The sequence below is a fragment of the Psychrobacter sp. NPDC077938 genome, from assembly GCF_044542635.1.
Taxonomy (GTDB): Bacteria; Pseudomonadota; Gammaproteobacteria; order Pseudomonadales; family Moraxellaceae; genus Psychrobacter.
The window spans coordinates 1-57,671 of the sequence record NZ_JBITUW010000006.1 but is presented as its reverse complement, the minus strand read 5'-3'; the positions used below and the strand labels follow the sequence as shown (position 1 = coordinate 57,671).

Sequence of the window (57,671 nt, the reverse complement as noted above, 5' to 3'; positions counted from 1 at the left end):
CAATCGTGCCTGCCCATCCAGCCTTTATATGTCTCGCATCAGTTAGGCATTCATCCAAATCTGACAGTAGCACAAAACCTGACGTTTCTACTGAATTTATATGGCATCACGCCAAGCGCTACTGATATTGACGATGCACTCACATGGGTTGGGCTACAAGGGTTTGAAACGATCAGCTCAAGTCATCTGTCCGCTGGGCAAACGCGGCGCATCACGCTGGCCAGATTGTACTTGTTAACTCCTAGCGTGACACCACTTTGGTTACTTGATGAGCCTTTCACGGCGCTAGATGTCGATATGGTGGCACGTACGGAAGAGCGGTTATGCGAGTTTGCACAGGCTGGCGGGTCGATACTAATGACCAGCCATCAAGCAGTTGGTGTCGCCAATCAAGTGCTCGATTTGTCAAATTACATGGTATAAGTTTGATTGATATCAGTACCATCAGTATATGTGCAAGGACAAATAATGACAGACAGTCCAATACAAGTAGGATCAGTAGCAGCCATGAATAAAAGTCCAAATGCTATTGTTGTAGCGCCTCGCAGTATTGGCTTCCTGCAGCTATGGCGCCGCGAATGGCAAGTCAAGCAGCAAGGAGCAGTGCAATGGCTGTATCCATTGGTACTGTTCTTAGTGATTATTACTTTGTTTCCGCTGGCAGTCGGTAGTGAGCCTGCGCTATTGCAGCGTCTGGGCGTATCAGCAGTGTGGATTGCTGCATTGCTGTCACTGGTAATGGGCGTTGATGGATTGTTCAAGCCTGCGCTTGATAATGGTACGCTTGCGCAATTGGTCGTGGCCAAAGCATCACTACCGCTATGGGTTCTTATTAGACTAGTCATTCATTGGATTTTCAGTAGTGGTATTGTGGCAGCGCTTAGCTTGCTTGCCGTGCCATTATTTCAGCTCAGTTGGTTTGAAGCTTGGATATTGATGGCTTCTATCGTGACAGGTAGTCCGATGCTTCTAATGCTATCAGCAGTGGCCAGTAGTTTGACGCTATCGTTAAAGAATGGGGCAGTATTGGTGCCTTTGATTGCTTTACCGATGCAGTTGCCAGTATTGATTTTTGCTACGGGTGCGGTTGATTTATTTGCTTCTGGGCTGAACGGTTTGCCTATCTTAGCTTTATTACTAGCAGGAAGTATTGTTTCTGTCTTGGTTATGCCTTGGGTGATTGCTACAACTTTAAAAATGTCATGGCTCAATTAAACGATTTGATTGTTGCAATCCTAAAGTCCAGTTGTCGAAATTTGATTATTTAAGCCCAGTTATCTAAACCTAGCTATCTAAATCCAGTCATCGAAATTTAGCTATCTGCATCACATGTATTAACATCGTGGTGAAAACTGGCAATTTTGCTATAATAGTCAATTGAATACGTAAACAGCTCTTTGTAGATTCTATCCAGTGTTTAACGCCAGCAGGTGAGTTGATAGTGGTGCTCTGGTAGACCGCATCCTTTATCGCCAGTAAGCTGTGTAATAGGTTTCTTCCCATGCCCAACCTGAATAACGTCTCATCCCCTAGCTTGTGGCAGCGCATTTGGCAGGGTTTCTTGACCACTGTGGGTACCAAGCAGTTTTTTCGTATCTTTAGCCCTTGGGTCAAGTGGTTAGCGATATTGGCCAGCCTTTGTTTGCTCATTGGTAGCGTATGGGGCCTTGCTTTTGCACCGCCTGATTATCTTCAGGGCAATAGCTATCGCATTATATTTATCCATGTTCCCGCTGCCAGTCTTGCCATTTCTATCTATTTTTCTCTTGCGGTTCTGGGAGTGATCTATTTGGTATGGAAGATTAAGACGGCCAGTTTGGTCGCGCAGGCACTTGCCCCAATGGGGTTTTTACTGTGTGTCATCAGTTTGCTTACAGGCTCTATCTGGGCAAAGCCAACATGGGGCACTTATTGGGTGTGGGACGCACGCCTTACGTCAATGTTGATATTAGCGTTTTTGTACGCGGGCGTGATGGCACTGTTTGCTGCTTTTGAACATACGGCCAATCGTGGTAAAGCGGCCGCTATTTTATCTATTGTGGGCGCAGTGAACCTGCCTATTATCAAGTACTCAGTAGAGTGGTGGAATACCTTGCACCAAGGCGCGACCTTTAGCTTGACCGCCGCACCGAAGATGTCGGCAGATATGTGGATGCCTTTGCTACTGATGATTATCGGCAGCTATTTACTGGTTGCGACATTAGCGATTTATCGTACTAACACGCTGATTCTATACCGCGATCAAGGCAAAGCGTGGGTTAAAGAATACATTCGTGGTCAACACAAATAACGGCTAGGAAAATACTATGCAGCCTTACTTTTATAGCGTATCTGAGTTTTTCGCCATGGGTAAGCATGGGGTTTTTGTGTGGTCGTGCTGGGCGATAACGATCGGCGTGATGTTGGCCTTTATTATCTATAGCCGCAAACAACGACAGTCACTTATCAAACAGCTGACCATCCAGCAAGCGCGTCAAGCACAGCGAACGACCAAAACCTCAACGCCTGCAACCAAACAGGCTGAATAAAAATCATCTTAATATCATGGTTTTAGCGTAAGAAACCGTATCCTTACAGTGACAAAAATATGACCTTATAGGCAGTGATGAGGCTTATTGATTTGTCTGAAAAATGCTACCATATAGCGATTAGAAGAGTACGATTAGAAAGACATTTTTAGAACGTTTTTCTAATGGTGGTTTCTTCAAATTTTTCTGCTTTATAGATTGATTATGATTTATAAAACAGTGACTCATTAATGGGGTAGTGGTATGAATGCAGTTCGTCGGAAAAAACTGACGTGGGTTATGTTTACGCTGGCAGGTGCGGCAGTAGCAGTTATGTTGGTTATCTATGCCATCGGGCAGCAAACTGACTACTACTTTGATGCAACTGCGATTGCCCAAGGTGAAGCGCCTCAAGACAAACGTATTCGTGCTGGTGGTATGGTGGTTGCCGGTAGTGTGCAGCGTGCAGCAGATAATCCATTAAATGTTGAGTTTGCGATTACTGATTTTCAGTCAACCGTGCCAGTAACTTACCAAGGTATTCTGCCAGATTTATTTGCTGAAAACTCAGGTGTCGTGGCCACGGGTAAAATGCAAGGCGATACTTTCGTCGCTGGGGAAGTGTTGGCTAAGCATGACGAAAACTATATGCCACCAGAAGTTGCCAAATCTATGAAAGAAAATAACCGAAGTGGAGCGATACCTTCTTCTGAGCAGTATAATCCTGCTGAAAAAATTCATGAGACCGAAACGCTACAACAGTAATGATTTTGAGTTTTCATACCATATAAAAAGCCACCGATTATCGGTGGCTTTTTATTGAGCTTTGTTTGGCTAATCGTACTTATTAACCCTGTTAGTCATCCCATACTGGGCTATAGTCAGGATGTTCAATTTTACGACCGTCAGAGCTGGCTAAGTTGCCGATTTTTTCTAACTCATCTGCACTTAATTCAACCTTGATAGCATCTAGATTGCCTTGCAAGTGATCAGGATTAGACGTTTTCGGAATAGCTACACGATGCTTGTCTGATAAGATCCATGCTAGTGAGATTTGTGCTGGTGTTACGTTATGCTTATCTGCAATCTCTTTAATTACTTCGTTATCAAATACATCACCACGCGCTAATGGCGAGTAGGCCTCTAATAGAATATGATGATTATTCAAAAAAGTCTGCAATGTGTTTTGCTTAATAAACGGATGAAACTCTACTTGATTCACGACGATAGGCACATCAGCATATTTCTTGGCCTCAATGATATTAGCAATATTGAAGTTTGAAACACCAATATGACGCGTTAGACCTTGCTTCTGTAATTCACATAGCGCAGGTATAGTTTCAGATAATGGCACGCGGTCATCAGGCCAGTGCAATAGCAACAGATCAACATAATCTGTACCCAAATCTTCCAAAGAACGTTTCGCTGCTGCGACCAGTTTTTCTGGCTCAAACTTCATGTCGTCTGGAAAAATCTTGGTAGTCAAAAAGAACTTATCACGAGCCACACCAGACTGTCTAATACCTTCGCCAACTTCCTTTTCATTGCCATAAGCTTGAGCGGTATCGATATGCTCATAACCCATTTCTAACGCTTTCTTGACCACGTCCACGCAATCTTGTCCTGTTGACTGCCAAGTACCTAGCCCTAGGATAGGGATATTTGCTTGTCCAGCGGTACGAATATTATAGTTTTTAGCGCTCATATTATTATCCTTGTTATGTGTATCTTATAATTTTCATTAGTTTTAAATGTCATCAATAGTATGGTCTAACGAGTAAATTACTATTGAGCCTGTCCACTATAGGAAAAACCAAGGACAAGTGGAAGGGTAATTGACGGTTTCCTACAAAGGGCAAACAGGCTGTAACGTGATTTTTAATAGTTATTTGATACTCATTTAATATTTTAATAACTGTACTGGAAGACAGCACTTCCAAAATAAAAGACAAAAAAACGCCCATCACTTTAAGTAATGGGCGTTTCTATTAATCATAACACCTAAAAAACTAGGTGTTTTTGATTTAAAGTCTTACTGAGCAGCAGCTTCTGTAGTTTCCGGAGCGTCAGCGTTTTCAGTTTTAGCAGCAGTGTCCGTATGTGCACTATGGTCAGTACCCCAGATTTTTGGGTATTTGTAGCCAGGGAACGTTTCATGAGCGTACTTTTTGAAAGCTTCTGAATTATAAGCGTTGGTCACATCTTCAACCCATTTCTTACCAGTATCAGCAGATTTGATCGCTGACCAGTTTACATAAGCAAAGCTTGGCTCTTGGAACAAGGCTTCGGTCAATTTGATACCAGAGTCAGTAGCATAGTTACCGTTGATAACTGCGAAGTCAACTTCATCACGCGCGCGTGGTAATTGAGCAGCTTCTAGTTCAACGATTTCGATATCGTATTTGCTGTTGTCAGCGATATCCGCTTTTGATGCTGTCAATGGATCGATGTTGTCTTTCAATTTGATCCAGCCAAGATCGTTCATCATAACCAAAGCACGTGCAAAGTTACTAGGATCGTTTGGTGCAGAGACACTCATACCTTTAAATGCAGCATCAAGGCTGGTCTTTTTACCTGAGTAAATGCCAAGCGGAGCCGTTGGTACTTGGAATGCTTCTACTAGATCAAGATTGTTTTCTTTTTTGAAATTATCAAGATAAGGCTTGTGCTGGAAGATGTTGATATCCAAATCACCTTCAGCCAATGCAAGGTTAGGACGGACATAGTCAGTAAAAGCAATCAACTCAACTTCATAACCTTGAGCTTCAAGCGTGCTCTTTACTTGGTTACGAACCATATCAGCAAAATCGCCTTCAGTCGTACCGATAACGATTTTGGTATGATCAGGATCGATATCGCTAGCGGCAGTTTCTGCAGTGGTACCTTCGGTTACTGGCTCTTTAGTCGCTTCTGGCGCTGATGAATTGCTGCAACCAACTAAGACTAGACCTGATACACCAACAGCGGCAAATGCGGTAGCTAACTGACGGCTGATATCTGTTAATTTCATAATATGTCCTTAATAATGAATGGGATTGAGTAAAACGTTTATCGTCTGAACATTAAAAAAGCAACATTATAAATAGTAATGCTGCTTTTGTTGTAAGAGCTGAGATAAGGGTTGAGTGTTGCCAAAAATAAACCTAGTCGCTCGTAAAGTCAAGTATTCTCTAAAGCGGTTTAACGTTTGTCTAAACGATTGGCGAGCCAGTTACCAGAGGCTTGAATCGAGACGACCATGATTGATAATACAATCACGATAAAAATCATTACCTCGGTCTGATAGCGATAATAGCCATAACGAATGGCCAAATCACCCAAACCGCCACCACCGATCATACCAGCTGCCGCTGAATAAGAGAGCAAGCTGATACAAAGAATAGTGACTGACAATACTAAACCTGAGCGCGCTTCGTTAAGTAATACTTTAATAATGGTAAAAGGCCTGGCACCCATTGATTCAGTGGCTTCGATAATACCGCGCGGCACTTCGCGTAAATTTTGCTCAACCAAACGCGCAAAATAAAACGAACCAGCGATAGCAAGTACCAATGATGCAGCAATTGGTCCGATACCCGTACCAACGATGGCCTTGGTAAACGGACTCATCGCAATCATCAAAATCACGAAAGGGAAAGCACGCATAAAGTTGGTAATACCGCCAAGCACACCGTACAATGTCTTGTTTTGCAAAAACTGTCGATCACTAGACAAAAACAAGAATACGCCAAACAGTCCACCGATGACGATTGCGACCGTGGTCGAAATACCGAGCATCACAAACGTATCAATAAACGCGCTTACGATCTCTTTACGTAACACAAGTAGCTTGTCTATAGAGGCGGATAATTCAGTACCAGTTAACATATCTATTTCTCCTGCCTCATTAGTCCTCGACGACTAGGCCTTTGCCAATCGGGGTGGTTGCTTGAATCAGACCGTCTCGCACATCCGCAACTTCTAATAGTTGTCCTTGATGCAATAAGGCTGCGCGATCACAAAGTCTACGAATAACACTCATCTCATGGGTCACAATGACGATAGTCACGCCAAGTTGCTCATTGATATCGCGTAGACAAGTCAGCAAACTACGGGTCGTTGCAGGGTCAAGCGCACTGGTTGGCTCATCGGCCAACAATACTTTTGGACTAGGGGCAATCGCGCGAGCAATACCCACACGCTGTTTTTGTCCACCTGATAGCTGCGCAGGGTAGTGGCCAGCACGATCGGTCAGATCGACAATCGCAAGACAATCCATGACGCGCTTATGAATGTCGCGACTTGGATAACCCGAGATTTTTAAGTTAAATGCCACGTTGTCAAAAACCGTTTGATTAGACATCAGATTAAACTGCTGAAAAATCATCCCGATATTATGACGAGCAATGCGCAGCTCACTGGCAGACAGCGTGGTTAGGTCAGTACCGTCTATCACGACTTGACCCGAATCTGGACGTTCAAGCATGTTAATTAGGCGCAATAAGGTAGATTTACCTGCGCCTGAATAACCCATTAGACCAAAGATTTCGCCTTGTTTGATAGTCAGAGATGTCGGCTCAACAGCGGTAAACCAATGTGGTTTGCCGTCTTTGTCTTTGATTGATCGGTCGCTTAAAAAACTTTTGGTCACATCGTTTAAGACAATCATGTCATTCATGGAGGGCTCAAAATTTAATAAATTTTTTAATGGTCAAAAACGCGTCATCAGACCTCTTTCAATATGTAAGAAGCTTGTCAAAACGACAACAGTCAATAACCGTATAATAAGGGGCGGTAATATAGCATATTATCAGGCACTTTGGATATGCACATACGTGTCCGGCTTATGATTAATAGCTATTAAGAATAAGCAGTTAAAATGGCAAGTGTGAAGGCGATAGCTTGATAGCTATCTATATAACGATGGGGATTGATTACTCGTGATAGTTGTAATGAGGATCGTGATGAATTGGGATGGTCACCAAAAATCTAGTATGACCATTTAGCGTATCCGTAATAATGCGTCCTTGATGAGCGGTAACGATTTGTGAGACTAGGGATAATCCCAATCCAGAGCCTTTGTTTTTTTGCTGCAAACGTACAAATGGGCTAAAGACTTCTTCTCGCTTGCCTTCAGGGATACCAGTGCCTTCGTCGATTACAGCCAGCACAGCATATTTTGGCAAAGGACGTTCAGGTTCAGTTTTGGCTTTTTTCATATGCTTAGCAAATAAGCCTTCTTTACGCACTACTGCACCTGAGTTCTCATTGTTTGAGCTATTAGATTTGGCGTCATCTTTCGTATTATTTGAGCCATTATTTTTAATAGCAGTATCAGTAATAGATTTATCTGATTTTTGAGCGCTATTATCGACGAGAGTGCCAGCATTCGCGCTTTCTACGTTGCTTATAGAGTTTTTTGATGCTACTTCAGTCGCGTTAGCATTGTTAGCATTATCGGCGTCGTTAGCAAGGTCAGTAGAGTCTGGAACAGCTTTCCAAATAACTTTCTTAATTCTGTCGGTCAACTCACTGGTAAAGCTATAATAGTCAGCAAGTAGTGATGATTCGCCAGTAGTAGGTTGGGGTTTGCTAGCATTGTCTATCAAGCTTTCATCTGAAAGTTCGTTATCAATACTGACTTCATTATTGCTCTCGTTGTTCTCATTGCGAGCAGCTATGTCTTCACCGTTTTTATAGATGATAGGCGTCGGTAGCTCTGCTATTGAGTCAGTCGTTTCTGATTTATTTTTATCAACCGAACTAGTAGCTTCATGTTTAGCGGTTTGGTGTTCAATTATTTTGGCATCAGCGTTTTCTTCATAATCGTCAAAGTCGAATCTGTTGTAATCGACAAAGCTACTGCATAGCACTGTTTGTAATAGATAGTCGGGCACAGTTCCGGCTTCTTCTATGCTCTGAACACCGTATAGCAATACCGTAACAGGCGGCTTGCCATGTAGCATAGCGTTGGTAAGTAAGTTACGAATCAGATGAGTCAACATTGATGACTGACCATCTATCACGATGTGCTCACCAATGAGCGTGGCTTCAGGATAATGCTGACGTTCTTGATTTACCAAGTCGTATAAATCGAGGTTTTCAACTTGCTGTAAGGCATGACCTGCATCCAAACGGCTAACCAGTAATATGCTTTCTACTAAGTCATTAAGACCTGACAAGTCTCTATTGATCGCTTGTGCCCGTTTATCGAACTTTGCTTTGGTATCAGTTGGTAGTGCACCAGCCAACATATCCATCATCTCAATCTGTAGACGGATACGTGTAATCGGTGTACGTAGCTCATGAGAGGCATGTGCCAGCAGCAAGTTATTGGCATCAATTAAGTGTTCAATTTTTTGTGCCGCTTGGTTGAATCCGCGTGCTAGTGCAGCGATTTCGTCATTACCACGTGCATTCACTCGCACCGTAAAATCACCATCACCCAATTGAGTCATTTGTTGGCTCAACTGGTCAATCCGCCATGTCATCGTCCGGGCAATCAACCATAGTACACCTGCCATAATGAGTAGCAGTAGTAACGTACCAGTGAATAAGTTCAAGGCTGCAGAAAGGACAGGTTTTTTAGGTGTTAGACGTGATTCGTACAGTAAGGTATAACCCGTACTGCTATACACTTGAGCTTGCTTGGTAGGTGACGTGTCTGCAAGTGATGGAAAAACGCGCGAGAACAAAGACGGGGTAGGGGGAAGCTCTAGGGGTAGGTCGCTATTGTCAGTTTGCATGAGTAGCCGACCTTCGCTGTCATACAATCCCATTTTTGCTTGCAGTGATTCATCAAAAATATCAAAGCTTTTCTTAACGACAGCCAGCATGAAACGCGACTGCAAACGATTGTCTTTGCTGATAGAAATATTCAATTCATGCAAGAATGGATCGATTTGCCCCAGAATCTGTGTGGCTAATATCTCTGAGCGAATACCAGCGTCTTTGTCATGAACAAGTTGGGTCAACAGCACCATTGCCACAGCAAATAAAGTAAGTGCCAGCATAACGCTGGCAAATAGTTTGGCAAATACGGAACGAAAACCCAATTGCTGCATTAAACGATCTCTGTTATTAAACGCTTGTACTGACTCATGGTATAGAGTTTACACCATGAGTCAGCTAATTAGGTATCCTTTACAATTACACCTGATCAGTGGCAAATTGATAGCCGACGCCGCGTACGGTAATAATACGTTTTGGCTGACGTGGATTGTCTTCAATCAAAGCACGTAGACGCGAAATATGTACATCAATTGCACGGTCAATATTGTCTGAGCTGTCATCGTTTGGCATCGCTTGCCAGAGTTGCTCACGATTCAACACTTTGCCAGAATGAGTGGCGAAGTAGTGTAACAACTGAAATTGATGCGTGGTTAGGCGTACCGGTTGGTCATCGATAGTGACTTCATGACTGTCAGGGAACACACTCAAACGGCCAAAGGTTAAGCTGTCTGATTGGCTATCGGCTTGATTTGGTTGCTCATGACGACGAATAACCGCACGAATACGAGCTAAAAGCTCACGTGGTTCAAAAGGCTTGGCGATATAATCGTCAGCACCCATCTCTAGCCCCAACACGCGATCGGTTGTATCACCTTTTGCGGTTAGCATAATAATAGGCACTTTATTGGTCATGTTGTTCTTATTGCCACGAATCTTTTGACATACTTGCATACCGTCCATATCAGGTAGCATAAGATCCAATACAACCAAATCAATATCGCGCTCTTTGGTGTCTAATAAGTCGAGACCTTCTTGACCAAGACCAGCATGATGCACGTCATAATAGTTCATGGTCAAATAATCGCTGATCAGCTCAGCTAAATCTGGATCGTCTTCAATCAACAAAATCTGCTTACTCATGGGATGTCCTCTAATTGTTATTGTGATTTATAAAAAGTATAACGTTTCTGGTAATGATGAGCTGTTGGTAATAATAAACAGTTAAACTATTAAGCCTCTACGTTTTCAAATATACAGAATAGCGCATAATTAAATGTGAGCCGTATTTTAATACTCGGATAATGCTATATATAGTAGGGTCATATTGCCTAATTATGCTGTTACAAAACAAGAGAAGCTTTGTTAATGTTTCTACGTAATGTAACTGTCAGCATAAGCTATTATGACACAATGACTTTTTTACCTTTAGAATCAACAGGTAAGTCAGCCAAACAAATTAAGCTATCATTGCTTACACCTGCTATCAAATACTGCTGCGTAGTAGGATCGTATTCAACTACCTCAATAGGTTGACGCGTTAGACGCTGATCTTGGCCTATAATCCAAACATTTGCAGTCAATGGTTGTAGCGGCATATAAGGAGGAGTTTGTAACTCTGTCAGGTCTACATCATGTAGCGCGCGCTTAGGTACGATAGTGCCTACATCTATTTGACCATAGTTGACGCGCCCTGTGACTTTCATATTTGGCAGTAACTTATCACGACTAACCTCGTTGTCGATGACATTAACATAGACCAAGAGCTTTTTGGGCTGACTGGTCGATACCAGTTTGCTGACCTGTCCCGTAAACTTGTCTGAGATACCTTCGGCGGTAAAATTGACCGTTTGGCCAACTGAGAGCTGTGGTTTTGCTTGTATAGGTAGAGTAGCCATAAAATGCAGCTTGGTCTCGTCACTGATCTGTAGTAGAGACGCGCGCGCCGCTAGCTGTTGTCCTGCACTAGCAGACAAGTTTTCTACCCGCCCTGAAAAGCTGGCATGAATAGTAATCGAATTATACTGCGTATCTTGTTTAGAAGTATTAACGTTTGCATTTTGATTAATAGAATTCTTGCTATCAGTATCTATCGCAGAGTTTGCTTCTAACGTTTTGTCACTATCAGTTTTTCTTACAACAGCAATGTCTGTGTCTGGCGCAGCTTGTGCGGAGTTAGCATCAGAGTTTTTCGTATTTTCTGGATTGGTTTTGTTAACATCGTTTGATTCTACATTACCTTGTTCAGGCTTCTTTAAATCTTCAGTTTTGCTAGCCGTACCCACACGCCTAAAGACAAGCAATGGCGTGCCTTTTTCAACCCATTGACCTTCACTAACCAGTGTCTTTTCTATACGAATCGGATGTACCGCAACAAATGTGGTCTGCTTGATAGGTTCGATATTACCTTGTAATCCGAGACTCGGCTGATACCTTGAAGGTTTGATACTCAAGATATGTTCTGGTGTCATTGTGACACTGTCGCTTGTGATGATAAGTGGCGTGTCTGCGGTCTCTTCTTCAGTGTCAGTAACAGCTGATTCATTTATAGGTGACGGCTGACAAGCAGCGATAAATAGCACGCTGAATAAATAGAGGCTCTTTCTTAAATATCTAGAAGCTGTCATAGCAGTCACCATTATAATCGTCATATCATTATATAGTGAATTGCAATGTGGTGGAACGACTGTAAAATATTTACTAAACTTAAGAAAGTTGATGATCCAAACAATAGGCAGAGTTGCAGTTACACCTTTATAAATAAGAATAGCTATTTATGATACTAGCGAGTTCGAACATAATTTCACTAATCACTGGCAAAGTGAAAGTAACTGTGCTAAAACAAACACTATAGAATATCTTGATACATTTTTATTACAAATGAAAATTATCCTGCAATGTTTTCATCGTTTATATATAATGCAGAAATATCATATAGTTGTTTGTCTCGTTAATTGAACCTTTTATCTTTAACGAAGGTTGTTTTGAAAGTACTTTGTATATGCTTAACGTCAATATTATTTCACTTGAGGTTTATGAATGTAGAGTATTATGTCCAAAACTATAAGCTCAAAACCTGATTTTTTGAGTTTACAAATAATAAAGTGCGTATAGTAGCTCATGTTTACACTGTGCTTAGTAGGCAGATACTAAAAGCAAATACTCGCTGTTGTGGTGAATTTTAATGTAAATCCAATCACTCATATTTGTCTAATAATATGTGATATAGCAGTTTAGGATAGTTATTTAAAATTTATATTAGTAGATAGCGTTACGAATAAATAGCCGTTTATAGGACAATGAGAATGGAAAATAATTTTGATGGTTTGAAAGTAATGGTGATTGATGATTCAAAAACCATCCGCCGTACTGCAGAAACCTTATTACAAAAAGCGGGCTGTGAAGTAGTAACCGCTATAGATGGTTTCGATGCATTAGCAAAGATTGTAGATAACAATCCAGATATCATTTTTGTTGATATCATGATGCCACGTTTAGATGGTTATCAGACTTGTGCATTAATAAAAAACAACCCTGATTACGCAAATAAGCCAGTGATTATGCTTTCATCCAAAGATGGATTGTTTGACAAAGCACGTGGCCGTATTGTTGGCTCTGATGAATACTTAACTAAGCCGTTCAGCAAAGATGAGCTTTTTGATGCCATTAATCAATACCGCTAATCGATTAAATATAGACTTAAATACGTTGGTTGTTATTATTGACATAGATTGCTCAATACTGAGGAATCATGATTAAGAAATTGCTAACAATAAAATTTTAGGTAATCGTTTTAATCGTTTTAATTGAACAATATATCCTCGTGGTATCTTAGAAAATAAAGGAAACTCCTATGGCTACCGTTTTAGTCATTGACGACTCGCCATCAGAAATGGCGAAATTTCGCGATATGCTTGCCAAAAATAACTTCCAAGTACTGGAAGCGACAAACGGTGAGCAAGGCTGCCAAATGGCAGCTGATCATTTACCAGATGTTATTTTGATGGACGTGGTAATGCCTGAAATGAATGGTTTTCAAGCCACACGTAAGATTACTCGTGGTAAAACTACTGCTCATATTCCTGTCATTATGATTAGCACCAAAAATCAAGAGACAGATAGAGTTTGGGGCAAGCGTCAAGGCGCTAAAGAGTATATGAACAAGCCAGTTGATGAAAGTGGATTGGTCAATATGATTCGCAAAGTGATGGAGTAACTTGTGGCTTCTAGAGGGTTTATTGAGCTTCTGCGTCTAGCAGACTTGGCACGTGCACGTAAAAGTGGCCGCCGTGGTGGACAAGAGTTTGACTGGCAAGGTGTGGTATTTGAAATAGGGGGTCAGCGCTTAGTTGCTCCTATGGGTCAAGTATCAGAGGTATTAACTATGCCAGAATATACTAGCTTACCTCTAGTCAAGCCATGGATGCTAGGTATAGCTAATATTCGTGGACGCCTACTGCCTCTAACGGACTTATCACATTTTTTGCAAGTACCTAGTCGCTTGACACAAATGAGCCAACGAAAGGTTATTGTTATCGATTATGACAATATTTTTTCAGGACTGCTGGTTGATCAAGTACTTGGTATTGAACAGTTTACTCATGACCAATACCGTCCAGAAGCCATCGATCATGACTCGCCATTTGCGCCTTATAATCATGGTAAGTTTTTTAAAAATGACCAAGACTGGTATGTTTTTATGCCAAGCTTGCTTGCGCAGGATACTCAGTATTCAGATGCTGCAATATAATTGTCGATAATAGAATACCTGTCTTTTAAGTAACGACAGAATAATAGCAACTGACAAGATACAGTTTGATGTCAGCATTTATACAGGCTTTGCTAATCATTGTTTAGATAACAACAAGATTTTCAAAGTCGGTCACGATTAGACTTTGACGATTGTTTGAAAGGAATATGCAAGATGAGTGATGTTATAAAGAAACCTGTAGCTGGTATGGCTAACACAACAGCAGACAGCAAAGATGCTGATGGTACGTGGAAACTATTATTAGGATTTTTTGTTTTATTAAGTTTGGCCTGTCTGATTTGGTTGATTAACTCTCTATCATCAGTAAGTCAGTATTTTAGTAGCTTTAATCAGTCGGTTATCATACCAGCGGCTATATTTGCCCTTGGGGCGTTAGGTATTTTATTTGCTTCGTATCAGCTATTGAAGCAGCGAGGTGGTTCAGAGCGATTGCTTATTGAGAAAGAAACGCTGCGTCGTCGTCAAGAAGCAGAAGCTGAGTCTGAACGAGCTCGCCAAATTCAAGAAGAGAACGAACGTAATCAGATCGCTATTCTACGTCTGCTTGATGAGTTGGGTGATTTGGCAGAAGGTGATTTGACCGTTAATGCAACTGTATCAGAAGACTTTACAGGGGCGATTGCCGACTCGGTCAACTTTGCAATTGACCAATTACGTCAGTTGGTTTTGGTTATTAACAGCACTGCTGATCGCGTATCGCAATCTTCAGATCAAACGCAGATGAATGCTGTTGAATTGGCTGAAGCTTCTGAACACCAAGCACAAGAAATTGCTGGTGTATCGGCTGCTATTAATGAGATGACTGTTTCAATTGATCAGGTTTCGAACAATGCTGCAGAATCTGCAACGGTTGCCCAGCGCTCAGTTGCTATCTCCCATAATGGAGCAGAAGTTGTACAGCGCTCTATTGAAGGTATGAACGTTATTCGTGATCAGATTCAAGAAACGTCAAAACGTATCAAACGTCTCGGTGAGTCTTCGCAAGAAATTGGTGATATCGTTGGACTAATTAATGATATTGCCGATCAGACTAACGTTTTGGCATTGAACGCCGCTATTCAGGCATCGATGGCAGGGGAAGCGGGCCGAGGCTTCGCGGTTGTTGCTGATGAGGTTCAGCGTCTGGCTGAGCGTTCAGCGAACGCTACTAAGCAGATTGAAACATTGGTAAAAACCATTCAGGCCGATACCAATGAAGCAGTTATGTCAATGGAATCAACAACTTCTGAAGTTGTGCGCGGTGCACGCTTAGCGAAAGATGCGGGTGAAGCACTAGAAGAAGTACAGAGCGTTTCTAATACTTTGGCTGACTTGATTCAAAACATCTCAAACGCTGCATTACAACAAGCTGAGTCTGCTGGTCATATTTCTCACACCATGAATATCATTCAAGATATTACTTCACAAACCTCATCTGGTACCATGGCGACAGCCCGCTCTATTGGTGAGCTAAGTGAAATGGCAGCAGCGCTACAGGAGTCAGTGACTGGTTTTAAAGTAACGAATGATGACGAGCTGTTAGATGATGAAATGCTAAATACTGAGCATGAGTTATCAGAAAGTGTCTAATGCTAGCTTTTACCATAAAGTAATGCTGTGAGAAGTTTAATTATGTGCAGCACAAATTATAGTAGGTAACGTGAATAAACTTACTAAAGCAGATAAAAAGCCACTGAGTACAGTCGAATTTGCATCGAGCAATTCCTTAATGCAATACGATCATTTTGACGTACAAAAGTGGCAAAAGTACATAGAGAAAGAAATCGGTTTTGTGCTTCCAGATATACAGCTACAGTGGTTCATTAATGCAATTGAGTGTGTGGCAAAATCGAATGGATCAACTGCTGAGCAGCTATGGTATAACCTACCGAAGGACAATGAGTTACGTCAGCGACTATTAGATAAGGTACTGATTCATGAAAGTCGTTTTTTTCGTCATAAGCCTTCTATAGATTTTGTCATAAAATGTGCATCGCAGTATCGAACAGTAGACAATAATAAAGCCTTGTTCCGTATTTGGAGTGCGGGTTGTGCAAGTGGACAGGAAGCTTGGTCATTAGCTATGAGTCTATCAGCACAGCAATTTTCAAATTATTCAATACTAGGAACGGACGTTAGTGAAGAGGCAATTAAAAATGCACGTCTTGGACAGTATGACAAACGCCAACAGTGCTTAATTCCGCAACTGTGTCAGCAATTTATTCAACCGCTTCTAACTAAAAGTGAGACAAATAATACGAATGATAGTTTGTCTCCTACGCCAGAAGTGAATGATAGTATACAGCCAAACTGGCAAGTAGAGCCTAAATTACGCCCACACGTCAGTTTTTCTGTACATAATATTATTGAAAAAACCCCACCTACCGCTCACCCTCAACATGTGATTATTTGTCAAAATATGCTGCTATATTTTCGAAAATTCGATCAGCGTGATATTTTGACTCGGCTAGCAGAGCAGTGTACGTTAGGGGGATATATTATATTGGCTCCAGGTGAGGCGTTGTTCTGGCGTCCTTCAAATATGCGCCGTATTGCGCACCCACAGGTTAATGTGTGGCAAAAAATTAGTGCCTAAATTAGTGCATAGACGAGTTAGGATAACCCTATGAAGAAACAGCCCAATGACATAGTGACACTTGAATGGTTACTACCATTATTTAATCAGCAATTATCACAGGTATCTGATGGTTGGCAATTGGGTGAGTCCAATATTGATCATAAGCAACTGACATCACATTATCACCAGATTAGTGGTGCGCTAATCATACTTAACCTTCCTTTGTTGGCAAGTATCGCTAGCAATTTGAGTCAACTTGCAACACTAGCAAGTAACGATGACTTTTCTATCAAAGAGCGTCGTGTAGGCCAGTTTTCTCACCGGTTATTGCAACGTGAGATCAACCAATATGCACGTACAGGAAGTTACCATACTGGCTTAGTCACTAAAGCTACTCATGAACTGACTCGAGCTTTGTCTCAACGAGATATAGAAACTAACTTATCTATAAAAGTTAATGATATTGAGCATGAATATGCTAATAACGAAAATATTATCAATAGTATTGAAGTGGTCGTACCAACGGGTCCAGCTACTTCTACTTTAACCAATGAACAGTATCAGCAGTTGCTACTCGTATGGCGTCAACAAGTACAAGAGTTATTGATCACTAATACAAACCAATCATCTTTACTAAGTACTCTAGAAAAAGTTAGTCAATACTTATGGCAGACTACACATGATAAGGGACTACAGAGACTTTGGTACTTAACTGAACTGTTGCTAAGTGATCTTACTCACAATGAAACACCGATACCTGAGCATTACTCACCATTATTGAGTCAGCTTGATCAAATTATAGAGTCCTATATCTATTCAGATGTGTTGCCTTCAGGTACGATTTTCAGATTGACTACGGAAATATATATAGAACTAAGCTATCTAACTTATAGTAGCAAACGCACTCAATCTATTTTGGATGAAGTAACACGAAATGCAACGACAGCCCCACGTTTTTTACCAAGATTATTGAATGAACTTGAAGAACTTATCTTCAAGCTAGATGAGCCAGATACTTTGGTAATACCTCTAGAACGCATCAAGAGCCAACTTAAAAACCGAGGCTGGACTTATTACGTGTCTCAAGTGGAATCAATTCTTGCAGATTTAGAACAGGCTTTTTCATCCGAAATGGGCTTTGCGCAAGAGCAATGGCAAATTGAACGCAAGCTGCAAGAGTTATATAACGCTATTTATAGTACTGAAAAAACAATTTCACTCAAAATTGGGGGGGCGACTTCTTTTACTACTTTGCCAGATATAACGGATGGTGAAGAGAGCAATTCGATAGGTAAGAGTGAAATTATTCCAACCGATGATGGCATACGTGAGCTGCGAATCGCAGTAGAAGAAATAAAGCAAAGTTTTAATGAGTATATACAGCGTCAAGACATTCTATTAATACCAGCTAATAATGATTTTATTAGTATTGGTCAAGCTTTTGATGATATGGGGCTGCCAGTAATTCGTAAAACAATAGAAGACATAGGTAGCATATTTGAACGATTGAACACTCATCAAATTACGACACCAAGTTGGAGTTTGGTTCAAGCATTGGCTGAGAGCTTAACCTCTATTGAGCTATTACTTGATTACCTCGCACAGCAGGTTTTCGATCAGCAGTTACTTACACTGGCAAATGAACATACAGCCAAAGCAACACAGCTTCTAAATACTTATATTGAAACACCAGAGATGCTTGATCAGACAGTGCCTACTCAAAAACTGTCAGCGAACGATGTTGTGCGTTATGACGATAGTGGTGAGGTTGAACCTATTGTCAATGGAGATGCGGAGCAGGTGGCTAGTCAAAATAGTGTGCATTTATCTAATAATATCGAAAGTGATTTGTTGAAACAGGCTCGTCAGCAAGTCAAACCTGACAGTTTTGAGACTGATGTAGAAATTCATAATATTTTCATTGAAGAAGTGACAGAAGTAATTGCGGATCTCAGAGACTTTTTACCAATTTGGCAGCAAGACTCACAAGATTTGACACCACTGACCGAAGTGCGGAGAGGGTTTCATACTCTAAAAGGTTCAGGTCGTATGGTTGGTGCTTTTAGTATCAGTGAAATAGCATGGTCAATCGAAAATCTACTCAATCGGTTATTGGATAAGACGCTGCCTGTAACAGATGAAATTGTGAGCCTAGTGATTGATACGACAAAAAGCTTACCAACACTGGTAACAGATTTTGAAGCGCAGCGCTTACCAAGCTTTGATCCTGCGATTACTATCTTACAAAGTAGCAATCTAATGCGCCAACAGCCTCTTAATACTGGACTGGTGATAGCTGAACTTGCTCCTAAAGAGATTATGTCGGATGATGCAGAATTAGAAAAGGCATTACTAGAGATTGATGATGCTGATAGCGATTCTAATAACGATATTACCGAGTTGGTTACCGACTCGAATAACAAAGAAGCGAATATCAACGAGCATCTATCTACATTGGAAATTCCAGAAGTTCTTACACCTTTTATTAAAGAAACCAATCAACTACCAGCTGATGCCAACGATGCAGATCTTGATATCAAAGAGATATTTATAGAGGAAGCCAGTGAAGTATTGGCAGAAATTGTGCCATTGTATGAAAGCTGGCAGAAAACACCGAGCGATCTAGAGGGCTTAAAGGATATTCGCCGTGGTTTCCATACTTTAAAAGGTTCGGGTCGCATGGTAGGCGCTAACTATACAGCTGAACTAGCATGGTCTATAGAAAACATGCTTAACCGTGTTTTGGATAACAGTGTCGCTATCTCAGCTGATATGCGTCAGTTGATTATAGATGTACTGGCAGCTTACCCCAAGATGCTTGTAGCATTTGAACAGGGTACTCAAGACTATCCAGCTGTAGTTCCAGTGTGGATTGCGTGTGCTGATGCATATAGCAAACAGCAGGGTAATGGATTTAGCTATTCTACTTTGTTTGCACAATCAGTAGATAGTTCTATAGATGAGATGGAAGAAACGAAGCCATGGCCTGATACGGCTAATACTGGCAATGCTTACGATGACAACAGTAATGAAGCAATAGATTCTACCTTACAGACCTTTCATTCAGTTAACGAAAGAATGGCTGAGGCAGCGGTTGTTCTTACTCCTCAAAGCGAGGAAGAGAAAGTATTTTGTAAGATATTTATTGATGAAGCAGAAGAGTTGCTTGATCGTATCGAACAGTTTGTCAAAGACAACAGAGAGCAGCATTGTATAGAAATCACAGATGAAATCGTACGCGCATTCCATACTTTGCGTGGCGCCTCTGGTTCTAGTGCTTTGGCCGCTATCAGCGAAGTCAGTGCAACTATTGAACATAGCCTAGAGTTATTACAGCAGCAGGATACTGGGATGAATGCTCAACACCTAGAGGCGTTGGCTCAGTCAGCGAAACTAATAGATGGCTATTTAAATAATTATAAACAAAATACAGAACAGCATGATGTATCAGTAGAGAACAAGGATTCGCAAAGTCAACAAGATATAGCATCATTACAAGCAATGCTAGACGAACAATATGTTGTCAGTGATACTACCGTGATGACAGATAGGAAGCCGTCGATAGAAGAGCTATTAGATAGTAATATTGATGCCTTGTTAGATGCTGAATGGGAATTGGAAGATGCACTTAACCATACTGAAATAGAGCATGTCCAGAGCTATGTAGAGCAGCAAGTTTCACAAATAGCTGCTCTCATGGAAAAGGCGCAAGCATTTCCAAAATTTGTCACAATCCTTGATGAACTTGGCAACACATACCGTTATTTGAGTAATTATATCGATAAGGCTCAAGATAAAGACATTCAAGCAATATTACATGCAGGTCACGCTCAACTGATAGGCTTGTTCGATGCTTTAGCTGGAAGTACCTCCTTAAAAATAGATAAACAAGTCATTGATGAGCTACGAAGTATTTATCAAGAAAGGGATGAAAACGAAGACGTTGGTTTTATCGTTAGAGCCGTTCCAGCACCTGAGCTACAGTTTGAGACTATTGATACTGATATCGAGCTGTTAGAAATATTTTTAGAAGAAGCACAAGAGCTTGATACTGCACTAGATGAAAGCTTTAATAAGTGGCGTGCCGATATCACAAATACCAATGCTCTAAAGGTTCTACAGCGCCATTTGCACACGATCAAAGGCGGTGCACGGATGGCTGGTATCCGTAGTATTGGTGATTTGACCCATGAAGCAGAAAGTGTCTATGAGTCGTTTGTAGAGAACCGAAGAGCGCCAACCGCGCAGTGGCTTGAAATCATGCAAATGGTGCAAGACACGATGTCACTGCAAGTGATGCATATTGTGAGTCATAAGAAATCTTTCTTTACTCCAGAGCTGATTGAACAGTTGCGCCAGCTTGAAAAAGCAAAAACGTTACCAGAGGTAGTCGATTTAGTCATACCAGTACCAAAAAATCATTTTGAACCTACAGAGCGTAGCATTGCTGCCAATGTTGTTGACAGTGATAATGAGGTATTGAGTACCCTAAGTCTGGATAGCATGATTAAACAATCATGGGCTAACGGACTCCCTGATCCTGATATATTAGCAGTATTTTTGGAAGAGGCAGAAGAGCTTACCAATCGTAATAAGTATCTGCACTTGTTCTTAAAAGACACGAGTAATACCACAGCGTTACAAGCGCTCCAACGTGACTTACATACCATAAAGGGTGGCGCACGCATGGTCACTGCCTCTGGTATTGCTGACTTAGCTCACGAAATGGAATCAGTTTATACGGACTTTGTTAGTAATCGACGTCCAGCCACTAAAAAAGTATTAGAGTTGCTGGTTGCAAGTCATGACTGGCTAGCTGATGCAGTATTTATTCTTCAACAACATGTTAATCCACCGACGCCTACGCTGTTAATTGAAGCGTTGGAGCAGTTTGGTAGAAACCCTGATAGCCTAAAAACGATACCTAAAGAGTCTCTACAAGCCCAGCGTGAAGCAATCTTGATTGCCAAGGAAAACCAAGATTCGCAGTATCTTGCAAAAGATATCAGTGAAATGCCGTCTATGCTTAGAGATACTCATGAGGAAGATCAGAGCGCTAGTAGCAATGAGATGATTCGTATCTCAGGTGGTTTGATTGAGCACATGATTAACTTGTCTGGTGAGTCAGCGATTAACCGTGCTCGTATCGATATGGGTATCAGTAGTCTAACAAACAGTATCGAAGAGATGGGTACGACAGTACAACGCTTGGCAGATCAGCTACGTCGTATGGAGATCGAGCTAGAAGCACAAATTTTGTCTCAGATAGATGAGGAACTCATCGATAATGAAGACTTTGACCCTCTCGAGATGGATCAATACTCATCTTTGAATCAGCTGTCTAAATCTTTAACAGAGTCGGCCTCAGATTTGGTTGATATTAACCATACATTATTAGAAAAGACCCGTGATAGTGAAAGCCTGTTGCTACAGTTATCTCGTACCCAGACGGAACTGCAAGATGGTTTGATGAATTCACGTATGGTGCCATTTACGCGCTTGACACCACGTCTGGAACGTATCGTACGTCAAACAGCTAACGAGCTTAATAAGTCTGTTGAACTGACCATCATTAATGCTGATGATGAGATGGATAGAACCATCCTAGAGCGCATTACGTCACCGCTTGAGCATATGTTACGTAATGCTGTCGACCATGGTATTGAAACCACGTCAACCCGTCTGAAGTCAGGCAAAGAGCGTAGTGGCCGTATTACCCTTGAAGTCCGTCGTGAAGGTAGTGAAATCGTCATTCAATTAACAGATGATGGACGAGGTATTGATGTTGAAGCAGTACGTAGTAAAGCCATCTCTCAGGGTCTAATTGATGCAGACGATAATAGTCTGTCAGACATTGATATTATGCAATATATTTTCAACGCTGGATTGAGTACTAGTAAGCAAGTAACTCAGATTTCTGGACGTGGCGTTGGTATGGACGTTGTTATTAGTGAGATTCGCCAACTAGGTGGGGCGGTATCCGTCGTCTCAGAGTTGGGTAAAGGCTCAAGTTTCACAATGCGCCTACCATTGACGGTAGCCGTGTCGGACGCGTTGGTTGTTCGTGCTGCAGATCGCTACTATGCAATTCCATTGGTACAGATTGAGCGCGTGGTTCGAGTGAATCCAGAGAAGCTCTATGACTATTATCAATCAAATGATGCCACATTGAATTTTGAAGACACTGAGTATCGAGTACGTTATCTAAATGAAATTTTATCAGGCAATAAGTTGAATGAGTTGGTCGTAAATACCAATACCAGCTTACCGCTTATCATTATTAAAAACCGTACCGGACAGAATATTGCTTTGCAAGTGGATCAGATTGCAGGTTCGCGCATAGAAGTTGTTGTTAAACCTTTAGGCCAACAGTTATCAAATATTCCAGGGGTTTCAGCTGCTACTATCATGGGTGATGGCTCGGTCATGCTCATCTTAGATCTGATTGCTCTTATGCGTAATGCGCAATTGGTCAAGAATATTACGAAAGCTGCTGATGCTAAAAGAGGTCGTATAGAGTCTAAATCTACCATTCTAGTTGTCGATGATTCAGTGACAGTGCGTAAAGTAACCTCACGTTTCTTAGAGCGCCAAGGGTTCAATGTGGCCGTCGCTAAAGATGGTATTGACGCAATTGAGATATTGCAGGATATGACACCAGATATGATATTGCTTGATATCGAAATGCCTCGTATGGACGGCTTCGAGGTTGCCACTCAAGTCAGACATAACAATCGTTTAAAGCAAATTCCAATTATTATGATAACGTCACGTACTGGCGAAAAGCATCGTGAGCGTGCCTTGGAGATTGGTGTGAATGACTATATGGGTAAACCATTCCAAGAAAAAGAGCTGCTTGATAAAATGCAAAAATTACTAGGTGAAGGGGTAAGCCTGACTAATGAAGGATAATGCACGTGTTTTAGCGCTGCGAAAAAAAAATAGAAACGATATTAAAGTGATGGTGGTGGCAGAAGATCACCGCCAGCGCATGGCTTTTTCAGATACGGTCCGTGGGTTCGGCTTTATACTAGTCGGCTGTGTGTCACGAGCACAGTGGCAGGAAACAGGTGAGCTTTCTAATTCAGCTATCGATATTTGGCTGATAGACAGTGACTATGATGATAGTGTGGCAATAGCGACGGTGGCATCCAAACCAGCAGCAGTACTGGTTGGTTTCAGTCAGGCTCCGTACCTAAACGAATCACAAGAATATGCAAAATGGCAGCGTAAGTTAAAGCGTAAATTTGCTCAACTGCTTGACTTGCCAACACTGGTAGATGCTCCAGTTTACAAGAGTGCTGATACTGACTGGCATTATGTCGTATTTTTGGGTGCTTCTATGGGTGGCCCTAGTGCGGTTAAAGAATTCTTAGATAATGTGCCAGCCACACTGCCAATTTGTATTTTATTGGCGCATCATTTCAATCAGGCCATGATTGGCACGTTGCCCCGCATACTTAACCGTCATAATGACTGGCGCTGTAAGATTATCGCTTCTTCACAGCGGCTACGAGCAGGAGAGTGTCTGATAGTTCCTATTGATAAGCAGGTTGTCTGTGATTCAACGGGTCGCGTGATACTATTGGATCAAGATTGGCATGGTGAATATAAGCCTGCAATCGGGCAGCTGCTCAAAAATACCAGTGATGTTCATGGTAGCGAGCTTATTAATATTATATTTTCAGGTATGGGTAATGATGGCTCTCAGTATCTAGACCTAATCCAAGACAATAACAGTCAATTATGGGCACAAGATCCGAGCTTGAGCGCATGTCCAAGTCAGCCTCAGGCTATCATTGACTCAGGGTATTGCAATTTTGTTGGTAGCCCTACCGATTTAGCAAAAAAACTAACCGATTACATTGGTGAAAGGGCAGCTAGCCGTTCACATTAACTTATTGCGAGTGACGTATGACACAAATTTTGAAACATTCGTTTGAGGCTGTGAGTCTGTTGACTACCAACAACGGTATGCTTGACGTCACCATTGTTCCAGCCGTTAACCAGCCGGACTGGATCATTCCAAGCAGCCTAATTTTGAGTGTGGATGATTCCCAGCAGCAGGTTTCTAGATACGACTGGCAACAGCAAGATTTGGCTGTATTTCATTTGCTACTGCAAGATCAAGCTCCAGAAAAAATGATTGTTTTGGAAGGTAATACGACTGATCACCGTTTTGCCTTACAGACGGCAGGTGATCTGCGTCAGCTGCAAGCACGAATTTCTGAAGTGAAAGATGTAGAGACACCGGAACAGTTTAGTACTACCAATGGCAAAGATAGGGAAGAGTATTTCGATAAAAATGACGTCTCATCCTACCTATATCAAACAGTGATGATTGATGACGAAATCTATTTAGTGCCAGATTTGGATAAAATTGCCTATCACCTGGTTGACTTAGATGGCTAGATTCTCACCTGTATTTAAGGTATTCTCCATTCTATAAATAGTGAGCCAGTAATGTTAATGACTTCATCTGTTGAAGAGTTATTAACTGGCTTATAAAACTGATTAGAGATAATTCCTGATAAAGGTAGTAGAGTCACTCATGAATAATGCCAACTCGAATGTATCAAAGTGGTCGGTTAGTAGCCGTATTTTTCATTGGATTAGTGCAGCTTTACTGTTAGCCACATGGATAATGATCCTGCTATATGAAAATTTAGATAGCAATATGTTTATTGGATACCATAAAGCGTTCGGCGTGAGCCTATTATTTTGGATGATTGCCCGAGTCATCAACCGCATTTTTACTAAGGCACCACCACCGTTAGCCATGCCAAAATGGCAAATGCTCATATCTCAGCTGTCACATTTTGCTCTCTATGCCATACTGATTGCTATGCCAATGGTTGGCTTACTGATGGCAGTATATGGCGGTCGACCGGTTGATATTTTCGGTATTTTTCAGATCCCTGTATTCGTGACCCCAGATAGAAGCTTGGCTCGTTTTTATAATAATTTGCATACTGAGATTATCTGGCCAATGATTATTGGTTTTACGGTCTTGCATATAGCAGCCGCGTTATATCATCAGTTTGTCAAAAAAGACAATCTCATTGCCCGTATGAAATAATCTGTAATCGATAAACATTAAAAAGCCCCAAGTATCAAACTTGGGGCTTTTTTTATTTATTGTAGAAATACGTACTGTTAGAACGCTATTTCTTATGCTCAGGCAAATTAATATTCATCTCTAACACATCTAAGCTGTCTTCAGAACGATGGTTAATATTGACATCATCAATCTGCACACCGTTAACATATTTGTTCACAACTTCTAAGATTTCACGTTTCATTTTCTCGATACGATCAACCGTTAAGCGATTGTTCAATCTGTTTTCGCTAGCAACGATAACTTTTAAACGCTCAGTTGCTAAATTTGCGCTACCTGCGTTACTGTTGTCGTCAGTACCGAATAGGCTACTCCAAAATCCTTTTTTCTTAGTCATCATTATCCTCCAAACCAGCGCTGTAATAGACTCTTTTTCTTCACGTCAATATGACGTAGTGGGCGCTCTTCACCCAAGAAACGGGCGACAATGTCCTCATAACATTGACCAGCAACAGAGTCGGTATAATGAATAACTGGTTCGCCATGGTTGGACGCTTCAAGCACGGAATGGCTCTCAGGCACAACACCAAGTAGTGGAACTTTTAGGATATCGTTCGAGATAGTGTCAATATCCATCATTTCATTGGCAGCCGCACGTTCAGGATTATAACGAGTAATAATCAAATGCTCACGAACAGTACCTTGGTTCTCTTCTACCTTTTTCGTCTGACTTTGCAGAATACCGATGATTCTATCTGAGTCACGCACTGAAGAGATCTCAGGGTTAGTAACAATAATAGCTTCATCCGCATGATACATCGCTAACTGTGCACCGCGCTCGATACCGGCAGGTGAGTCACAAATAATATAGTCAAACTGCTTTGAGAGTTCAGCCATTACCTCTGATACCCCTTCGTCTGTCAATGCGTCTTTATCACGCGTTTGACTGGCGGGCAGGATATACAGGTTTTCAAGCTGTTTGTCTTTGACAAGTGCTTGCGACAAGCGCGCGTTTCCAGTGATGACATCTACGAAGTCATAAACAATTCTGTTTTCGCAACCCATGATTAAGTCTAGATTACGTAGACCTACATCAAAGTCGATAACAACTGTTTTATAGCCACGTAACGCCAAACCAGCGGCAAAAGAAGCACTTGTCGTGGTTTTACCCACACCGCCTTTACCTGAAGTGATTACAACTATCTTCGCCACAATGGCACACTCCTATGAATCAATGGGATATCTTTTATATAAATAGCAAAATTACATGTTATTTACCTAACATATATATACTATCTTCGAAGCTAGCCTAGCATAAATAAACAAAAATTTATAGCAGCTCGATACTAAAGCAGAAAAACAACCTATGTATCGCTCAATTAGCCTCTCTGCGTGGTATTAGTAGGGTTATAACTATGCTTTTTGGCTTGTCGAATAGAGCAGCTTAACTACCTTAGTTTTCTATAAAGTCACTTCACGGTGTATTATTTTTAATGGTGTCTTAAGTTTCATCCATCACGGTAAACACTAAGCCTTCGCCTTCTACAAATTTTACTTGCACGGACTTGTCGATAACATGCTCAGGTAAATTGTCTCGTAAGCAATATGTCCCTGCTACTGACACCAATGACGGATTAAAGACTTGGCAGAATATACGGGCATCTTTATCACCTGTTGCGCCTGCCACCAAACGCCCTTGTGCACGGCCATATACATGCAAGCTATTGTCAGTAATCGCTTCAGCGCCGCTATTAATACTACTGGTCAAAATCAAGTCGCCGCCAACGTGATTGAGGCTTTGTCCTGAACGCAGCATTTGATCATAGATTAAGCTAGTAATATGCTGAGTACTTACCAACGTCTCGGTGGGCATATTAGATAGTGTGGTTTCAGTGGCAGGTTCGCTCGTGGTAGAAGCATTATCGACTTTGTTAGCACTAACTGCTTCAGCGTTGTCATTCTCTGCTGATAGTTGGGTAGGAACGGGGGCTTTTTTACTTGGTAATATACGCTCAATACGCTTACCATCTGCTGGAAATATCGCTAAGCGCTGCTCACGTGCTTGCGCATCAAGCATACCTGTCACCACGCCAATAGGCTGCAATCCCCATGCCCATAACAGCTCTACCAATGCTGATAAATCCTGCTCAACGTCACTATCAATAAGGATAGGGATATTGCTCGATTTATTACTGAGCGTTTCAGTTAGCTGAGCTTCTATAGCTGCTAGATCGCTTGTACTAAACTGTACGCGTGAAAACGTCAGCATCTTGCCATAGAAAGCTAGCGCTGGTGCAGTCTGGTTATCGTTAGCTGAAACTGTCATATACAAACCCTTAAAAATAATTCTGTCACGGTATTATGTCTCTTATTACATCATGCTATTAGATAGCTAAACTATAGATTTAGCATATCTTGGTGCTTCCATTGCTGTACTTTTACTTGCGCTTCAAACGCAGTCAAACTGTCATCAATGATACTAGAAATCAAAGTATCTAGCGCTGTATTATTGGTATCTATTTGCGCAATACCGCTAGCAATTTCCATCATTAATATATCCAAGCGCTTAGGGTCTAAAAGTCGCTTGTTTAATGCATTGACGACATTCTCACCGATATTGTGCCCGACGTGATGTAGCTGTGACTCAATCAGGCTGCCCGCAATAGGTATCATGCGTAGATAGCGGCGCAATTCAGGTGTGTTGGCCAACCCTTCTTCAATAGCATTGCCCATTTCGCTAGCCAATATACTGCCACCACCTGATGAGGCAGTCAGTTCCTGCAGCTTCGGTGCAAGCTCTGTACGCAGCACGGACAATACGGCCGCTTCAATCTCATTTCGATTTTTTGCAATCGTCGACTCAATGAATGATTTATGCGTGTCTGAACTGGTTAGCTCTTGTCGAAAGTTTTGTATCGCTGTCAAAATAACGCGATCGGAGAGCTCTTCTAACAGTAGGTCAATGTAGAATTTGATTCGATTGATCCACGTCTGGGGCAGTACTTGGTAGCCAAGCTGATATAGACGTCGTCCAATAACCACCGCTCGCAGCAGTCGTAAAGCACGTAGCTGCGGAAAACAGCCTAATACTTCGTACCAATGAACGAATGGGAAAAAGAACCAGCGATAATAGACTTTTTGTTTAATGGCAATCGCCCAGCGCAATAGCAACTCAACGACCAAAAAGATAGTAAAAAATCCTCCAACAGTGCGTAGAGGATCATGTAGAGTGCTCTGATACCAATTGAGCCCTTCACTGATGGTTAGCCATTCTGCAGCATTACTACTAAAATTGCTCATCAAAATAGCATCGATACTGATCAATAGCAGATCAATACTGATGGCAATAATCATGACAATATCGTAAGTGAGCTTAAAGCGACTCGGCTTTGGATGGTTCGGTTTTGGCGGCTCATCACTGATTGGATAAGGAGGCTGACTCAAAACAGATTCGGTAGCTAACGGCGAGCTAGTAGTAGAGGTGGGCACAGTCATACCTTATAAGTAATAAATGGCACAAAGAATGGGTCAGAAATCGATATTTACTACCATTTACTATTAAAGTAGACATCGAAAATCTATGAGTTCATGATTAGTCACATTATCAATGAATAAGGTTAAAAAACAACCCATCTTTGATTAAAATTTACTTACGATGCATGGCTGTTTTAACAGTAAACATCATAAGTGAGATATGACTATTGTGACACCTGTACCCGTAACTTTGTTCCTCAATAACTTTTTATCTCGTACTCGATACTTATTGCATCAACGTTTGTTACATCGATATTTACTACTTAGTACGCTTGCATAGACTGTGCTTGGTATTTGATAAAATTTAACGCTCAGCCAGTTTAGTATTGTTGAGCGTCTTTGTTAGGCATCTTGCGCTTTAGGACTAGTTTCGAAATCTGCCAACATAGTGCTAATACGTTCATCTTTTTGACGCCACACCTGTTCAACCCAGTCGAACATTTGAGCTTTTGTGTCTTCATCATTTTCGTAGCCACCTTGCTTGATACTTTCGAACAACGCATCTGGTATATCGATGTAGCGCAAGTCAACGCCCAAACGTTTGATATTGCCTTTCCAAAGATCCCCATAGCTTGGCACACCATCAGGGTATACGATTGTCATGTCTAGTATGCCATCGATATCTTCACCTAGTGCGCTAATAGCCAATGATAATCCGCCTGCACGAGGTTTTAATAAGTGCGTATAGGGCGATTTTTGCTGAGCTTGTTTGGCTTTGGTAAAACGAGTACCTTCCAAATAATTTAATAAGGTAAAAGGTTTGTCTTTTAATAGGGCGCAGGCACGTTTGGCTTCTTCGATGTCTTTGCCTTTTAGCGCAGGGTTTTTGGCAATGGCTTCTTTGGAGTGTCGGCGCATCATTGGAAAGTCTAAAAAGTAAAAAGCTTGGCCAACGATAGGGATATAAATCAGCTCAAACTTGGTAAAAAATCGCGTGAGTGGCAAGCGCTTTTCGCCAATATACTGCACGATACTGGTATCGACCCATGATTGGTGGTTGCTTACTAGCAGGTATTTGCCATTGGTATGAATATCGTCGGGTAAGTTGATACGCCAGTCTTTGCGAGGCAACATATTGTCGATTAAGGCACTGTTGCTACTGATCCAGTGAGTAGCAATTTTGATGACGGCTTTGTCTGCAATAGAGGCGCCAGTAATGACTTTACCGACGCCCATTAGCCATAAAGGAATACTACCACCGAAGCTATTGGCGGCGATGACACCAGTAGCTGTTGCAAGCGACACAGCTTTACCCAGTTTAGGCGAACGTTTATGCATTTTTCGAATGGTAGATGTCAATCGCATGCTCAATCCTTTTCAGTCTATCTGATTAATAATAAGCCGTATGTCGCTGAATCTGTCCTAGTCAAGTCAGGAATATTATGAACGTAAAGCTTTAGATCATGACTATTTAAAGCCGACAAATTCAGCGATATAATTTTAGCAGAAACATGTTGTAGTGTACGGCTGTAAACGTGACTAGTGGTAGCAAGGCACGAAGATTTGACCTATAAAACCATTGAAATATAACCTGCACTTCTCATACACAGGTATGACAAAATATTACACAGAGATAGGTTGTAGTTGCCATAATAATGGGGAATGTAGATAAGTACTTAAAAAAGATTAATGGACAATCTTTATAAAAAGCACGATTTTTTAAACTTAAGAGGAAATATTATGCGTAATACTTTAATGATTGCAGCAGTAGCATCAGGTCTAGCACTTAGCGGTTGTACAACAGATCCAAATACTGGACAACAGCGTCTAAACAAAGCTGCTCTAGGTGGTCTAGTTGGTGCAGCAGGTGGTGCAACTATTTCAAAAGCAACAGGCGGCGACAAAACTGGTCGTGATGCAGCTATCGGCGCAGCACTAGGTGCAGGCGTTGGTTACTACATGGAGCGTCAAGCTCGTCAACTTGAGCAGCAAATGGCTGGCACAGGCGTAACTGTTGAGCAGAACCCAACCACTGGTAACATTGATTTGGTTATGCCAGGTAGCATCACGTTCTCATTTGATGATGCAACCCTTAGCTCATCATTCAAGCCAACGCTTGATAAGCTTGCTTCAACGATGAACCAGTACAACCAAAACACAATTACTATCGCTGGTCACACTGATAGCAAGGGTTCAGCATCTTATAACATGGGTCTGTCACGTGATCGTGCTTACTCTGTTGCTAACTACTTAACAGCTCGCGGTGTTGCTTCAAACCGTGTAAACGTTGTTGCTTACGGCGAGTCACGTCCAATCGCAGACAACAACACTGAATATGGCCGTGGTCAAAACCGCCGTGTTGAGCTAACAGTTAATGCACCACAGAGCGTAAACTAATAAATAGCTATAACTAATAAATAGCTATAACTAATAAATAGTTATATAGCTATTAAGTATGTGCTAGATATTTGAGCACATATATTCAAAAAGAGTCAGCAATATGCTGGCTCTTTTTTTGTGTTTTCAGTTTGAATAAAACAGTGATGATTGATAGATATAGTTAATATTAAATTAAATATTGATAATGATTATCAATAACACTATAATTTGTCAGTGTTTGCTATCAATGCAATATTAAACGTCTTATCGTGCGCACTGAGAGTCAATGTGCATGGCTAAGATAGCCTGCTGTAACATGGCTTGATTATCAAAATAATTGAGGCTACTTAACCAAAACGAATTTTTTGCTATATTTCTTGAGGATATGTATGACGATTACCACAGTAACGAGCCGTAAGCTTTTACCAACTACTTTAGCTGTTGCACTTGCAGGATTGTTAATGGTGTCGGGCTGTACAAAGCAAGCCGATGAAGACACCAATGCTGCGACAGAGACGCAAATAGAAGTAGCAAACACAGAGACAGCTGATAATACAGAGATGACTGCTGCCGAAAAAGCACATATTGATAGATTGATTATCAGTTATGCAAATATGGCACACGCCGCTTATAAAGACTCGTTGGACACGGCCAAAGCGCTACAAACTGCGGTAGAAACTTACGTGGCCACTCCAACACAAGAAAACCTTGATGCTGCAAAAGCTGCCTATAAAGCAGCACGTCAACCGTATTCACAAACTGAGATTTTCCGTTTTGATGAAGGCTTTGTGACTGCCAATGACAAACGTGCCATCAACAGCATCGATAGCTGGGAAGGGCAGATCAATGCTTGGCCACTTGATGAAGCGCTGATTGATTATGTTGGTGACGACTATGAAGGCGAATATAACAGCCAAGAGAACATCATCAATAGCGACAGCATTACTGTCGGTAGTATCAAGCAAGATACCAGTACGATCACACCTCAGCTACTCGCAGAAATGAATGAAATCGGTGGTAGTGAAGCCAATGTAACGACTGGTTATCATGCGATTGAGTTTATGCTGTGGGGTCAAGACAATAATGGCGTAAAAGAAGGTGCAGGTAATCGCCCAGTCACTGACTATGCGACTGAAGCTGGACAGTGTACTAGTGGTGAGACCATCAATGAAGATGCCAGTATCTGTGAGCGCCGCGGTGAATTCCTAACCGCTGCAACTCAACTATTGGTCGATGATTTGACCGCGATGGAAGCTCAGTGGCAGCCTGATACTGAGAATACCTTGCGTAGTGATTTGATAGCGCGCAAATATGATAATGGTCTGCGCCAAATTATGTATCAAATGGGCAGCTTAGCATTAGGTGAGCTTGCTTCTGAGCGTATGCAGGTCGCTTTTGTTACTGGCTCTACTGAAGATGAGCACGAATGCTTTAGTGATTTGACTCATTTAAGCTATGCCAATAATGCGCGCGGTATCCAAAACGTCTTTAATGGTAGCTATACAACAGTCGCTGGTAAAACAGTGGGCGGCTACGGTATCAAAGACTATCTAACGGATAACGGCCATACAGAAGCTGCTGATAAATTGGCTGCTGAATTCAACAAAGTAGAAGGCGCGTTCAACGTTATCGTTGAAAAAGGCGAAAAAGACGGCATCAAGATTGACCAGATGATTGCAACTGTCGGTCAAGCTAGCCAAGAAGGTATCTCTGCTGAAGAACAAAACGTCCGTCGTGGATGGGTTGAAGCGGGCATCACTAGCTTACAAGAGCTGACGGCCAGTATCGAAAATGCTGCAAAAGCCGTTGGAATTGATAATCTAGATGCAGATGCAGGGTCACAGTTTTAAGGAAAATTTAAGCTAGCGGCCCTTATTTAAAAGCCTTTAATGAGCTTTGAGACGTTTTATTAGTCGTTATAGGTCAGTAACCGCTGTTTATTAGATACTTAGATTAGATATAATACGTGCGTTGTCAGCCACCGTTGGCAACGCATTTTTACGAGCATTAAATGAGCCAATTGGCTGGTGTACCGTCTCATTATATGTCGATAAGCAATGATTGTGACGACATATAATGAGATGGTATGACAAAATTTTCATGGTTCTACTCTAGCGCTAAGGCAATTAATTTCTATGAACGCCAATTATGTTAACCCCTCTGATTCTCCTCTTGCTACTCAAATCCTACGACATATACCTTCTAAGCTTGCGCTAATTATCGCGAGTGCAATGGCTATCAGTGCGTGTCAACCATCTGATAGCGTTTCTGACGACACTTCTGATGATGTTTCTGATGTTACTTCAGAGCAGGCCTCAAGTAATGAAAGCAGCAGTGAAAAAAGCCAAGCACTGTCGTCCGAACACGCTAAAAATATAGAAACACTGGCAGGCGTGCCGATGCAGCAACTGGTAAGCTTTGACCCTCAAGAGATCAAGCAGGGCGGTGACTCTGGTATTAGCATTAGCAGTGCTGAGAGCTACTCGAAGCCTTCATCGAATCTAGCAGCTTCTCGAAAAGGGTTGTTCTTTATCGGTAATGCGTTCTTTAAGCAACCGTGGGTCGTTGCACCTGCTAGTACTGATAGTCGTGATGGACTGGGCGCATTATTTAATGTGGCCGCTTGCCAGTCCTGTCATGTCAAAGATGGGCGAGGTCATGCGCCGATGACGGCGGATGACGATGCTGATAGTTTATTGATTCGTCTGTCTATGCCAGCGACGACCGATGAGCAGCGCCAGCAGCTACAGGATTCGCTAATTGAAAAGGTAGCCCATCCTATGTATGGTGGCCAGCTACAAGATCGCGGTATTCAGGGCGTGCCTGCTGAAGCAAGAATCGCAGTGCAGTGGACAGACAAACCAGTTACCTTTGCTGACGGATATGTTGAGACACTACGTGCGCCAACTTTCAATTTGACCAAACCTGGTTATGGTGCTTTTGATGAGGACATGATGGTATCGCCGCGTGTGGCGCTACCGATGATTGGGCTTGGGCTGCTAGAGCAAATACCTGACGATGACATTAAAAAACAAGCCAGCGACAGTAATGATAGCGATATCAGTGGTAAGTTTAACTGGGTCATGGATCCACAAACGGGCAAGCGTGCGCTTGGACGATTTGGGTGGAAAGCGGGTCAAACCAAACTTATCACCCAAAACCAAAGTGCCTTTAACGAAGACATGGGTCTGACGTCGAACATCCGTCCTAATGAATCCTGTATGCCAACGCAGACCGCTTGCCTAAATGCAGCGACAGGGGCTGATGAGCAGGGCAATGGTAAATCACCTGTGGAAGTAAACGATGAGGTTGCTAAGTTTGTAGAGTTTTATACTCGCAATTTAGCAGTGCCGCATCGCCGTAATGCAGATGATAAGCTCGTGCTGGCTGGCAAAAAGCGTTTTTATGACATGGGTTGTCAAAGCTGTCATACGCCAAGATATCAGTTGCCAAAAACCGACGATGATCATCTTGAGCAGCATGGACAAGTGATTTATCCTTATACAGATTTGCTGTTGCACGATATGGGCGATGATCTTGCTGATCGTACGATTGCTGGTAAGCTACCACCAAAAAGTGCCCAAGTTGAGTTTTTAGCCAATTCTTATGAATGGCGTACGCCAGCACTTTGGGGCGTAGGACTTGCGCAGACAGTTGATCCTCAAGCGACGTTTTTACATGATGGCCGTGCCCGTACATTGATGGAAGCTGTTTTGTGGCATGGCGGAGAAGCCGAAAAGCAAAAGCAACAAGTATTGAAGTTGGACAAACAAGGTCGCGCAGAGCTTAATGCGTTCCTAAAGTCGCTGTAATAAAATCACTGTAATAAAGTCGCTATTATAAAATCAGTATAAAAACGCTATAAATTACTACCTATAACATTACCGAGAAACCTATGAAAATAAACCACGCTTTGGCAATGGCGCTATCTGCATTAAGTGCTGGACTGTTGATCAGTTGTGTCAAACCTGCCGATGACAACAAAGCTGCAGATGTAGACAGCCAAAAAGTTGTGCAAGACAGTGCAGCTACGGACAGCGCAGTAGAAAACAGCAAAGAAAGTACTGAGAAAATCGTTGCAGTAGATATCAGTCCTGAGACTGCAAAAACGTACTTGACTCATGTGGCAGACGATATCGTGATTCCTGCGTATGCTGATGCGGCCAAGCAAAGCGATCTATTGAATGAATTGGCGCAGAAACATTGTACCCAAGCACCCGTAAGTGGCGATGAGCTACAAGCATTACGTGCACAGTGGCTAGTGTTGGCACAAGCATGGTCAAGTGCTGAAATGGTCAATTTTGGTCCTGCGACCGCTAGCATGAGCAATCTATACATTAACTACTATCCTGACGAGCGCGGACTCGTACACAGTGGCGTGGCTGATTTGATTGCTGCCAATCCAAAACTAACACCAGAGCAACTTGCTGGCGAGAGCGCTATCGTACAAGGCGTGCCAGGATTAGAAGAGGCATTGTTTGCTAATGAAAGTCTAGACGCTGGTCAGTGTGCTTATGTAATTAGCGCTAGTAGTGCGTTGAGCACGCGTCTAAAAGACATTGAGAAAAACTGGCAGCAAAACGCGACTGATTTATTGGCGATAGACAAAACAGCAGAAAGCGATAGAGGTCTAAATCAATGGATTAACTCTCTACTGTCATTGATTGAGACTATGAAGTCTAATGCCATTGATCAGCCACTCGGTCTAACAGGTAAAGCAAAAGGTCATCTGCCTGCTGCTACTGCTGGTCAGAGCCGCGCTATTATCAATGCTAAGTTAGATACGATTAATAAAGCCATGACTGACCCAGTATTGACGGCTATTCTTGGTAGCAATGATGAAAACAAAGTTTCGGATAATCTCTCGACTGCATTGGCTGATACGACTGCATTATTAGCACAAATGCCAGAAGATTTATCACAAGCGAATAAGGACGACCAACAAGCATTGTACGATCATTTGACTGATGTCACTCGTCTGATTAAACGCCAGTTAATCCCAGCACTTGGTATCCGTGTGGGCTTTAACAGCACTGATGGCGATTAGATAATGTCTACTATCGAAGCGAGTACAGCAATGTCAGCAGCCCAGACTCATGACCAGTTAAATAGGTCTAATCGGTCTGGGAGAACTTCGTCAACTCATGAGCTTTTGACGACTTCAGTGCTGACAGCAGTGGGTACGGCGGCGCTGGTCGGTATTCATCATCGTTATCGTAAGCAGCAGCATCCAGATGCCAGTCTGCAAGATTATGTGGACGGTATTTGTACACAGTTGCAGGTATTACGAGTTGGCCCTGATTCAATGCCGAAGCTTTCGCGTTTACGTTATGCTTGTGAGCAAGCAGCGGCAACATGGAAGCAGGCTTATCACGCTGTAGGTGATGATAAAAGTAACACGCTTGACTTTGCTGTCATGCATACGACAACGATGCTGGCACGACCAGTCAGCTGGGTCAGTGGCGTCGCATCACTGCCAAAAGATCAGGCTACATCAAGCCAGAATGAGCACGACTTTGGTGTGGTAGGTATTGATGCTGACAGACAAATCGTTTGGCAGACGACTATGCCTGAGCGTGTCCACGACATCGTTGTTCAGCCTCTACCTATCAATGTATCTGAAGCTCAAACTCAGCATAGCACTGTGGATCAAAGACGTGATGTTGTTGTGATGGGTCGTCGTCCCAGTGAAAAGTTTTGGGTGCTCAATACGTCAAATGGGCAAGTACAACATGCGATTACAGCTGATGTAAACCGTCACTTTTATGGTCATGCTTGCTACAGTTTAGATGGCAGCTTGCTCTACGTAACTGAGAATGACACAGTGAGTCTGGCAGGTAAAATTGGTATCTATGATGCTAATGACGCTTATCAAAAGGTAGCAGAGTTTGACTCATATGGGATTGGCCCGCATGAGCTGATTATGCATCCTGATAGCGAAACGTTAGTCATTGCAAATGGTGGTATCAAAACCGAGCAGGCCTCACGCGAAGAGCTAAATCTAGATACCATGCGACCCTCACTGGTTTATCTGAATCGTCATGATGGCACACTGCTTGAGCAAATAACTCCCGAACATAATCAGATGAGTGTACGTCATTTAGCCATGCATGATAATGGCACTGTCATGATCGGTATTCAGTTCCAAGGTGAAAAACATATCAATGTACCGTTAGTGCTGACTCATAAACGTGGTGACGGCAGCTTTACTCCATTGACCATGCCAAACAATCAATGGCAACGTTTTCACCAATATATCGCTAGCGTGGCGGTGGATAGTGAGCGTAACTTACTGTGTGTGACCACGCCGATTGGTGGCTGTGCGGCGATTTATGATTTGCATACTCGCAAGCTGATCGATGATGTAAGTCTGCCAGATTGTGCAGGGGCTTCAGTTTTAGCCAATTCTAGTGCTTCAATGAGTAAAATTGATAAACATACTGAGCCGACAGGATTTATTGTCAGTGACGGTCAAGGTCAGTTAACCGCGTTAAGAGTAAATGCTTTACCAGAAGTAAAGTTGGACGTAAACGACGTTGAACCTCATGAGCGGATTATCAAAGACAGTCAACTGCATATGATGTCATTTGACAACCATTTGCAAGCATTGTGATCCATGACGTTCAACAAGAGCGACAGACGAACAGGCATGGTGATTGATAATGACTATTACTAGAAAAATAGTAATAGTCAGCCAAGGAGGTAGAGTATTAGCTTAGACACCAGTTTAGATACTGTCAGACAGCAGCTTGCACAAGCAGGCATCGAGCTACATATTAGTAAAAAGCGTGTTAAAAATATCAATTTTCGCTTGAAGCCTTATACGTTGATGGTCTCTGCACCGATGCATGTCAGCGCATCACAAATGTTGTATGCTGTTGCTAAGCGGGTGCCATGGGCTATTGCAAATCACCCGCAAGTATTAGAGCAGTACAATCGTAGACAGAGCACGTCGTCTGACACTTCAGCTGCGAATAACTCAGTTTTATTATGGGGGACAGAGCAATCATTTACGCTCAGCCCCGATCAAAAAATCGCCTATTATCGTCAACAACTCTCCGAAGTCACACCTGCACTATTTGAAAAGTGGCAGCCAATCGTTGGCGCTTATGCTAATGAAATACGGTTAAAAAAAATGCACACACGTTGGGGCAGTTGCAATACGCGTGCAAAGCGAATTTGGCTGTCGGTTTATCTTCCTGCCTATCCTATCGAATGCACCGAATACGTAATCGTTCATGAGCTGTGCCACTTGCATCATGCCAATCATAGCCGAGCGTTTTGGCAAACGGTTGCGACAGCGATGCCAGATTACCAGCAATGGCATAATAAGCTAGCGGGCAAGACAGGACAGCTGGACTAAACCTATCATTTAACTATCTAATCAGCTAAATAGTTCTAGTAAGCACCTCGATATCATCTGCGTAACATTCATTATGCAGAGCACCTAGTCCTATTTTTATCATCATTTTTAAAATAAGGACACGTCTACATAAGCCTGATATGATAAGGAATAACGGTACAAATCGTTTCGTTTAATCAACAGGTTTATATACAGGGATGTCATATGAAAAACGTCAACCAAGCGGAGTTTTGGCAGCAGCGTTATGAGAAGAACAGCATCGGTTGGGATATGGGGCAGGTATCGCCACCGCTCAAAGCTTATATTGACCAGTTACCTGAGAGCGCAAAAGATCAGGCGATACTAGTGCCAGGTGCAGGTAACGCCTATGAAGTGGGTTATTTATATGAGCAAGGTTTTACCAATGTCATGTTGGTTGACTTTGCCCCTGCACCGATTAAAGCATTTACAGAGCGCTATCCTAGTTTCCCTTCTGAGCACTTGATCTGTGCGGACTTTTTTAGCTTGTCAGCTGAGCAGTATCAATTTGATTGGATACTTGAGCAGACGTTTTTTTGTGCGATTAATCCATCTCGCCGTGATGAATATGTGCAACAGATGGCAAAGCTGCTAAAGCCACAAGGCAAATTAGTTGGGTTGCTATTCGACACGGATTTTGGACGAGAAGAACCACCATTCGGCGGCAGCAAGGAAGAATACCAACAACGTTTTCAAAGTCATTTTGATATTAATATTATGGAACCTAGCTATAATTCACATCCAGCACGGCAAGGTAGTGAGCTATTTATAAAGCTGCAAGCGAAGTAAGCTCGCGCTTGATATTATCTCGAGCTTGCGTTTCTAACTGATCATAGTAATGGTCAGTCAGATAGAGTTTGGGATGTGCTAGTAATCCTTGTAACACTGCAGTGCGCCCATCACGGTAGTTGTCATCGGCGACGTGTGCATATTCTTGACGTATCGCCTTTGCATACTGCTTATATGCAGACCAAGGCGCACCCAAGATACTCAAATCCATATCTAACAGATATGCCGCATCGTTATATTTGTCACTGGCTACCAACGTATCTATCTGATGATTAGCGGTCATCATAATGAGAGCGTGGGTCTGTTGGTATTGCTCTGGACTGAGATAAGGGCCCAAAGCATCTGTCGCAAATTCTGCACTTTGCAGCTCGTTGTCGGAGCGTGTTGGGTCGTAAATCACATCATGATAGTACAGTGTCAATGCAATGATATGCGGCTCAGACAGAACCTGCTTAATATTTTCAAACTGTACCAATAACTGCTCAATGTGATTGAGTGTATGATAAGCACGTTGTGGTTCGCCATAGCGCATCACGATATCCTGCCAAAGCCTATCTATTTGCTTTGGCGAGATATCGCTGGTCATAGCTGACAAATGCTGTGCAAAATACTTGCCAAGCTCATCATGCTTATTTGAGACAGTTTTCATATGTCATTTTTTCACTATGCACGTGGTAAAAGAGGTTTGGTTATTCTTTGTTAGCCACTGCATCTTTAAACGCTTTATTAAACACCTCGCCAAGCAAGCTAACATCATCGACACGCGCATAGTTCAGACGGGTGACAAAGGCAATATGGCGATGTGGCCCTTCTTCAGCCAATGGTATAGCGACGGCATTTTGGTTTTGCAGGTGTAGCTGATCAAGTGCCATTTCAGGAACTAGCGTTGTGCCCATGTTGGCAAGTGCCATTTGAATCAAAGTGTTCAAACTGGCATCTGAGAAGCTTGACTTCATTTGTGCACGGTCGAAATGACAGACAGACAGCGTCTGATCGGTTAGGCAGTGTCCTTCGCCAAGTAACATCAGATTGGCAGTCGCCAGCTCATCAGCATTGATGGTATCAAGCTTGGCATGTATGTCATCTTTTGGAAATACAGCAAAGAAGTCTTCACTCCAAAACTCAAAACTGTGTAGCCCATCTACCGCATAAGGTAGCGCAATGATAGCCGTATCGATATGACCGTAGCGTACTTGTTCAAGCAACCGCTCTGTCTGTTGTTCGACGATGGTCATGCGGAATTCTGGATACTGAGCACGCAGCGCAGGCAGTACTTTTGGCAGCAAATAAGGGGCAATCGTCGGAATGATACCGACAGTCATAGGATAGGCAAGCGGCGTCTGATGGCTATGAGCACGTGTGGTCAAATCGCTCACTTCAGAAAACACTCGCTGCGCCCGTGTGAGGATGTCTTGACCGATAGGGGTAATCAATACCTGTTTATTATTACGCTCAAAAATCTGAGTATCTAACTGTTTTTCTAATTCTGCGATACCCAAACTCAGTGCAGACTGCGAGATATTGCAATCTTCAGCAGCACGTTTAAAATGACGATGTTTGGCGACGGCTAGGGCAAACTCAAGTTGTCGTAAAGTAATCATAAAACCTCTCTATTAATGGGTTTTTAATGCAATTTATTATGTTTGTTCAACCTTTATAAGGTAGCAAATTACCAATTAAGCACCAATGATAAAATGTAGAGATAATAGTTTAACAAGTTTAATAAAACAAAACATCACATTAAAAACTTTTAACTGGATTAACCATAGAATTCGCGTATAGTTTGTCAGGTAGCCCAGAGAGCTAGAGGGCTAATTGAAAAAACCATATAAATAATTTCCAATTTACTCAACTATAGAGGAGCCAACAATGGCGTCTATTATCAATCAAGAAATCCCAGAATTTTCAGCAGATGCATACGTAAACGGTGAGTTCAAGACCATCACTTCAGAAGACGTAAAAGGCAACTGGGCGATTTTCCTATTTTACCCAGCTGATTTCACGTTTGTTTGCCCAACTGAGCTAGAAGACATGGCCGCTCATTATGACGAGCTAAAAGGCCTTGGTGTTGAAGTATACTCAGTATCTACTGACACGCATTTCACGCATAAAGCATGGCATGATTCTTCAGAAGCTATCGGTAAAGTACAATACCCAATGATCGGCGATCCTACTGGTAAAATCACTCGTGGCTTCAATGTCATGATTGAAGAAGCAGGCTTGGCTGAGCGCGGTACGTTCTTAGTAGATCCTGATGGCTTGATCCAAGTCGCTGAAATCCATGCTGGCGGTATCGGCCGTAGTGCAAAAGATATGCTACGTAAAGTAAAAGCAGCACAGTATGTTCGTGAAAACGACGGCGAAGTTTGCCCAGCAGCTTGGGAACAAGGCGGCGACACATTGAAGCCAAGTCTTGACCTAGTTGGTAAAATCTAAGTAGACATTTCATACTTAGATAAAAGTAGCGCTGTATCTTAAACATCTAATTTAAGGCAGTGCTACAAATAAAGACCCCATTAACATAAGTTGATGGGGTCTTTTTACGTCTTAAACATAGATATTGTTAGTATTATTTTTTCAGCATATCTCTAAGTATAGACGCAATATTAAGCGCGAGACTGTGCTTTATTTTTATCAATGGTTTTATAAATCTCGTCTTTGAGTTGTAGCTTTCGTCGTTTCATCTGTTCGATTTCTTCGTCGCGACTGGCATGCTTGACCACATCGTTTTCAAGCTTATTAATTTGCCTATCTAGAGTCGTATGCTCGTCAAAGATACTCGCAAAATGCGTGTCCTTTTGCTTTAACTCATCGATAATATCACTGTGATCTTGCCATGTGTCTGTCATTGTCATGTTGTCATCCTTGTTATTTAGTGCAGGCTTAGAATAAGCGTAAGCACGTTATGGTTAAGACGCTTATGATGGTGAGACTTTTTTGGAAGGGGTGAAAGTTTAATGGTAATAAAGATAGTTACTTCACGATATTGATAATGCGTATTGCTATTAATACCATTCGATTGTAGCGAAAAAATAGACCATGTACCATCACTATCATTTACTTATGTATTTATATTTAATTATTTAAACCAATAAACGATTAATTTTATAAAACGTAAAGTTTGAGTTTCTCAGCTTGCCGAAACTCGCTAAACGCTTGATAATAGACACATCAAAGGGCAAGAGCCCATTATATATAACCTTTTATACAAAATTATTAACACCAACTATTTCATATTTAGACGCGTAGCATGACAGCTGCCGTTACATATTCAGTCATAATGAGGAACAAACATGATAGATCAGAATTTATTAGATGCCGTTAAGAGCTATAGCGAAAACATGACACGCCCAATTACTTTTGTATTGGGTAATGGTACGCATGCAAAACGTGCAGAATTAGTAGATTTTTTGACCAAGATTGCTGGAACAACAGACAAAATCAACTTCGATGCAGAAGCAACTGACGATAGTTTGCCTAGTGCCATTAGTTTCAAAGTAGTCAGTCACATTGATGGCGCATCAAACGACACTGGTATCGTGTTCAGCGGTATCCCAGGTGGTCATGAGTTTACGTCATTGATTTTGGCGATTCTGCAGGCGGGTGGTCATACGCTAAAGTTGGATGAAGGCATCCAAAAGTTAGTTAAGCGCTTTAATAAGCCATTACAGTTCCAAACCTACGTGTCATTGTCATGCCATAGCTGTCCAGAAGTCGTTCAAGCATTGAACCAGTTTGCGCTATTAAATGATGGTATCAGTAATGAAATGATTGATGGTGCATTGTTCCAAGAGCAAGTAGAAGCGAACAAAATCCAAGGCGTACCAGCAGTATTTTTGAATGGTAAGCCATTTGCTAACGGCCTAATTGACACTGCTAAATTGATCGGAAAATTGCAAGAGCAGTTCCCTGACTTATTGTCAGAAGTAGAAGACGATGCTGAGCAATTAGAGCAGCAAGACGTCACTATCATCGGTGCTGGCCCTGCAGGTGTGGCTGCTGCTATTTATACAGCGCGTAAAGGCTTAAAAGTTACAATGGTCGCTGACCGTATCGGTGGACAGGTAAAAGACACGCAAGACATCGAGAACTTGATTTCAGTACCGCTAACCAATGGTACAGATTTATCGACCAACTTTGTTAAGCACTTAGCCGAATATAACATCACGCTAAAAGAGCATGTGAGCGTTAAAGAAATCGGTGAGACTGAAGAAGAGAACTACAGTATCCATCTAAATACTGGTGAGACGTTTAATACTCGTAGTATTATCTTGGCGACAGGTGCTCAGTGGAGAAAGCTTGGTGTACCAGGTGAAGAAGAGAATATCGGTAAAGGTGTGGCTTTCTGTGCGCATTGTGATGGTCCATTCTTTAAAGGTAAAGATATCTCAGTGATCGGCGGTGGTAACTCAGGTGTTGAAGCAGCACTAGATTTGGCAGGTATCGTCAAGCATGTTACTGTACTCGAGTTCGCTGATGAGTTAAAAGCTGACCAAGTACTGATCAACAAAGCGAAAGAGAAGACCAACATTGAGTTCATTACCGGTGCAGCGACGCAAGAGATTAAAGCGACTGATGGCAAAGTATCGTCTATCGTCTACCAAGATCGCAGCACAGGTGAGACTCATGAGCGTGATTTATCAGGGGTGTTTGTACAGATTGGTTTAGTACCAAACACTGAATTCATCAAAGGCTTCGTTGATCTAAACCGCTTTGGTGAGATCGAAATCGATGAGCGCTGCCGTACAGATCGTAAAGGTATCTTTGCTTGTGGTGATGTAACCACCGTGCCATTTAAGCAGATTAACATTGCGATGGGTGAAGGTAGTAAAGCGGCATTGTCAGCGTTTGAATACTTAGTCATGCAGTAAGCTGTTCGGTTTAGTTTCAGTATAAAAGGCCACCTCGGTTGAGGTGGTTTTTTTATGCTGTCGCATAAATACGCTTATATAAAAAAATCCTGATATTTAAGAAATAGCCATTTGCGTGAGCCAATAACGCGATTTCACTCAGAAAATATCAGTATTTACGTTACAAATTCGACATTTGCATTACAAACTGGTGTTGTTGATGCAATAATGTATGCAATAAAACCTAACATAGCGTCATGAACTATAAGGAAAGTAGGCATGGAATACATTGAAGCTTTTTTCGCCCTAATCGGGGATCTAACGTGGGGCTGGGCGCTCGTGCCTATGCTAATTATCTTTGGTTTATTATTTACCATCGTAGGTAGGTTCGCCCAGTTTAGATATTTTAAACGTATGTTCCGTGTGTTCAAAACGGATGAAGTAGGAGACGACGGGATTTCTGCCCGTCAGGCGTTGCTCGTTTCTATCGGTGGACGTGTAGGCGGCGGTAACATTGCTGGTGTTGCTGTTGCCATCTCTTTAGGGGGTCCGGGAGCGGTATTCTGGATGTGGGTTGTGGCCTTAATTGGCATGATGACCAGTATTGTCGAGTGTAGCTTAGCTCAGCTTTATAAGCGTAGAGACAATGATGGTAACTTTCGCGGTGGCCCTGCGACGTATATTTTACATGGGTTAGGTAAAGACTATCGCTGGCTTGCTGTTATTTATGCGATCTCGCTACTACTGTCTTTTTCTATCGGGTTTGTGGCGTTCCAAGGCAATACGGTAGCAGGCTCAGCGCTTGAAAGCTTTGGGATTGATCGCTGGATAACGGGTGTGGTTCTGGTAATTGCAGGTGGATTTATTGTCTTTGGCGGTATTCAGCGCATTGCAAAAGTAGCCGACGTTGTCATTCCTGTTATGGCATTAATCTATATCAGTATGGCACTTATTATTATTGCATTTAACTTTACAGAACTGCCTGCACTAATGGTAATGATTGTCAAAAACGCTTTTGGCATTGAATCTGTCGTGGGCGGTGGTATTGGTGTGGCGATTGAGCAGGGTATGAAGCGTGGTTTATTCTCTAATGAAGCAGGTTTGGGTTCTGCGCCTAATATTGCTGCCACCGCTTACGCTACTCATCCTGTTAGTCAGGGTATCTCGCAGTCACTGTCTGTGTTTATTGATACGATAATCGTATGTAGTGCCACCGCATTTATGATTTTACTGAGCGGCGTGTATCAACCAGGTGCTGAAGTCGATGGTATTGTATTGGCACAGCAAGCGCTCACGACCCAGCTTGGGGATTGGGCACAGTATATCCTGACCATATCGATATTGCTATTTGCCCTAAGCTCTATCATGTATAACTATTATATGGGTGAAAATGCCATTAATTTCTTGGTCAAAAAGAATATCAAAATGGCGACTCTGGTTTTGCGAGTTGTTGTGATTGCGGTATTATTCTTGGGCGCAGTGGCTCCTGCAGCAACCGCAGTGTTCTTCTTCGCTGATCCGTTGATGGGCGTGCTAGCGCTAGCAAACTTATTGGCCTTGATAATGTTATTTCCACGAGCTAAGCGTCTATTGGACGACTTTGCAAGTCAGTTAAGATCAGGGATTAAAGAGCCGTTATTTGATGCGCAAGAGTATGAGAAGCTGGATCTTGATCTGAGCGCATGGGGTAAAAAAGCGGTAAAAGAAGCGTTAGACCAAAAACAGTAGTACTCGTACGCTTTATGTCTTATAAAAAAACCACTTTAAAGTAGTTAAAGTGGTTTTTTTATGCAAGATATTATTTATGCCTAAAATGAATGGTCATTCGCCAATACGCCAGCTATCGACATGATCTCGCCTGCTTCATCTTCTTCAATAATTCGAGTTTCTGTCAGTGCTGATTGTTGCCACGCCTGTATGTGTGGATGATTTAGCATAGTTTGGCAATACTGCTTGGTAAGTGGCTGCAAAGTAATATTAGATGCATCAGCATAAGTCTGTAATCGCAGCACCACTGGAGCAAAAAGCACATCAGCTGTTGTGAAATCTCCGAATAAGAAACTGTCTGCTGAGCGAGTTTTTAAACAATCGGCAAAGATGTCTTCGATACGAGCGATATCTGCTAAGCAAGCGCTACTTGGTTGTATCTTAGCCGTTGCTCGTATATTCATCGGCATCTCGTTACGAATACCTGTCAATCCCGAATGCATCTCAGCCACGATGCTTTGGCAATAGGCGCTATTTATTCTACTTTGACTATTATGTCGTTTTTCAGCGTTAGATTTATCAATACCTGTCCAAATATCAATATCCGTAAAGTACTCATTGACATGCATCGCAATCGCTAAGGTGTCCCAAACGGTTACTTTATTATCTTTTTCACCATAGACTAAAATAGGTACTTTATCCGTTGGCGAATGCGCTTCGAGGGTTGGACGTGCTGATGGATGAAACAACTCAACAAGCTGCTTATCAAAATCAACATGGAACGCTTTAAGCAATAGCCAAGCTCGTAGCGACCAAGATGAGTAGTTTTTATTGCCAATAATTAATAGCGGTTTTTGCATCATAGAGTCCTATTAAGCGATAACAGTAGCGTTTTATTATGTACTCAATGTTGAGTATTGACCAGTCTATAAACCGAGCTATATTTTTATCATTTAAATCCTATTTCAAAAAAAACGCCCCTCCAATGTTTGGAAGGGCGCTTATTTAGACGGGCACTTACTTAGAAGGGCGCTTTTTATTTCTTACATTCGCTCTCATCAGTTTTTGTTTTTGATTAGAAAAATAACAGGCAGCGCAACGACATACATCAGCACACCGTACAAAGCAGCAGGCAGTGCTATAACTGGCAGTGTGCTCACACCCATGATGATAGGAGCTAAGGTAATAGCCGTTGTACTATTTTGGATACTGGTTTCTATCGAGATGGTTTTGGTATCAAACCAGCTGAGCTTTAGGACTCTAGAGATTAAGATGCTAATAGCGAATAAAATAGCAATGATAAAGACAAGCTCTAAACCAATTTGAGTGAACTGTGATTGTAGTAGTTGCCAGTTAGAGGCAATAGCAGCAAAGACAATTAGTACAAAAAACACGCTGGCCAAGCCGTTTAGAAGACTGCTGCGACGTACCATAAAGTCAGTAAATTTGTGGCGAGCAAGCATACCAAGAGATACGGGCAATGTGGTCAATAAGAACATGACTAGGCCAATCTTTATCGCGCTAATAGAGTTCGCCTGATCTTTCATAAAATGATCAAAAGCCAACGTAATTAAGATAGGCAATGTAATGACCGATAGTATGCTGACCACACCAGTTAACGCGATAGAGAGCGCGACATTTCCTTTGGCATAGTAGGTCAGCATGTTACTAGTGACACCGCCGGGGCAAAAACTAATCAGCATAATCCCAAAAGCAATCGCTGGTGGCGGAGCCGTCACTAGCACGATTGCTAGCGCAACCAACGGTACCAACACAACTTGATTGATTAAGCCGACAAAGAACGCTTTTGGATATTTGGCAATGACTTTAAAATCACTCAGTTTTAGCCCTGCTCCTAGAGTGAACATAATGTAGGCAAGGGCTAGTGGCAGTAATGCTAGCGCGGTATTATTCATCAAACATTCCTTGTAAAACTAAAATGCCATATCAATATGGCTTTTTGAAAGTAAATAGCAGCGGGGCAACCTTGTCATCAGGCAGCTGCTCACAATCCATGTGTTTAGGTATTCAATCGTCTAGCTATTTAGGTGCCTTAACCATTAAGCTAGATCAAGCCTATCAAATGATAATAGCGGTATTACGCTCGCTTAGTAACCCACTTGTCGTGACTATTGAGGTTGGTCGAGGTTGTTGGAAGCTATCGGTAAATGATCGGGTAGTAACTAGGCAGTGATTGGGCTGTTTGTGGCTAATGACGCTTTGAGCATATTGAGCATAATGATAAACGCAGTAAAAAGCCCACAAGATTCTGTGGGCTAAATACGCTAACTGTCTAGTCTACTTATGCTGCACTAGTCGTCTAGTAAATCCATTTGCTTAGCGGCTTCATAGATACCGTTTGAGCGGTTACCCGTGCGGCAAAAAATCAGCATTGGCTGCTCAGCTTGATTAAAGAAATCTGCAAACGTTTCGACGTGAGTTTGATTTAGCTCATTACCTGCAAAAGAAATCTCTTTATAAGCAAGACCAGCTTCTTTGGCTGCTGCTTCGATTTCGGCACTGGTTGGCTGATTTGGCTCTTCACCATCAGGACGGTTATTAATAATGGTTTTGAAACCATTTTCGGCAATCATAGGCACTTGGTCAGGCGTGATTTGTCCGGTAAAGCTAACTTCATGGCTCATAAGAGCTCCTTTTTTTATTGGTGTTGTTGGGTTTATAAAACGTGTTAGTTCGAGCTATGGTTGTTATAACAGGCCTTGCATCAATGCGCTTTGGTACAGTAGCTTGGCACGTGCCCCTGTACCGCAAAACATTAATATAGGTTTGGGCATTGAGTGATAGAAATCGGCAAACTGCTCGACCGTTAGCATACTTAGACGCTCATCATCAAACGGCAGATGCTGATACGCTAGGTTTGCCTGTTCGGTAGCCGTTGCCAAGTCGCAGCTATTAGGCTGTGTTTCAATCTCGGCATCTGGGCGAATATTAAGCACTGAGCGATAACCAAGCTCAGCAATCTTAACGCATTGGCTTGGGTATATTTGCTTATAAATCGTTAAATCATCGGTCATAAAGTAGGTTCAGTTATATTTGTTAAGGTATATTTATTATTGAGGGTTGGGTTAAGAATATCAAAGGACTAGAAGTCAGCATTTTTTAGGCCGATTTCTAGGTTAATTGATTCCCCGTTTAGTGCGTCTAGCATAACACAGGCGCTATCATAGCGATATTGTGTTGTAGGCGACAATAGTAATTGAGGTTGAGTGAAATTAATGTAGCAGCAACTTTGTTGTGGTCAAACTATAGATTATTTTAACGCATCGACAGCATCTAATGTACTCAGATAGACTTGCCCTGATAGCTCGCTAATCAATGGGGTGTGACCGATGATGTCCATCACAGGACCTTTGATAAAGCTAAAATGTAAGCGCTTGTTCTGTAACGCCAATTCGTGGTTTAAAGTGCAAAGCATTTCTTGAGCGGTCAAATCTATGTGATTGACGGCGGCCATAATCAATACGATTTCATTGGCATCTGGATATTGCTGCATGGCATTGAGGATGCGTCGATGTACAGATTCACTATTACCAAAGAACAGACTCTCATCGATACGCAACATCAATAAGTTGTCAAAAGTTACGACGTCATGGCGATTGATATTACGAAAATGTCCTGTACCGCCCAACTGTCCAACGACGGCCACGTGCGGCTTACTCGACTGCCAGATGAGACTGGCGAATGACACCATTAGGCCAATGACCAGTCCCGTGTTTAGCCCAAATATCAGAACACCGACGAACGCGGCCAAAAAGCTAGCACCATCTAAGCGATCGCGCTGCCATGCGGACTTTAAGGTCGCAATATCTATCAGGCCAATGATAGAGGCCATGATAGTTGCGCCCAGTAATGCATAGGGTAGTGGAGCAAGCGCATTGCTAAAGGCTATGAGCGCGGCAATCATTACTAGTACGGTGACGAGACTGGCAAGTGGTGTCTTCGCGCCTGAGTCGGCATTGATAGCCGTACGCGAAAAGCCTCCTGCAACCGCAAAACTTTGGAACAGTCCACCAGACAGGTTGGCCAGCCCAAGTCCAGTCAGCTCGCGATTGGCATCAAAACTTTCACCACGCAAACGAGCATAGGTACTGGCGACTGAACTGCTCGACACAAATACGATTAGTGCCATCAGTCCTGCTGTCGGCAATAGCTTCAGTGCTTCTTGTAGATCAGAGATATGCGGTAACGTAAAGCTCGGCAGCCCCTGTGGAATACGACCGATGGTCGCGACACCATATGTGCTCCAATGCAGTGCCATACTGAGTACGATAGCAATGCCAAGTAAAATAAGCGGGAATAAGCGCTCTGCCCATTTGGCATACGACGATGATAGCCACGTCTGCCATATCCATTCACTTGCATAGCGATTGGCAACCAATAGCGCAAATGCGGTAATACCGATAGCTAAGGTCAATGGATGCAGCTGGTTAGCATAGCGTTGCATAGTAGTCAAATACCCGATCAAACTATTGCCAGTGACCGGAATGTCTGTCAGATATTTGAGCTGACTGACAAATATAAGGACTGCTGCACCGCTTACAAACCCTGCGGACACCCCGCGACTGATAAACTGCATGATCCAACCAAGTTTTAACCGTCCTGCTATCCACAGCAGTGCACCTACCATCAGTGCCAATAGGCTAGCCATCAGTGCATACTGTTCAGTACCTTGCTCAGCATAAGGCAGTAGGCCACTGGCGGTCATGATGGCGGTGATGGCAACGGGACCTACGGCTTGTACGTTGCTAGAGCCGAGCCACGCATATACGAGGACAGGTACGATCGCTGCATATAGGCCATAGACAGGCGGCAGTCCTGCAAGCACGGCATAACCTAGGCTCTGCGGTATGACCAACACACCCACCACTATGCCTGCGACGAGATCAGTCGGCAACGCTGAGAGCTGGTATTGACGCAGCCAAGCTGGAATCAGACGAGCGACGATAGAGGACATATCAATCACCACAGTAGATAGTACAAATAATTAGGCGAGGGCGGCGTTATTCTGCTTTGGCACAAAAACGTTGATACAGCAGATCGAGTACAGCTAGCGCATCCTCGCTTGCGATACTATAGTAAATTTGCTTACCTTCGCGGCGTGTGGCGACCAGCTCGTCTTTACGCAATATACCCAATTGCTGCGATAAGCTCGGCTGTCCAACCCCGACCAAGTCTTCCAGCTCACCGACGCAATATTCACCTTGGGTCAATTGACAGAGAAGAAGTAGGCGATCAGGATGCGATAGCGACTTTAATAGTTGGCTGGCTTGTAGCGATGCTTGCTGCATTTGCTTGGCAAGATCGGCAGGTACTAAATCTGCAGTATCAGATGACCCATCGTCAGTGGTACTGCGAGTAGGTGTACCTTCGGCTGAAATAGAAGTAGTCAGAACAAATTCCTTACATTAGATGGTAACAAATGCCATGATGTTTTGAGCAATATATAGTTGATTATCAATGATATCACGCCACATAGCAAGTTATCATTAATTACATTATATAAATTGATAAATTGTATGGTGGTTGTTATATTGGTGGCATTAGATAAGTCGTAGGAACGCATTATATACGACTGAATATCATACTTAAGGGTTAATTAAAGATAAAAATCCCTATAACCAAAATATGTATAAATAACTTATGTATAAATAATTAAAGAGGCCGCCATGCAAGTTCATTCTTTTTTAGACAGCGATACAGAAACCTATACCCACGTACTTGCTGATACTGAGCAAAAATTATGCGCCATTGTCGATCCTGTATTGAACTTCGATGCTAAGTCAGGCAGAACCAATACCAGCAGTGTCGATGAAGTGATTGAGTTTGTACGTGAGCAGGATTGGGCGCTCAAGTACATTATCGAGACCCATGCGCATGCAGATCATTTGTCAGCGGCCATTCATGTAAAAGAAAGCCTTGGCGGACAGTTAGTCATCGGTCAGCATATCACCGAAGTACAAAAAATCTTTAAGCAAATTTTTAACTTTGACACGAGTTTCCGCACTGATGCTAGCCAGTTTGATATTTTGACAGACGAAGGCGAGACCTTAGAGCTTGGCAATATTACTATCACTGCGATGTATGTACCCGGTCACACACGTGCCGATATGGCCTATCTAGCCGCTGATGATGAGAAAACAGTGGTATTCGTTGGAGATACATTGTTTGCGCCTGATGTCGGTACAGCGCGCTGCGATTTTCCTGGCGGCGATGCCAAAACGCTTTATCAGTCTATTCAGAAGCTGCTAGCACTTCCTGAAGATACGGTCATGTATCTGTGTCATGATTATCCAAGCAAAGGTCGTCAGCACTGCCCAACGACGACAGTAGCTGCGCAAAAACTAGAAAATATCCACGTCAAAGACAGTATAAACGAAGCAGAGTTTGTGCAGATGCGTGAGCGCCGTGATGCGACTCTAGATATGCCTCGCCTTATCATCCCTGCTGTACAAATCAATATCGATGCAGGACATTTTCCCGAGCCAGAGGACAATGGTACGCGCTATCTAAAAGTACCGATCAATGTCCTTGGTGGATAAGTTAAACAGTTTAATAACTGAAAGTCATTACCCGATGCAGCTCTACGTAAGTATCGTATGATTGATATCTATAAGAATGCTAACCTGTAGACTGTCCGTTTCTAGATGCTGTGTATGACCAACTGCAAGCGCTAAGTGCGGCAATAACTGGAGAGAGCAATGAACCCTTACGAGCGCTATGTGTTGCCAAAGATGATAGATATTGCCTGTAGTACGGGTAATGTGATGAAAGCGCGTTCCAAAATTGTTCCGAAAGCGCTCGGTAAGGTGTTGGAGATTGGCATTGGTAGCGGTCTGAATTTACAGTTTTATGATGCTAATAAAGTCTCTTCTATTATCGGTGTGGATTCAGCGGCTCAAATGCAGTCGCTGGCTCGTGAGCGTGCGGCTGGCATTGGCATTCCGGTTGAAGTGATAGCTGTCGATGTACAAGGTATCCATGCCGATACGGATCAATTTGATACGATTGTGATGACTTTTACCTTGTGCAGTATTGATGACCCAGTAGCCGCGCTCCGAGAAATGGCGCGCGTGCTAAAACCTAGCGGTCGCTTATTGTTTTGTGAGCATGGACTGGCACCAGATTCCTCTGTTGAGCGTTGGCAGCATCGGCTGACACCTTTTTGGAAACCTATAGCAGGTGGGTGTCATTTAGATCGCGATATTCCGGCGCTTATCAGAGAAGGTGGGTTTGCTATTGATGAGTTGAGCGAAGCGTATTTGCCCGGTCCACGACCAATGAGTTATGTGTATAGCGGTGTGGCACAGCAACTGGCATAAAGGATAAGCCCAATTAACTATGCTAAAATTATTTACCAATCAATGCGACGACGACTACAGCTATAACCACAGCAAGCAACGTAAATAGCTTTTATATAAAAGTGTTCATAAACAGTATTTGAAACAACAAAATAATTAGAATAGGAATTAAATAATGAGTGAGCAAAGTTTTTATCTAGTATGCCCACATTGCCAAGCAACCAACCGTGTGCCTGCTGCACGACTAAGCGCTGCGCCAAAATGCGGTAAATGTGGTCAGCCATTATTGACTGCCAGTCCGCATGAGCTAAATGCGCAAACGGCCAATAAGGTCATCCAAAAGAACGATGTACTGACTATCGTGGATTTTTGGGCAAGTTGGTGTCAGCCTTGTATCATGATGGCGCCAGAGTTCAAGAGCGCTGCTAGCCAATTACCGCAGGTGGTCTTTGCTAAGGTACAAACGGATAAATACGAGCAGGCAGCCGCTCCTTACAATATTCGCAGCTTGCCAACGATGGTTGCTTTTAGAAATGGTAAAGAAGTCGCGCGACAATCAGGCGCGCTACCAAGTCATCAAATCATTCAGTGGGTACAAAGCTTACAGTCGTAATATGAGACAGATAAGACTGTTTATCATCCAAGCTATTTATCCAAATACTTATGTTTTCTTATAAAAAACCGTAGTAATAAAAAAGCCAATATGCGATCTACATATTGGCTTTTTTGCTGTGTCATGTACTACTTTACGGTGTCATACACCATCTTAGTCGTGCAGATAGCCTTGCATTTGCTTAAGCTTATTCACCATAAATCTTGATGCCATTGGCAAAACTGCAACGCTGGATGCGGGCAGATTGGACAATTGCATCACGCTCACCGTAGAGACGCGATAATTTTGCATCACGTGCTTTGGTATTGTTGCTCTTGCCTAGACCAAAGCTGATATTCGGCGAGATACCCCAGCGTCCAGCAGAGACACCAACACCGACACCTGATGCCGATAGGGTAGATTGCTCATTGCGAGCCGCTTCGACATAGCGGTTGACGCGATTGTACTCTTGGCTAAGTGCTTGGCAATTATAATTTTGATAAGTGCTTGGCGGTACATATTGCGGGGTGATGTTACCAGTAGAGGCACAGCCTGAGAGCGCAAAAATGCCAGCTAGTAGTGTCGCTGTCGTAAACGTTTTCATAATGGCTCCAGTGGCTAAGTGATTGTATTTATATCTATTTAAGATAGCAAAAATAGCGCGATTAAGATATTGAAAATCCATCGATGATGAAAAATTTTCGCAGCATGTCATCAACATATCGACAGCTTTCTAAAATGGTTATTTATTGAAACAGAAAATCGCTTATTAAAATAAGTTTGCTGGCTTGGCAAAGGCAAGTATGACGATCCCGATATAAGCAACGGCAGCGATAAGAATACCTGTTTTTCTTTGCACAGGTGTCGCATCAACCTTAAACGCTTTGATACTTGAGCTAATAGCAGCGATCAGTAAGATGATTTTGGCAAACACCCACTGTACAGGAGCGTTGGCACTCATCAATTGCATTAGCATCATTGCACCTGACAGGATAAGCAGGGCATAGATAATATGAGTGGCTATTTTGACTGCTCGTGGTGCGCGTCTATCTGCGCTGAGTACTAAGTAGCTTTGATATAAAAATAGCGCAACAGTCAGCGCTGCCATCAGCATATGTAGATGTTTCATTGAATATTGCTCCCTCTAAAACTGCAGTATATAGGCTAATTTAGAATAGTTAGTTGCGATTCAAACATAATCGGCTATTTGTTTTGACCAGCACATAAGGGACTCGCAGGGCTTTGACCTTGCCATTCTGTCGGAGTATAGGCATGGATAGCGAGAGCATGTACTTGGCCGCCTTGTGAAGTGAGTAAAGGCGTGACTAAGCCGTATATCAGCTGATGACGCCCGACCAGTCGTTTGCCTTCAAATGCATCGCTAACGATAGTGAGCTTAAAGTGGCTTTCTTTACCTTCAAAGTAACCGGCATGCGACATCGACTCATTGATCAGTTCGATATGCTGCGGCGCAAGCGCTTGTAATTCGGTATGAAGTGCGTCGGCAGTAGGTGTGGTACTCATAACAATCCTTCAATGTATTTTGTGCAATTTGATTGGGCAATCTGCAAATAATATTTATCGGCATTATAACAGACACGATAAGCGGGATAGCATGCGATTGCCAAATTGACCAATTGCAAACACTGCTGATTACAGTGCTTATCAACTACAGTGCTTATCAACTACAATGCTTATCAACTACAATGCTTATCAACTACAATGCTTGCCAATTATAAAACCTGTAATGTCTGGCTATAATTAAAAAAGCAAAGCACAACGCTTTGGCTGTACTTTGCTTCTATGATATCTAAATGCGCACTGTTAAAGCGTAAAGGTAGTTAATTAGCTACTTATTAGCGGCGCGACTGTTGATATAGAGGCGTAACTTTTGGCATCAATGACTGTAACTCTGCGATACGGCTGCTGCTCGTTGGGTGAGTGCTGAGGAATTGTGGTGGCTCACCTTGGCTTGCTTTTTGCATTTTTTGCCAAAGCGTAACAGCCGCCTGAGGGTTATAACCTGCACGTGCCATCAGCTCAAGACCAATCTGATCGGCTTCGCTTTCTTGAGTGCGACTGTGGGGTAGGCTCAAGCCCAAATTACCAGCAGTACCTGCTAGCTCAGCCTGTCCTTGTGATAGGCCGAATATACTGGCAGCCAGACCAATACCAGTTTGGGTTGCATACTCGCGTGATAGACGCTCACGTGAATGTTCACGTAGTGCATGAGAGATTTCATGACCCATGATGGCAGCAATCTCATCATCAGTGAGGTTCAAGCGATCGATGATGCCTGAATAAAACATGATCTTACCACCCGGCACCACAAACGCATTTAAATCGTTAGACTTGATAGTGTGGACTTCCCATTGCCATTTGGCTGCATCTGCGCGGTAGACGCCAACTTGACCAACCAAGCGATTCGCAATATTTTTCAGGCGATTTAGCTGAGCAGCGTTGGTATCTAGCACACCTTTTGATTTTGCGTCTTGTATTGTTTTGGCATAGCTTTGCGCAGATAATGCCAATACTTGCTCACTAGACACTAATAGTAACTGCTGACGATCAACACCAACTGCGCCAGAATTGGTAGTGCTGGTACAACCAGTTAAGGTCAGTGCTGACAACGAAGCGGCCATCACTGTCGTGGTTAATAACTTCTTCATAAAAATATCCTCTCTATAAGATGGAAAAACGTAAAGTCAAACAAGTTGAAAAATAGTGCAGCAAATGTTGGAGCTGTGTTTATTAATTTTTTAGTAGTGCTCATTCATTCGCTTAAACAGTAAAATTTTACCTTAACTGCCATTGGACATAAGTATAATAATGTTAACCACCTAAAACCAAGATAGGAAAAGTAACAATAAAGCGTATGATTGTAAGTGCGATATCTTTTTATTAGAGTGCAAATAGTGAGTTTTTACTTTATCGATTGTCTTATGACCAATATAAAGCTGAAGGAAGTAGAGCTCAGACTTAAAGTTCTATAATTAATGTGAAATATTTTTCATTTAATTGAAATTAATTCCTGTTTTTAAATCAATTGCTTATGTTGATTTATCCGATAAAAAGGGCATTTAGCTAAAAATATTAGAAATAAATTCTAAAAAAGGTGTTGACACCCACAGAATATTTGCTAAAATAGCCAGCCTATCGAGACGGAGTAGTTGTTAACAACGCTACGGATTGATACTAAGCGGGAATAGCTCAGTGGTAGAGCATAACCTTGCCAAGGTTGGGGTCGAGAGTTCGAATCTCTTTTCCCGCTCCAAATATGGCTTGAAAAAGCGCAAAAAGCCTCACTTCACAGTGAGGCTTTTTTTTTATGTGTAAAATCTGTCCTAAGTCAGCTAATAGCGAAAACATAGAAATCAAAAACTAAAGCTAACTATCAGCAAGACAGAGATTATTAGTATTGAAGAATAGATACGCACCCCGAATACCTGAGCAAACTAAACCTATAGCAACATAAGGGTATCCAATGCCACCAAAACCGCTTACATTAATCAGTGCTAAGCTCGCCTTTATCATATCCGCCATCGTCATCGGTATCATGGGCATCACCATGATCGGCTT

The 57,671-nt window shown here is 42.4% G+C and carries 51 protein-coding genes, 1 tRNA gene and 1 pseudogene (1 of these 53 running past the window's edge); 28 read left to right on the top strand and 25 right to left on the bottom strand.

What is annotated here, in order from left to right:
* The 5 genes from ccmA to ccmE all read left to right on the top strand — a co-directional run.
* On the top strand, window positions 1-423 hold the 3' portion of the coding sequence (gene ccmA, locus ACIGBM_RS10905; protein WP_397477762.1) for a heme ABC exporter ATP-binding protein CcmA. 207 nt of this gene lie to the left of the window's left edge; only the last 423 of its 630 coding nucleotides appear in the window; the start codon falls outside the window, past its left edge; it ends in the stop codon at window positions 421-423.
* An 84-nt stretch (window positions 424-507) separates the two neighbouring features.
* Window positions 508-1,215, top strand: coding sequence for a heme exporter protein CcmB (locus ACIGBM_RS10900; protein WP_397477856.1), 708 nt, complete (start codon window positions 508-510; stop codon window positions 1,213-1,215).
* 286 nt (window positions 1,216-1,501) lie between these two features.
* The gene (gene ccmC / locus ACIGBM_RS10895; RefSeq protein ID WP_057761594.1) at window positions 1,502-2,290 is read left to right on the top strand and encodes a heme ABC transporter permease CcmC; all 789 of its coding nucleotides are present in this window, start codon (window positions 1,502-1,504) and stop codon (window positions 2,288-2,290) included.
* 16 nt (window positions 2,291-2,306) lie between these two features.
* The gene (ccmD, locus tag ACIGBM_RS10890; RefSeq protein WP_101206028.1) at window positions 2,307-2,528 is read left to right on the top strand and encodes a heme exporter protein CcmD; all 222 of its coding nucleotides are present in this window, start codon (window positions 2,307-2,309) and stop codon (window positions 2,526-2,528) included.
* Window positions 2,529-2,771: 243 nt separating this feature from the next.
* Complete coding sequence (gene ccmE, locus ACIGBM_RS10885; RefSeq protein WP_101206027.1) at window positions 2,772-3,272, top strand: cytochrome c maturation protein CcmE; 501 nt, start codon at window positions 2,772-2,774, stop codon at window positions 3,270-3,272.
* 91 nt (window positions 3,273-3,363) lie between these two features.
* Here ccmE and ACIGBM_RS10880 read toward each other — a convergent pair whose 3' ends face one another.
* The 7 genes from ACIGBM_RS10880 to ACIGBM_RS10850 all read right to left on the bottom strand — a co-directional run bounded on the left by ACIGBM_RS10880 (window position 3,364) and on the right by ACIGBM_RS10850 (window position 11,842).
* Window positions 3,364-4,212 (bottom strand): aldo/keto reductase, encoded by an 849-nt coding sequence (locus ACIGBM_RS10880; RefSeq protein ID WP_102091823.1) that lies wholly within the window; start codon window positions 4,210-4,212, stop codon window positions 3,364-3,366.
* Window positions 4,213-4,539: 327 nt separating this feature from the next.
* Window positions 4,540-5,517 (bottom strand): MetQ/NlpA family ABC transporter substrate-binding protein, encoded by a 978-nt coding sequence (locus ACIGBM_RS10875; RefSeq protein ID WP_397477761.1) that lies wholly within the window; start codon window positions 5,515-5,517, stop codon window positions 4,540-4,542.
* Between the two features lie 170 nt (window positions 5,518-5,687).
* The gene (locus tag ACIGBM_RS10870) at window positions 5,688-6,344 is read right to left on the bottom strand and encodes a methionine ABC transporter permease (protein WP_370587210.1); all 657 of its coding nucleotides are present in this window, start codon (window positions 6,342-6,344) and stop codon (window positions 5,688-5,690) included.
* Window positions 6,345-6,393: 49 nt separating this feature from the next.
* The gene (locus tag ACIGBM_RS10865) at window positions 6,394-7,164 is read right to left on the bottom strand and encodes a methionine ABC transporter ATP-binding protein (protein ID WP_057761581.1); all 771 of its coding nucleotides are present in this window, start codon (window positions 7,162-7,164) and stop codon (window positions 6,394-6,396) included.
* Between the two features lie 256 nt (window positions 7,165-7,420).
* Window positions 7,421-9,550, bottom strand: a complete 2,130-nt coding sequence (locus tag ACIGBM_RS10860; RefSeq protein WP_397477760.1) for an ATP-binding protein — start codon at window positions 9,548-9,550, stop codon at window positions 7,421-7,423.
* 85 nt (window positions 9,551-9,635) lie between these two features.
* The gene (locus ACIGBM_RS10855; protein ID WP_057761578.1) at window positions 9,636-10,358 is read right to left on the bottom strand and encodes a response regulator transcription factor; all 723 of its coding nucleotides are present in this window, start codon (window positions 10,356-10,358) and stop codon (window positions 9,636-9,638) included.
* A 260-nt stretch (window positions 10,359-10,618) separates the two neighbouring features.
* Window positions 10,619-11,842, bottom strand: coding sequence for an efflux RND transporter periplasmic adaptor subunit (locus ACIGBM_RS10850; protein ID WP_397477759.1), 1,224 nt, complete (start codon window positions 11,840-11,842; stop codon window positions 10,619-10,621).
* Between the two features lie 678 nt (window positions 11,843-12,520).
* Here ACIGBM_RS10850 and pilG point away from each other — a divergent pair.
* The 9 genes and pseudogenes from pilG (at window position 12,521) to ACIGBM_RS10805 (ending at window position 25,622) form a co-directional block, all read left to right on the top strand.
* Entirely contained in the window at window positions 12,521-12,898 is a 378-nt protein-coding gene (gene pilG, locus ACIGBM_RS10845; protein ID WP_114701589.1) for a twitching motility response regulator PilG, read from the top strand.
* A 170-nt stretch (window positions 12,899-13,068) separates the two neighbouring features.
* Window positions 13,069-13,431, top strand: coding sequence for a PleD family two-component system response regulator (locus ACIGBM_RS10840; RefSeq protein WP_296208133.1), 363 nt, complete (start codon window positions 13,069-13,071; stop codon window positions 13,429-13,431).
* A gap of 3 nt (window positions 13,432-13,434) precedes the next feature.
* Window positions 13,435-13,965 (top strand): chemotaxis protein CheW, encoded by a 531-nt coding sequence (locus tag ACIGBM_RS10835; protein ID WP_296208131.1) that lies wholly within the window; start codon window positions 13,435-13,437, stop codon window positions 13,963-13,965.
* 315 nt (window positions 13,966-14,280) lie between these two features.
* Window positions 14,281-15,555, top strand: a pseudogene (locus ACIGBM_RS10830) (methyl-accepting chemotaxis protein); the annotation flags it as partial.
* A 70-nt stretch (window positions 15,556-15,625) separates the two neighbouring features.
* Entirely contained in the window at window positions 15,626-16,561 is a 936-nt protein-coding gene (locus ACIGBM_RS10825) for a CheR family methyltransferase (RefSeq protein WP_397477758.1), read from the top strand.
* Between the two features lie 30 nt (window positions 16,562-16,591).
* On the top strand, window positions 16,592-23,455 hold the full coding sequence (locus ACIGBM_RS10820) for an Hpt domain-containing protein (RefSeq protein WP_397477757.1): 6,864 nt from the start codon (window positions 16,592-16,594) through the stop codon (window positions 23,453-23,455).
* Entirely contained in the window at window positions 23,445-24,440 is a 996-nt protein-coding gene (locus ACIGBM_RS10815; RefSeq protein WP_397477756.1) for a chemotaxis protein CheB, read from the top strand. Before ACIGBM_RS10820 ends, ACIGBM_RS10815 begins: the two co-directional genes overlap by 11 nt.
* A 17-nt stretch (window positions 24,441-24,457) precedes the next feature.
* Window positions 24,458-24,955: a hypothetical protein gene (locus tag ACIGBM_RS10810; protein ID WP_296208123.1), complete on the top strand. Its 498-nt coding sequence runs from the start codon at window positions 24,458-24,460 to the stop codon at window positions 24,953-24,955.
* Between the two features lie 139 nt (window positions 24,956-25,094).
* Entirely contained in the window at window positions 25,095-25,622 is a 528-nt protein-coding gene (locus tag ACIGBM_RS10805; protein ID WP_296208121.1) for a cytochrome b, read from the top strand.
* Between the two features lie 85 nt (window positions 25,623-25,707).
* On the opposite strand, the gene minE is transcribed toward ACIGBM_RS10805, so the two are convergent.
* The 5 genes from minE to ACIGBM_RS10780 form a co-directional block, all read right to left on the bottom strand.
* A complete protein-coding gene (gene minE, locus ACIGBM_RS10800; RefSeq protein ID WP_057762631.1) occupies window positions 25,708-25,998 on the bottom strand; it encodes a cell division topological specificity factor MinE in 291 nt (96 codons plus the stop codon).
* Window positions 25,999-26,000: 2 nt separating this feature from the next.
* Complete coding sequence (gene minD, locus ACIGBM_RS10795) at window positions 26,001-26,813, bottom strand: septum site-determining protein MinD (protein WP_057761560.1); 813 nt, start codon at window positions 26,811-26,813, stop codon at window positions 26,001-26,003.
* Window positions 26,814-27,102: 289 nt separating this feature from the next.
* On the bottom strand, window positions 27,103-27,927 hold the full coding sequence (minC, locus tag ACIGBM_RS10790; protein ID WP_397477755.1) for a septum site-determining protein MinC: 825 nt from the start codon (window positions 27,925-27,927) through the stop codon (window positions 27,103-27,105).
* Window positions 27,928-27,998: 71 nt separating this feature from the next.
* Window positions 27,999-29,096, bottom strand: a complete 1,098-nt coding sequence (locus tag ACIGBM_RS10785; RefSeq protein ID WP_397477754.1) for a hypothetical protein — start codon at window positions 29,094-29,096, stop codon at window positions 27,999-28,001.
* Window positions 29,097-29,477: 381 nt separating this feature from the next.
* Window positions 29,478-30,440 (bottom strand): acyltransferase, encoded by a 963-nt coding sequence (locus ACIGBM_RS10780; protein WP_397477753.1) that lies wholly within the window; start codon window positions 30,438-30,440, stop codon window positions 29,478-29,480.
* Between the two features lie 375 nt (window positions 30,441-30,815).
* Here ACIGBM_RS10780 and ACIGBM_RS10775 point away from each other — a divergent pair, with 375 nt between their 5' ends.
* The 7 genes from ACIGBM_RS10775 (at window position 30,816) to ACIGBM_RS10745 (ending at window position 39,624) form a co-directional block, all read left to right on the top strand.
* Window positions 30,816-31,472, top strand: coding sequence for an OmpA family protein (locus ACIGBM_RS10775; protein ID WP_057761553.1), 657 nt, complete (start codon window positions 30,816-30,818; stop codon window positions 31,470-31,472).
* Window positions 31,473-31,843: 371 nt separating this feature from the next.
* A complete protein-coding gene (locus ACIGBM_RS10770) occupies window positions 31,844-33,304 on the top strand; it encodes an imelysin family protein (RefSeq protein WP_397477752.1) in 1,461 nt (486 codons plus the stop codon).
* A gap of 285 nt (window positions 33,305-33,589) precedes the next feature.
* Window positions 33,590-35,266: a di-heme oxidoredictase family protein gene (locus ACIGBM_RS10765; protein ID WP_397477751.1), complete on the top strand. Its 1,677-nt coding sequence runs from the start codon at window positions 33,590-33,592 to the stop codon at window positions 35,264-35,266.
* Between the two features lie 83 nt (window positions 35,267-35,349).
* Window positions 35,350-36,501, top strand: a complete 1,152-nt coding sequence (locus ACIGBM_RS10760; protein WP_397477750.1) for an imelysin family protein — start codon at window positions 35,350-35,352, stop codon at window positions 36,499-36,501.
* 3 nt (window positions 36,502-36,504) lie between these two features.
* Window positions 36,505-38,067, top strand: a complete 1,563-nt coding sequence (locus ACIGBM_RS10755) for a DUF1513 domain-containing protein (protein ID WP_397477749.1) — start codon at window positions 36,505-36,507, stop codon at window positions 38,065-38,067.
* 198 nt (window positions 38,068-38,265) lie between these two features.
* Window positions 38,266-38,817, top strand: a complete 552-nt coding sequence (locus tag ACIGBM_RS10750; RefSeq protein WP_397477748.1) for a M48 family metallopeptidase — start codon at window positions 38,266-38,268, stop codon at window positions 38,815-38,817.
* A gap of 204 nt (window positions 38,818-39,021) precedes the next feature.
* Window positions 39,022-39,624, top strand: coding sequence for a methyltransferase domain-containing protein (locus ACIGBM_RS10745; protein ID WP_397477747.1), 603 nt, complete (start codon window positions 39,022-39,024; stop codon window positions 39,622-39,624).
* On the opposite strand, the gene ACIGBM_RS10740 is transcribed toward ACIGBM_RS10745, so the two are convergent.
* Together ACIGBM_RS10740 and ACIGBM_RS10735 are read right to left on the bottom strand one after the other, a co-directional pair.
* Window positions 39,602-40,273: a hypothetical protein gene (locus ACIGBM_RS10740; RefSeq protein WP_397477746.1), complete on the bottom strand. Its 672-nt coding sequence runs from the start codon at window positions 40,271-40,273 to the stop codon at window positions 39,602-39,604. The two genes, ACIGBM_RS10745 and ACIGBM_RS10740, sit on opposite strands and share 23 nt — an antisense overlap.
* Window positions 40,274-40,313: 40 nt before the next feature.
* Window positions 40,314-41,225 (bottom strand): hydrogen peroxide-inducible genes activator, encoded by a 912-nt coding sequence (locus tag ACIGBM_RS10735; RefSeq protein ID WP_238052822.1) that lies wholly within the window; start codon window positions 41,223-41,225, stop codon window positions 40,314-40,316.
* 268 nt (window positions 41,226-41,493) lie between these two features.
* Here ACIGBM_RS10735 and ahpC point away from each other — a divergent pair, with 268 nt between their 5' ends.
* Entirely contained in the window at window positions 41,494-42,060 is a 567-nt protein-coding gene (ahpC, locus tag ACIGBM_RS10730; protein ID WP_057761534.1) for an alkyl hydroperoxide reductase subunit C, read from the top strand.
* A gap of 170 nt (window positions 42,061-42,230) precedes the next feature.
* On the opposite strand, the gene ACIGBM_RS10725 is transcribed toward ahpC, so the two are convergent.
* Window positions 42,231-42,479 carry a YdcH family protein gene (locus tag ACIGBM_RS10725; RefSeq protein ID WP_057761532.1) on the bottom strand — a complete coding sequence of 83 codons (249 nt, stop codon included), beginning with the start codon at window positions 42,477-42,479 and terminating at the stop codon, window positions 42,231-42,233.
* Between the two features lie 438 nt (window positions 42,480-42,917).
* Between ACIGBM_RS10725 and ahpF the strand changes: the two genes are divergently transcribed.
* Together ahpF and ACIGBM_RS10715 are read left to right on the top strand one after the other, a co-directional pair.
* A complete protein-coding gene (ahpF, locus tag ACIGBM_RS10720; RefSeq protein ID WP_397477745.1) occupies window positions 42,918-44,495 on the top strand; it encodes an alkyl hydroperoxide reductase subunit F in 1,578 nt (525 codons plus the stop codon).
* 258 nt (window positions 44,496-44,753) lie between these two features.
* Window positions 44,754-46,202, top strand: a complete 1,449-nt coding sequence (locus ACIGBM_RS10715) for an alanine/glycine:cation symporter family protein (RefSeq protein WP_397477744.1) — start codon at window positions 44,754-44,756, stop codon at window positions 46,200-46,202.
* A gap of 80 nt (window positions 46,203-46,282) precedes the next feature.
* On the opposite strand, the gene ACIGBM_RS10710 is transcribed toward ACIGBM_RS10715, so the two are convergent.
* The 6 genes from ACIGBM_RS10710 to ACIGBM_RS10685 all read right to left on the bottom strand — a co-directional run bounded on the left by ACIGBM_RS10710 (window position 46,283) and on the right by ACIGBM_RS10685 (window position 51,490).
* The gene (locus tag ACIGBM_RS10710; protein ID WP_397477743.1) at window positions 46,283-47,044 is read right to left on the bottom strand and encodes a glutathione S-transferase family protein; all 762 of its coding nucleotides are present in this window, start codon (window positions 47,042-47,044) and stop codon (window positions 46,283-46,285) included.
* A gap of 195 nt (window positions 47,045-47,239) precedes the next feature.
* On the bottom strand, window positions 47,240-48,097 hold the full coding sequence (locus tag ACIGBM_RS10705; RefSeq protein WP_397477742.1) for a bile acid:sodium symporter family protein: 858 nt from the start codon (window positions 48,095-48,097) through the stop codon (window positions 47,240-47,242).
* A gap of 396 nt (window positions 48,098-48,493) precedes the next feature.
* Window positions 48,494-48,826, bottom strand: a complete 333-nt coding sequence (locus tag ACIGBM_RS10700; RefSeq protein ID WP_057761521.1) for a TIGR01244 family sulfur transferase — start codon at window positions 48,824-48,826, stop codon at window positions 48,494-48,496.
* A gap of 63 nt (window positions 48,827-48,889) precedes the next feature.
* Complete coding sequence (locus tag ACIGBM_RS10695) at window positions 48,890-49,216, bottom strand: beta-lactamase hydrolase domain-containing protein (protein ID WP_057761519.1); 327 nt, start codon at window positions 49,214-49,216, stop codon at window positions 48,890-48,892.
* Between the two features lie 236 nt (window positions 49,217-49,452).
* Entirely contained in the window at window positions 49,453-51,156 is a 1,704-nt protein-coding gene (locus ACIGBM_RS10690; RefSeq protein WP_397477741.1) for a SulP family inorganic anion transporter, read from the bottom strand.
* Between the two features lie 46 nt (window positions 51,157-51,202).
* Window positions 51,203-51,490 carry a helix-turn-helix transcriptional regulator gene (locus ACIGBM_RS10685; RefSeq protein ID WP_057761516.1) on the bottom strand — a complete coding sequence of 96 codons (288 nt, stop codon included), beginning with the start codon at window positions 51,488-51,490 and terminating at the stop codon, window positions 51,203-51,205.
* 378 nt (window positions 51,491-51,868) lie between these two features.
* Here ACIGBM_RS10685 and ACIGBM_RS10680 point away from each other — a divergent pair, with 378 nt between their 5' ends.
* The 3 genes from ACIGBM_RS10680 (at window position 51,869) to trxC (ending at window position 54,113) form a co-directional block, all read left to right on the top strand.
* Window positions 51,869-52,741, top strand: a complete 873-nt coding sequence (locus tag ACIGBM_RS10680) for an MBL fold metallo-hydrolase (protein WP_102091850.1) — start codon at window positions 51,869-51,871, stop codon at window positions 52,739-52,741.
* Between the two features lie 159 nt (window positions 52,742-52,900).
* On the top strand, window positions 52,901-53,521 hold the full coding sequence (locus ACIGBM_RS10675; protein WP_397477740.1) for a class I SAM-dependent methyltransferase: 621 nt from the start codon (window positions 52,901-52,903) through the stop codon (window positions 53,519-53,521).
* Window positions 53,522-53,675: 154 nt separating this feature from the next.
* Window positions 53,676-54,113 carry a thioredoxin TrxC gene (trxC, locus tag ACIGBM_RS10670; protein WP_397477739.1) on the top strand — a complete coding sequence of 146 codons (438 nt, stop codon included), beginning with the start codon at window positions 53,676-53,678 and terminating at the stop codon, window positions 54,111-54,113.
* 187 nt (window positions 54,114-54,300) lie between these two features.
* On the opposite strand, the gene ACIGBM_RS10665 is transcribed toward trxC, so the two are convergent.
* The 4 genes from ACIGBM_RS10665 to ACIGBM_RS10650 form a co-directional block, all read right to left on the bottom strand.
* The gene (locus ACIGBM_RS10665) at window positions 54,301-54,696 is read right to left on the bottom strand and encodes a hypothetical protein (RefSeq protein ID WP_397477738.1); all 396 of its coding nucleotides are present in this window, start codon (window positions 54,694-54,696) and stop codon (window positions 54,301-54,303) included.
* 165 nt (window positions 54,697-54,861) lie between these two features.
* Entirely contained in the window at window positions 54,862-55,221 is a 360-nt protein-coding gene (locus ACIGBM_RS10660) for a SirB2 family protein (protein WP_397477737.1), read from the bottom strand.
* A gap of 74 nt (window positions 55,222-55,295) precedes the next feature.
* Window positions 55,296-55,616: a BolA family transcriptional regulator gene (locus tag ACIGBM_RS10655; RefSeq protein ID WP_057761504.1), complete on the bottom strand. Its 321-nt coding sequence runs from the start codon at window positions 55,614-55,616 to the stop codon at window positions 55,296-55,298.
* Between the two features lie 332 nt (window positions 55,617-55,948).
* Window positions 55,949-56,761 (bottom strand): M48 family metallopeptidase, encoded by an 813-nt coding sequence (locus ACIGBM_RS10650; protein ID WP_397477736.1) that lies wholly within the window; start codon window positions 56,759-56,761, stop codon window positions 55,949-55,951.
* A gap of 530 nt (window positions 56,762-57,291) precedes the next feature.
* On the opposite strand from ACIGBM_RS10650, the gene ACIGBM_RS10645 reads away from it, so the two are divergent.
* A tRNA-Gly gene (locus ACIGBM_RS10645) sits at window positions 57,292-57,366 on the top strand.
* Window positions 57,367-57,671 lie beyond the last annotated feature (305 nt).

Excerpts from the sequence above, each read along its gene's own strand:
- ACIGBM_RS10900 (WP_397477856.1), top strand. The coding sequence starts at position 508 with ATGAATAAAAGTCCAAATGCTATTGTTGTAGCGCCTCGCAGTATTGGC.
- ccmC (WP_057761594.1), top strand. The coding sequence starts at position 1,502 with ATGCCCAACCTGAATAACGTCTCATCCCCTAGCTTGTGGCAGCGCATT.
- ccmD (WP_101206028.1), top strand. The coding sequence starts at position 2,307 with ATGCAGCCTTACTTTTATAGCGTATCTGAGTTTTTCGCCATGGGTAAG.
- ccmE (WP_101206027.1), top strand. The coding sequence starts at position 2,772 with ATGAATGCAGTTCGTCGGAAAAAACTGACGTGGGTTATGTTTACGCTG.
- ACIGBM_RS10880 (WP_102091823.1), bottom strand. The coding sequence starts at position 4,212 with ATGAGCGCTAAAAACTATAATATTCGTACCGCTGGACAAGCAAATATC.
- ACIGBM_RS10875 (WP_397477761.1), bottom strand. The coding sequence starts at position 5,517 with ATGAAATTAACAGATATCAGCCGTCAGTTAGCTACCGCATTTGCCGCT.
- ACIGBM_RS10865 (WP_057761581.1), bottom strand. The coding sequence starts at position 7,164 with ATGAATGACATGATTGTCTTAAACGATGTGACCAAAAGTTTTTTAAGC.
- ACIGBM_RS10860 (WP_397477760.1), bottom strand. The coding sequence starts at position 9,550 with ATGCAGCAATTGGGTTTTCGTTCCGTATTTGCCAAACTATTTGCCAGC.
- ACIGBM_RS10855 (WP_057761578.1), bottom strand. The coding sequence starts at position 10,358 with ATGAGTAAGCAGATTTTGTTGATTGAAGACGATCCAGATTTAGCTGAG.
- ACIGBM_RS10850 (WP_397477759.1), bottom strand. The coding sequence starts at position 11,842 with ATGACAGCTTCTAGATATTTAAGAAAGAGCCTCTATTTATTCAGCGTG.
- pilG (WP_114701589.1), top strand. The coding sequence starts at position 12,521 with ATGGAAAATAATTTTGATGGTTTGAAAGTAATGGTGATTGATGATTCA.
- ACIGBM_RS10840 (WP_296208133.1), top strand. The coding sequence starts at position 13,069 with ATGGCTACCGTTTTAGTCATTGACGACTCGCCATCAGAAATGGCGAAA.
- ACIGBM_RS10820 (WP_397477757.1), top strand. The coding sequence starts at position 16,592 with ATGAAGAAACAGCCCAATGACATAGTGACACTTGAATGGTTACTACCA.
- ACIGBM_RS10815 (WP_397477756.1), top strand. The coding sequence starts at position 23,445 with ATGAAGGATAATGCACGTGTTTTAGCGCTGCGAAAAAAAAATAGAAAC.
- ACIGBM_RS10810 (WP_296208123.1), top strand. The coding sequence starts at position 24,458 with ATGACACAAATTTTGAAACATTCGTTTGAGGCTGTGAGTCTGTTGACT.
- ACIGBM_RS10805 (WP_296208121.1), top strand. The coding sequence starts at position 25,095 with ATGAATAATGCCAACTCGAATGTATCAAAGTGGTCGGTTAGTAGCCGT.
- minE (WP_057762631.1), bottom strand. The coding sequence starts at position 25,998 with ATGACTAAGAAAAAAGGATTTTGGAGTAGCCTATTCGGTACTGACGAC.
- minC (WP_397477755.1), bottom strand. The coding sequence starts at position 27,927 with ATGACAGTTTCAGCTAACGATAACCAGACTGCACCAGCGCTAGCTTTC.
- ACIGBM_RS10785 (WP_397477754.1), bottom strand. The coding sequence starts at position 29,096 with ATGACTGTGCCCACCTCTACTACTAGCTCGCCGTTAGCTACCGAATCT.
- ACIGBM_RS10780 (WP_397477753.1), bottom strand. The coding sequence starts at position 30,440 with ATGCGATTGACATCTACCATTCGAAAAATGCATAAACGTTCGCCTAAA.
- ACIGBM_RS10775 (WP_057761553.1), top strand. The coding sequence starts at position 30,816 with ATGCGTAATACTTTAATGATTGCAGCAGTAGCATCAGGTCTAGCACTT.
- ACIGBM_RS10770 (WP_397477752.1), top strand. The coding sequence starts at position 31,844 with ATGACGATTACCACAGTAACGAGCCGTAAGCTTTTACCAACTACTTTA.
- ACIGBM_RS10765 (WP_397477751.1), top strand. The coding sequence starts at position 33,590 with ATGAACGCCAATTATGTTAACCCCTCTGATTCTCCTCTTGCTACTCAA.
- ACIGBM_RS10760 (WP_397477750.1), top strand. The coding sequence starts at position 35,350 with ATGAAAATAAACCACGCTTTGGCAATGGCGCTATCTGCATTAAGTGCT.
- ACIGBM_RS10755 (WP_397477749.1), top strand. The coding sequence starts at position 36,505 with ATGTCTACTATCGAAGCGAGTACAGCAATGTCAGCAGCCCAGACTCAT.
- ACIGBM_RS10745 (WP_397477747.1), top strand. The coding sequence starts at position 39,022 with ATGAAAAACGTCAACCAAGCGGAGTTTTGGCAGCAGCGTTATGAGAAG.
- ACIGBM_RS10740 (WP_397477746.1), bottom strand. The coding sequence starts at position 40,273 with ATGAAAACTGTCTCAAATAAGCATGATGAGCTTGGCAAGTATTTTGCA.
- ACIGBM_RS10735 (WP_238052822.1), bottom strand. The coding sequence starts at position 41,225 with ATGATTACTTTACGACAACTTGAGTTTGCCCTAGCCGTCGCCAAACAT.
- ahpC (WP_057761534.1), top strand. The coding sequence starts at position 41,494 with ATGGCGTCTATTATCAATCAAGAAATCCCAGAATTTTCAGCAGATGCA.
- ACIGBM_RS10725 (WP_057761532.1), bottom strand. The coding sequence starts at position 42,479 with ATGACAATGACAGACACATGGCAAGATCACAGTGATATTATCGATGAG.
- ahpF (WP_397477745.1), top strand. The coding sequence starts at position 42,918 with ATGATAGATCAGAATTTATTAGATGCCGTTAAGAGCTATAGCGAAAAC.
- ACIGBM_RS10715 (WP_397477744.1), top strand. The coding sequence starts at position 44,754 with ATGGAATACATTGAAGCTTTTTTCGCCCTAATCGGGGATCTAACGTGG.
- ACIGBM_RS10710 (WP_397477743.1), bottom strand. The coding sequence starts at position 47,044 with ATGATGCAAAAACCGCTATTAATTATTGGCAATAAAAACTACTCATCT.
- ACIGBM_RS10705 (WP_397477742.1), bottom strand. The coding sequence starts at position 48,097 with ATGAATAATACCGCGCTAGCATTACTGCCACTAGCCCTTGCCTACATT.
- ACIGBM_RS10700 (WP_057761521.1), bottom strand. The coding sequence starts at position 48,826 with ATGAGCCATGAAGTTAGCTTTACCGGACAAATCACGCCTGACCAAGTG.
- ACIGBM_RS10695 (WP_057761519.1), bottom strand. The coding sequence starts at position 49,216 with ATGACCGATGATTTAACGATTTATAAGCAAATATACCCAAGCCAATGC.
- ACIGBM_RS10690 (WP_397477741.1), bottom strand. The coding sequence starts at position 51,156 with ATGTCCTCTATCGTCGCTCGTCTGATTCCAGCTTGGCTGCGTCAATAC.
- ACIGBM_RS10685 (WP_057761516.1), bottom strand. The coding sequence starts at position 51,490 with ATGCAGCAAGCATCGCTACAAGCCAGCCAACTATTAAAGTCGCTATCG.
- ACIGBM_RS10680 (WP_102091850.1), top strand. The coding sequence starts at position 51,869 with ATGCAAGTTCATTCTTTTTTAGACAGCGATACAGAAACCTATACCCAC.
- ACIGBM_RS10675 (WP_397477740.1), top strand. The coding sequence starts at position 52,901 with ATGAACCCTTACGAGCGCTATGTGTTGCCAAAGATGATAGATATTGCC.
- trxC (WP_397477739.1), top strand. The coding sequence starts at position 53,676 with ATGAGTGAGCAAAGTTTTTATCTAGTATGCCCACATTGCCAAGCAACC.
- ACIGBM_RS10665 (WP_397477738.1), bottom strand. The coding sequence starts at position 54,696 with ATGAAAACGTTTACGACAGCGACACTACTAGCTGGCATTTTTGCGCTC.
- ACIGBM_RS10660 (WP_397477737.1), bottom strand. The coding sequence starts at position 55,221 with ATGAAACATCTACATATGCTGATGGCAGCGCTGACTGTTGCGCTATTT.
- ACIGBM_RS10655 (WP_057761504.1), bottom strand. The coding sequence starts at position 55,616 with ATGAGTACCACACCTACTGCCGACGCACTTCATACCGAATTACAAGCG.
- ACIGBM_RS10650 (WP_397477736.1), bottom strand. The coding sequence starts at position 56,761 with ATGAAGAAGTTATTAACCACGACAGTGATGGCCGCTTCGTTGTCAGCA.